Source organism: Rodentibacter rarus, from assembly GCF_001998965.1.
In the GTDB taxonomy this organism is placed as follows: domain Bacteria; phylum Pseudomonadota; class Gammaproteobacteria; order Enterobacterales; family Pasteurellaceae; genus Rodentibacter; species Rodentibacter rarus.
This window is the reverse complement of the sequence record NZ_MLHJ01000064.1, coordinates 1-40,917: the sequence shown is the minus strand read 5'-3', so window position 1 is coordinate 40,917 and position 40,917 is coordinate 1. Positions and strand designations below refer to the sequence as shown.

Annotated in this window: 44 protein-coding genes, 7 tRNA genes and 2 pseudogenes; 39 read left to right on the top strand and 14 right to left on the bottom strand. The window is 40.5% G+C overall.

What is annotated here, in order from left to right; translation table 11 throughout:
- Positions 1-192 precede the first annotated feature (192 nt).
- Positions 193-579: a ribosome-associated heat shock protein Hsp15 gene (gene hslR, locus BKK50_RS07395; RefSeq protein ID WP_077416781.1), complete on the bottom strand. Its 387-nt coding sequence runs from the start codon at positions 577-579 to the stop codon at positions 193-195.
- A gap of 70 nt (positions 580-649) precedes the next feature.
- Here hslR and nudE point away from each other — a divergent pair, with 70 nt between their 5' ends.
- From nudE to BKK50_RS12690, 28 genes are all read left to right on the top strand, one after another.
- Positions 650-1,210: an ADP compounds hydrolase NudE gene (gene nudE / locus BKK50_RS07390; protein ID WP_077416779.1), complete on the top strand. Its 561-nt coding sequence runs from the start codon at positions 650-652 to the stop codon at positions 1,208-1,210.
- Between the two features lie 139 nt (positions 1,211-1,349).
- On the top strand, positions 1,350-3,350 hold the full coding sequence (locus BKK50_RS07385; RefSeq protein ID WP_077416777.1) for an OPT family oligopeptide transporter: 2,001 nt from the start codon (positions 1,350-1,352) through the stop codon (positions 3,348-3,350).
- Positions 3,351-3,400: 50 nt separating this feature from the next.
- Positions 3,401-3,781, top strand: a complete 381-nt coding sequence (locus BKK50_RS07380; protein ID WP_077416775.1) for a hypothetical protein — start codon at positions 3,401-3,403, stop codon at positions 3,779-3,781.
- A 19-nt stretch (positions 3,782-3,800) separates the two neighbouring features.
- Positions 3,801-4,211 carry a hypothetical protein gene (locus tag BKK50_RS07375; protein ID WP_077416773.1) on the top strand — a complete coding sequence of 137 codons (411 nt, stop codon included), beginning with the start codon at positions 3,801-3,803 and terminating at the stop codon, positions 4,209-4,211.
- Between the two features lie 24 nt (positions 4,212-4,235).
- Positions 4,236-5,060, top strand: coding sequence for a 3'(2'),5'-bisphosphate nucleotidase CysQ (gene cysQ, locus BKK50_RS07370; RefSeq protein ID WP_077416771.1), 825 nt, complete (start codon positions 4,236-4,238; stop codon positions 5,058-5,060).
- 67 nt (positions 5,061-5,127) lie between these two features.
- The gene (gene zwf, locus BKK50_RS07365) at positions 5,128-6,612 is read left to right on the top strand and encodes a glucose-6-phosphate dehydrogenase (RefSeq protein WP_077416769.1); all 1,485 of its coding nucleotides are present in this window, start codon (positions 5,128-5,130) and stop codon (positions 6,610-6,612) included.
- A gap of 255 nt (positions 6,613-6,867) precedes the next feature.
- The gene (locus tag BKK50_RS07360; RefSeq protein ID WP_077416767.1) at positions 6,868-7,932 is read left to right on the top strand and encodes an acyl-CoA dehydrogenase family protein; all 1,065 of its coding nucleotides are present in this window, start codon (positions 6,868-6,870) and stop codon (positions 7,930-7,932) included.
- A 146-nt stretch (positions 7,933-8,078) separates the two neighbouring features.
- The gene (gene pgl / locus BKK50_RS07355; protein ID WP_077416765.1) at positions 8,079-8,777 is read left to right on the top strand and encodes a 6-phosphogluconolactonase; all 699 of its coding nucleotides are present in this window, start codon (positions 8,079-8,081) and stop codon (positions 8,775-8,777) included.
- On the top strand, positions 8,777-9,133 hold the full coding sequence (locus BKK50_RS07350; RefSeq protein WP_077416763.1) for a DUF1304 domain-containing protein: 357 nt from the start codon (positions 8,777-8,779) through the stop codon (positions 9,131-9,133). The genes pgl and BKK50_RS07350 overlap by 1 nt, the downstream gene beginning before the upstream one ends.
- Positions 9,134-9,153: 20 nt before the next feature.
- A complete protein-coding gene (locus BKK50_RS07345; RefSeq protein WP_077416761.1) occupies positions 9,154-10,236 on the top strand; it encodes a DUF1176 domain-containing protein in 1,083 nt (360 codons plus the stop codon).
- 36 nt (positions 10,237-10,272) lie between these two features.
- Positions 10,273-10,677, top strand: coding sequence for a nucleotidyltransferase substrate binding protein (locus BKK50_RS07340; RefSeq protein ID WP_077416759.1), 405 nt, complete (start codon positions 10,273-10,275; stop codon positions 10,675-10,677).
- Complete coding sequence (locus BKK50_RS07335; RefSeq protein WP_077416757.1) at positions 10,670-10,978, top strand: nucleotidyltransferase family protein; 309 nt, start codon at positions 10,670-10,672, stop codon at positions 10,976-10,978. The genes BKK50_RS07340 and BKK50_RS07335 overlap by 8 nt, the downstream gene beginning before the upstream one ends.
- 88 nt (positions 10,979-11,066) lie before the next feature.
- Positions 11,067-11,525 (top strand): virulence factor, encoded by a 459-nt coding sequence (locus BKK50_RS07330; protein WP_077416755.1) that lies wholly within the window; start codon positions 11,067-11,069, stop codon positions 11,523-11,525.
- A gap of 55 nt (positions 11,526-11,580) precedes the next feature.
- Entirely contained in the window at positions 11,581-13,035 is a 1,455-nt protein-coding gene (gene gnd, locus BKK50_RS07325; protein ID WP_077416753.1) for a decarboxylating NADP(+)-dependent phosphogluconate dehydrogenase, read from the top strand.
- A 75-nt stretch (positions 13,036-13,110) separates the two neighbouring features.
- Positions 13,111-13,422, top strand: coding sequence for a DUF4298 domain-containing protein (locus BKK50_RS07320; RefSeq protein WP_077416751.1), 312 nt, complete (start codon positions 13,111-13,113; stop codon positions 13,420-13,422).
- Between the two features lie 148 nt (positions 13,423-13,570).
- Complete coding sequence (gene rpe / locus BKK50_RS07315) at positions 13,571-14,245, top strand: ribulose-phosphate 3-epimerase (protein WP_077416749.1); 675 nt, start codon at positions 13,571-13,573, stop codon at positions 14,243-14,245.
- Positions 14,246-14,291: 46 nt separating this feature from the next.
- The gene (locus BKK50_RS07310) at positions 14,292-14,966 is read left to right on the top strand and encodes a phosphoglycolate phosphatase (protein WP_077416747.1); all 675 of its coding nucleotides are present in this window, start codon (positions 14,292-14,294) and stop codon (positions 14,964-14,966) included.
- Positions 14,967-15,306: 340 nt separating this feature from the next.
- On the top strand, positions 15,307-15,462 hold the full coding sequence (locus BKK50_RS12705; protein ID WP_208606204.1) for a hypothetical protein: 156 nt from the start codon (positions 15,307-15,309) through the stop codon (positions 15,460-15,462).
- The gene (locus BKK50_RS12700; RefSeq protein WP_208606203.1) at positions 15,452-15,712 is read left to right on the top strand and encodes a hypothetical protein; all 261 of its coding nucleotides are present in this window, start codon (positions 15,452-15,454) and stop codon (positions 15,710-15,712) included. The genes BKK50_RS12705 and BKK50_RS12700 overlap by 11 nt, the downstream gene beginning before the upstream one ends.
- Positions 15,655-15,855, top strand: a complete 201-nt coding sequence (locus tag BKK50_RS13220; protein WP_208606205.1) for an ADP-ribosylglycohydrolase family protein — start codon at positions 15,655-15,657, stop codon at positions 15,853-15,855. The genes BKK50_RS12700 and BKK50_RS13220 overlap by 58 nt, the downstream gene beginning before the upstream one ends.
- A gap of 359 nt (positions 15,856-16,214) precedes the next feature.
- Positions 16,215-19,691 carry a DNA polymerase III subunit alpha gene (dnaE, locus tag BKK50_RS07295; protein ID WP_077416743.1) on the top strand — a complete coding sequence of 1,159 codons (3,477 nt, stop codon included), beginning with the start codon at positions 16,215-16,217 and terminating at the stop codon, positions 19,689-19,691.
- A 94-nt stretch (positions 19,692-19,785) separates the two neighbouring features.
- On the top strand, positions 19,786-20,295 hold the full coding sequence (gene def / locus BKK50_RS07290; protein ID WP_077416741.1) for a peptide deformylase: 510 nt from the start codon (positions 19,786-19,788) through the stop codon (positions 20,293-20,295).
- A 214-nt stretch (positions 20,296-20,509) separates the two neighbouring features.
- Entirely contained in the window at positions 20,510-21,466 is a 957-nt protein-coding gene (gene fmt / locus BKK50_RS07285) for a methionyl-tRNA formyltransferase (RefSeq protein ID WP_077416785.1), read from the top strand.
- Complete coding sequence (rsmB, locus tag BKK50_RS07280) at positions 21,466-22,848, top strand: 16S rRNA (cytosine(967)-C(5))-methyltransferase RsmB (protein WP_370597106.1); 1,383 nt, start codon at positions 21,466-21,468, stop codon at positions 22,846-22,848. Before fmt ends, rsmB begins: the two co-directional genes overlap by 1 nt.
- A 17-nt stretch (positions 22,849-22,865) precedes the next feature.
- On the top strand, positions 22,866-23,672 hold the full coding sequence (locus tag BKK50_RS07275) for a glycosyltransferase family A protein (protein ID WP_077416739.1): 807 nt from the start codon (positions 22,866-22,868) through the stop codon (positions 23,670-23,672).
- Positions 23,669-25,045 (top strand): Trk system potassium transporter TrkA, encoded by a 1,377-nt coding sequence (gene trkA / locus BKK50_RS07270; protein ID WP_077416737.1) that lies wholly within the window; start codon positions 23,669-23,671, stop codon positions 25,043-25,045. The genes BKK50_RS07275 and trkA overlap by 4 nt, the downstream gene beginning before the upstream one ends.
- Positions 25,046-25,114: 69 nt before the next feature.
- Entirely contained in the window at positions 25,115-25,504 is a 390-nt protein-coding gene (gene mscL / locus BKK50_RS07265) for a large-conductance mechanosensitive channel protein MscL (RefSeq protein ID WP_077416735.1), read from the top strand.
- Between the two features lie 538 nt (positions 25,505-26,042).
- The gene (locus BKK50_RS12690; protein WP_208606202.1) at positions 26,043-26,510 is read left to right on the top strand and encodes a hypothetical protein; all 468 of its coding nucleotides are present in this window, start codon (positions 26,043-26,045) and stop codon (positions 26,508-26,510) included.
- Between the two features lie 384 nt (positions 26,511-26,894).
- On the opposite strand, the gene rplI is transcribed toward BKK50_RS12690, so the two are convergent.
- From rplI to infA, 5 genes are all read right to left on the bottom strand, one after another.
- A complete protein-coding gene (rplI, locus tag BKK50_RS07255; RefSeq protein WP_077416733.1) occupies positions 26,895-27,344 on the bottom strand; it encodes a 50S ribosomal protein L9 in 450 nt (149 codons plus the stop codon).
- A 15-nt stretch (positions 27,345-27,359) separates the two neighbouring features.
- A complete protein-coding gene (gene rpsR / locus BKK50_RS07250; protein ID WP_018355466.1) occupies positions 27,360-27,590 on the bottom strand; it encodes a 30S ribosomal protein S18 in 231 nt (76 codons plus the stop codon).
- 11 nt (positions 27,591-27,601) lie between these two features.
- On the bottom strand, positions 27,602-27,928 hold the full coding sequence (priB, locus tag BKK50_RS07245; RefSeq protein WP_077416731.1) for a primosomal replication protein N: 327 nt from the start codon (positions 27,926-27,928) through the stop codon (positions 27,602-27,604).
- Positions 27,915-28,292: a 30S ribosomal protein S6 gene (gene rpsF / locus BKK50_RS07240; RefSeq protein WP_077416729.1), complete on the bottom strand. Its 378-nt coding sequence runs from the start codon at positions 28,290-28,292 to the stop codon at positions 27,915-27,917. Before rpsF ends, priB begins: the two co-directional genes overlap by 14 nt.
- Before the next feature lie 193 nt (positions 28,293-28,485).
- Positions 28,486-28,704 carry a translation initiation factor IF-1 gene (gene infA, locus BKK50_RS07235; RefSeq protein ID WP_013746899.1) on the bottom strand — a complete coding sequence of 73 codons (219 nt, stop codon included), beginning with the start codon at positions 28,702-28,704 and terminating at the stop codon, positions 28,486-28,488.
- A 26-nt stretch (positions 28,705-28,730) separates the two neighbouring features.
- Between infA and BKK50_RS13065 the strand changes: the two genes are divergently transcribed.
- The 7 genes and pseudogenes from BKK50_RS13065 to BKK50_RS12295 all read left to right on the top strand — a co-directional run.
- Entirely contained in the window at positions 28,731-28,862 is a 132-nt protein-coding gene (locus tag BKK50_RS13065) for a hypothetical protein (protein WP_256843204.1), read from the top strand.
- Positions 28,863-28,906: 44 nt separating this feature from the next.
- Positions 28,907-29,767, top strand: coding sequence for a 16S rRNA (adenine(1518)-N(6)/adenine(1519)-N(6))-dimethyltransferase RsmA (gene rsmA / locus BKK50_RS07230; RefSeq protein WP_077416727.1), 861 nt, complete (start codon positions 28,907-28,909; stop codon positions 29,765-29,767).
- Between the two features lie 15 nt (positions 29,768-29,782).
- Positions 29,783-30,610, top strand: coding sequence for a bis(5'-nucleosyl)-tetraphosphatase (symmetrical) ApaH (gene apaH / locus BKK50_RS07225; protein ID WP_077416725.1), 828 nt, complete (start codon positions 29,783-29,785; stop codon positions 30,608-30,610).
- 53 nt (positions 30,611-30,663) lie between these two features.
- Positions 30,664-31,305 carry an HI_0552 family protein gene (locus BKK50_RS07220; protein WP_077416723.1) on the top strand — a complete coding sequence of 214 codons (642 nt, stop codon included), beginning with the start codon at positions 30,664-30,666 and terminating at the stop codon, positions 31,303-31,305.
- A gap of 82 nt (positions 31,306-31,387) precedes the next feature.
- Positions 31,388-32,722 (top strand): NAD(P)/FAD-dependent oxidoreductase, encoded by a 1,335-nt coding sequence (locus BKK50_RS07215; RefSeq protein ID WP_077416720.1) that lies wholly within the window; start codon positions 31,388-31,390, stop codon positions 32,720-32,722.
- A 79-nt stretch (positions 32,723-32,801) separates the two neighbouring features.
- A pseudogene (locus BKK50_RS13215) lies at positions 32,802-32,891 on the top strand (hypothetical protein); the annotation flags it as partial.
- Between the two features lie 39 nt (positions 32,892-32,930).
- A pseudogene (locus BKK50_RS12295) lies at positions 32,931-33,422 on the top strand (IS3 family transposase); the annotation flags it as partial.
- 143 nt (positions 33,423-33,565) lie between these two features.
- Here the strand turns inward: BKK50_RS12295 and folD are convergent.
- Positions 33,566-34,423, bottom strand: coding sequence for a bifunctional methylenetetrahydrofolate dehydrogenase/methenyltetrahydrofolate cyclohydrolase FolD (gene folD, locus BKK50_RS07200; RefSeq protein ID WP_077416716.1), 858 nt, complete (start codon positions 34,421-34,423; stop codon positions 33,566-33,568).
- A 173-nt stretch (positions 34,424-34,596) separates the two neighbouring features.
- Between folD and BKK50_RS07195 the strand changes: the two genes are divergently transcribed.
- Together BKK50_RS07195 and BKK50_RS07190 are read left to right on the top strand one after the other, a co-directional pair.
- Positions 34,597-34,673 (top strand) — tRNA-Pro (locus BKK50_RS07195).
- 52 nt (positions 34,674-34,725) lie between these two features.
- Positions 34,726-34,802: transfer RNA gene (locus BKK50_RS07190), tRNA-Arg, on the top strand.
- A gap of 337 nt (positions 34,803-35,139) precedes the next feature.
- Here BKK50_RS07190 and BKK50_RS07185 read toward each other — a convergent pair.
- The 5 genes from BKK50_RS07185 to BKK50_RS07165 all read right to left on the bottom strand — a co-directional run bounded on the left by BKK50_RS07185 (position 35,140) and on the right by BKK50_RS07165 (position 37,654).
- A tRNA-Val gene (locus BKK50_RS07185) sits at positions 35,140-35,215 on the bottom strand.
- Positions 35,216-35,268: 53 nt separating this feature from the next.
- A tRNA-Val gene (locus tag BKK50_RS07180) sits at positions 35,269-35,344 on the bottom strand.
- 64 nt (positions 35,345-35,408) lie between these two features.
- Positions 35,409-35,484: transfer RNA gene (locus BKK50_RS07175), tRNA-Val, on the bottom strand.
- Between the two features lie 40 nt (positions 35,485-35,524).
- Positions 35,525-35,600: transfer RNA gene (locus BKK50_RS07170), tRNA-Val, on the bottom strand.
- A 155-nt stretch (positions 35,601-35,755) separates the two neighbouring features.
- On the bottom strand, positions 35,756-37,654 hold the full coding sequence (locus BKK50_RS07165; protein WP_244149432.1) for an LTA synthase family protein: 1,899 nt from the start codon (positions 37,652-37,654) through the stop codon (positions 35,756-35,758).
- A gap of 367 nt (positions 37,655-38,021) precedes the next feature.
- Here BKK50_RS07165 and gltX point away from each other — a divergent pair, with 367 nt between their 5' ends.
- Both gltX and BKK50_RS07155 read left to right on the top strand, forming a co-directional pair.
- Entirely contained in the window at positions 38,022-39,464 is a 1,443-nt protein-coding gene (gene gltX / locus BKK50_RS07160; protein WP_077416714.1) for a glutamate--tRNA ligase, read from the top strand.
- A gap of 78 nt (positions 39,465-39,542) precedes the next feature.
- Positions 39,543-39,618, top strand: a tRNA-Ala gene (locus BKK50_RS07155).
- 23 nt (positions 39,619-39,641) lie between these two features.
- On the opposite strand, the gene BKK50_RS07150 is transcribed toward BKK50_RS07155, so the two are convergent.
- Together BKK50_RS07150 and BKK50_RS12290 are read right to left on the bottom strand one after the other, a co-directional pair.
- Positions 39,642-40,649, bottom strand: coding sequence for a tyrosine-type recombinase/integrase (locus BKK50_RS07150; RefSeq protein WP_244149433.1), 1,008 nt, complete (start codon positions 40,647-40,649; stop codon positions 39,642-39,644).
- The gene (locus BKK50_RS12290; RefSeq protein WP_143529779.1) at positions 40,562-40,885 is read right to left on the bottom strand and encodes a helix-turn-helix domain-containing protein; all 324 of its coding nucleotides are present in this window, start codon (positions 40,883-40,885) and stop codon (positions 40,562-40,564) included. Before BKK50_RS12290 ends, BKK50_RS07150 begins: the two co-directional genes overlap by 88 nt.
- Positions 40,886-40,917: the final 32 nt, after the last annotated feature.

The following is a 40,917-nucleotide window of genomic DNA, read 5'->3' as shown; positions in this document are numbered from 1 at the left end:
CCGGTATTATGCAGCAGTTGCACAACGTTGTTTTTTTGTTATCTTGTAGGGACACACTGCGTGTGTCCGAATTTTAACCTATTGAAATAATTTGATTTTATAACGGACACACGCAGTGTGTCCCCACGTTTTGGTTAAAATTTCTGTTTTGTGCATTTGCTACATAATACTGGGATTTTCAACCGCACTTTTTTATACCTGATGTTTAAACTTCAACAAATCCCGACGTTCTTTTTTGTTTGGACGGCGTTCGGGGTGAGGCATAGAAAGTGCGTTGTTTTTTCTCGCCCATGTCATTTCTTCCCGTTTTTTCACACTTTGCTCTGTTTCACGATAAAGTAATTGTGCTTCGGGGGCGCCACGGCGTTGATCGCTTAATGCCAAGATTTCCACTTCTTTTTCTTCATTACCTTGGCGTAATTTTAAGACAGCACCCACTTCCACAATTTTACTGACTTTTGCCCGTTGTCCGTTGTAGTGGACTTTTCCCCCTTCGATCATCGCTTTGGCAAGACTGCGGGTTTTATAAAAACGGGCAGCCCATAGCCATTTATCAAGGCGAACATCTTTTTCTTCCATTTACGCTCTCTCTTTGCTCAATTTGTGATACAGTTTGCGCCCAATGGTATCACAAAATACAGGAAAACCGATGTTATCAAACATTCAAAAAAACTTACCTCAAATTCTTTCCACACGTACTGTTGCAAAATCACGTTTATTTGAAATTCAAGCGGTTGATTTGGTATTTAGCAATGGTGAAAAGCGCACCTATGAACGCTTTAAACCGGGGGCGCATCAGGCGGTGATGATGGTGCCGATTGAGGGGGATGCGCTTTTAATGATTCGAGAATATGCGGTGGGGACAGAGCGTTATGAGCTGAGTTTTCCTAAAGGGGGCGTTGATGCGGGGGAAACACCGGAGGAGGCTGCCAATCGTGAATTGAAGGAAGAAATTGGCGTTGGCGCAAAGCACATCCATTTTTTACGTACGGTCATTACTAGCCCAAGTTATATGCGTAACCCAATGCATATTTTTATTGTGCAGGATTTCTACCCTTGCAAACTTGAAGGAGACGAGCCGGAACCCTTAGAATTGGTTCGTTTTCCCTTGGCGAAATTAGATGAATTAATTGCTCATCCCGATTTCAATGAGGCAAGAAATTTGACCGCACTTTATGCGTTGAGGGATTATTTGAATAGTCTTGGATGAGGAAATATTAATAATTTTTCTAATAAATCGAGTATTTATTAAATATCTTTCAATTTAGTTAAAGAAATATTAAACAATTCTTGAATTTTTTGTTGTTTCTTGGGACAGTAAGCGCCTTTTGTTTAACTTAGGAAAAATTATGCCTCATTCAAATTTAAAAGAACTCACGTTTCGTGGGATGATTCTCGGGGCGTTAATTACGGTGATTTTTACCGCATCTAACGTCTATTTAGGCTTAAAAGTCGGGATGACTTTTGCCTCTTCCATTCCTGCCGCTGTGATTTCTATGGCAGTGTTAAAATTCTTTAAAGATTCCAGTATCTTGGAAAATAATATGGTACAAACGCAGGCTTCTGCGGCGGGGACGTTATCCTCTGTGATTTTCGTTTTACCGGGTTTATTAATGATGGGTTACTGGAATGATTTTCCATTTTGGCAAACCATGTTGATTTGTGCCGCCGGTGGCACATTAGGGGTATTGTTCACCATTCCATTACGTCGTGCGATGGTGGTGAATAGTGATTTACCTTATCCGGAAGGTGTGGCAGCGGCTGAAATTTTGAAAGCGGGTAATCACGATAAAGGCGATACCGGGGTAAAAGATATTGCCTATGGCGGGGTATTCGCCGGTGTGGTGGCCTTTTTAACCAATGGTTTACGGGTAATGGCAGACGGTGCGAGTGTATGGTTTCAAACCGGTAAAGCCGCCTTCCAGTTGCCAATGGGCTTCTCTTTGGCGTTATTAGGCGCAGGTTATTTGATCGGTATCGTTGGCGGTATTGCGATGTTGGTCGGTTTGGTGCTGACTTGGGGTGTTGCCGTGCCATTCTTTACGATGTCCGGTGATATGCCAACGGAGATGAGTTTGATCGACTTTGCCATGAGTACATGGAAAACCAAAGTCCGTTTTATTGGGGTGGGCACGATTGGTATCGCCGCAATTTGGACATTGTTGGTTTTAATGAAACCGATGGTAGAAGGTATGGTGCATTCTTTCCGTATGTTAAAAAGCGGTCAATCAGAATCCGATCACCGTATTGATATCGACCTTTCGCCAAAAACTATGATCTATATCCTGATTGCGACCGTGGTATTGATTGTGATTTCATTGCATCACTTTATCGCTGCAGCACCGATTTCACCGGAACTGGCGATTTTATTAGTGGTAGTTTGTACTTTCTTGGCGGTATTTATCGGCTTTTTTGTGGCTGCGGCTTCCGGTTATATGGCGGGATTAGTCGGGTCTTCATCCAGCCCAATTTCCGGTATCGGGATTATCTCGGTAATTGTCATTTCGCTTGTGCTGGTGTCTATTGGTAATGCGACTGGCTTATTTGAAACCACTGACGGTCAGAAATTTTTAACTGCACTGACACTCTTTACCGCCTCTATCGTGCTGACCACGGCAACGATTTCTAACGATAATTTACAGGATTTAAAAACCGGTTTGTTAGTTGAAGCCACGCCGTGGCGTCAGCAAGTGGCATTGATTATTGGTTGTTTTGTCGGTGCATTGGTGATTGCACCGGTGTTGGAGATTTTATACCACGCCTATGGTTTTAGTGGCGCATTGCCACGGGCGGATATGGATCCGACCCAAGCGCTTTCTGCACCGCAAGCCACGATTATGACAACCATCTCACAAGGGATTTTTACCAACCAATTAGAATGGACATACATTTTAACCGGTGTGGGGTTAGGGGCGGTGTTAATTGTTATTGATGCGTTCTTGAAAAAAGTGAGTAATAAAGCCTTTGCATTACCGGTATTAGCAGTAGGGATTGGTATTTATTTGCCCCCATCCATTAATACCCCGGTAGTGATTGGGGCTTTCTTAGCCTGGTTCATTAACCGCCATATTGCAAGCTATGCGGCACGCACCGGCAATCAACAAATCTCCGCTAAAGCAGAACGTTTTGGAACGCTTTTCTCCGCTGGTTTGATCGTAGGGGAAAGTCTTATGGGCGTGATTTTAGCCTTTGTGATTGCCGCTTCCGTCACTTCCGGCGGTTCTGAAGCGCCACTTGCACTTCACCTTGAAAATTGGGACCGCATCGGTGAAATATTGGGTTTAACCGTATTTATTGCCGGGATCATTATTTTTGCTTCTCGTGTACTACGTGCGAAAAAATCTGATTAATCCCTAAAATTCCTTTAAAATAGGCTATCTTTTCCGATAGCCTATTTTTTATGAAACCTTATCTTAAAGCATTAATTTTATTTCCTCTTATCTTGCAAGGGTTAGCGACCGCACTTTTAGAGTTTTTGAATGCGAATGCAGATCCATATTACCAATTGCCTTTTATCCAAAATTTTCTTGTTGTTTTTATTCTCGTGGCGATTCCCGCTTTTTTGATTAGCCTGATCACCACTAAATTCTGTTATATGCGCTATAACATTGCCGCTATTGTACTATGCTCAGCATTAGTGAGTTTTTTTTATTATCTCACCATCATCTATCTTATTGAGTTTACTATTTCATTCTGGGGAGCTTTATTGGGTATGTGCTTTATGACATTTTGCACTTTATTTATACTGCCTTGGCTCTTGCCAAAAACCAAATCATCATAAGAAATTGTAGGGAGATTTTATGAAACCTTATCTTAAAGCATTAATTTTATTTCCGTTGATTTTGCAAGGATTAGCCACCGCATTATTTTGGTTTTTGGATTGGGATCTTGATGTAAGCGTACCTTTTAGCCACTACCTTTTCATTGCTTTTATCCTAGCAACCATTCCCGCTTTTCTGATTGCCTTGGTCGCCACTAAATATCGCTATGTACGCTATAATATCCTATCAATTGTGCTATGTTCATCATTGATCGGTTTTTTCTATTTTTATTTCATTGCTTATTTACTGGTCGTAATAAAAGAAGCGGATATATCAATCTGGACATGGTTAATTAAAGATGGGCTAGTGCTGGGATTATTAAATATGTGCGGTATGGTATTTTATTCTCTCTTTGTTCTACCATTTTTATTACCCAAAACAAAATCATGATGAAAAATATTGTCGGGAGGTTTTATGTTGCCACTCAATGAACATTTACTTAATCAAGTTCTACTGATTGCTTACCAAGCCGGTAATCATCTACAACGTTTTTATCAACAGCATATTGATGTACAAATTAAAGAAGATAATACACCGGTCACCGAAGCGGATCTTTTTGTCAGTCAATTTTTAACGGAAAAACTGACCGCACTTTTCCCACAAACGCCGGTGCTTTCCGAAGAAAATTGTCATATTCCTTTTGAGGAACGCCAAACGTGGAAAGAATATTGGCTCATCGATCCCCTCGATGGCACGCAACAATTTATTAATCGCACTGATCAATTTTCCGTTTTAATCACCCTTGTTCGTAAAAATAAACCTGTGCTAAGCATTATTCACGCACCGATATTATCCCTTACCTATTATGCGATGGCAGATTTTGGCGCATTTAAAAAACAAGGCGAACAGGTGAAAAAACTGGGTAAAAACACCGTGGATTTTAACCGCACTTCTTCCTTCCCAACATTACGCATTGCGGTGGGCGCCACCACTTCGCAAGAAAAAGTGCGGTCAATGTTATCAAAGGATTTTGCTTATGAGTTTGTCGTGCTGGGCTCTAGTAGTTTGAAAGGCGCATTGGTGGCTGAAGGCGAGGTGGATTGCTATGTTCGTTTGGGACAAACCGGTGAATGGGATACGGCGGGCTCAGAAGTGTTACTCAATGAAACGAATGGACAGATTTTTGATTCACACTTTGCACCGCTCACCTATAATCGACGTGAAACCTTGATTAATCCCAATTTTGTGATGGTGGCGGATAAATCTGTCAACTGGGATTCTATCTTTCAATTTAATTGATTGGTTAGCAGGAAAAATTTCGTTAGAATAGCCCGTCATTTCACTCGGTATTTTTACAAGGATAATTATGCAAACTGAGAACAGCTGTATCGTCATTTTTGGCGCATCCGGGGATTTAACCCACCGAAAACTCATCCCGGCACTTTATAATCTCTTCAAAATCGGAAGATTAGGCGAAAATTTTTCCGTGCTTGGTGTGGCACGTTCGGAACTTAATGATGAAACTTTCCGCACAAAAATGCGTGAAGCCTTAATCAAAAACGAAGATACCACACCTGAAACCCTTGATGAATTTTGTCATCATCTTTACTACCAAGCCGTGAATACGGCAGATGCCGCAGACTATGGAAAATTGGTTCCCCGTTTGGACGAATTACACGATAAATATCAAACTTGCGGTAATACACTCTATTATATGTCCACCCCACCAAGCCTTTATGGTGTAATTCCCGAATGTTTGGCTGCACATGGTTTAAATACAGAAGAATACGGTTGGAAGCGTATTATTGTAGAAAAGCCTTTTGGGTATGATGAAAGAACCGCACAAGTGTTGGATGTGCAAATTCACCGTTTCTTTGAAGAGCATCAAATTTATCGTATCGATCACTACCTTGGTAAAGAAACCGTTCAAAATTTACTCGTATTGCGTTTTTCTAATGGCTGGTTTGAACCGCTTTGGAACCGTAATTTTATTGATTATGTAGAAATCACTGGGGCGGAATCTATCGGTGTGGAGGAGCGTGGCGGCTATTATGATGGTTCCGGTGCTATGCGGGATATGTTCCAAAATCACTTATTGCAAGTGCTTGCAATGGTAGCAATGGAGCCGCCGGCAATCATCAATGCGGATTCTATGCGTGATGAAGTGGCAAAAGTGATGCACTGTTTACGTCCACTTACGCAAGAAGATGTGGAACATAATTTAGTGTTGGGTCAATATACTGCCGGTGAAGTGAATGGCAACATCGTGAAGGGATATTTAGAAGAAAAAGGCGTGCCGGCAGATTCACACACTGAAACCTATATGGCGTTGCGTTGTGAAATCGAAAACTGGCGTTGGGCGGGCGTGCCTTTTTATGTGCGTACCGGTAAACGCTTACCTGCTCGTGTCACAGAAATTGTGATCCATTTTAAAACCACACCTCACCCGGTATTTAGCCAAAACGCCCCAGAAAACAAACTCATCATCCGTATTCAACCGGACGAAGGCATTTCTATGCGTTTCGGTTTGAAAAAACCGGGCGCAGGCTTTGAGGCAAAAGAAGTTTCGATGGATTTCCGCTATGCTGATCTTGCCGGAGCACAAGTATTGACCGCTTATGAGCGTCTATTGCTGGATGCAATGAAAGGCGATGCGACACTCTTTGCCCGTACGGATGCCGTTCATGCGGCTTGGCAATTTGTTCAACCGATTTTAGATTACAAAGCCAACGGCGGACGAATCCACGAATACGAAGCCGGCACTTGGGGACCGGTGGCAGCAGATAAACTGATTGCCCGACAAGGTAGAGTATGGCGTAAACCAAGCGGTTTGATGAAGAAAAAAATCTAGTTGATGAATTGGGTATGTGAACGCTGAGTTTTACATACCCTTTATATTTAATCGACCTAAACTTATTGTTTAATATTATATTGATTTTTTATAATTTATATTTATTTATAATAAAAAAGCGCTTCCCTTCATCTAATCAGTATTATCTTATTTCTATATTAAAAAAATATATATCATATGCATAATGGATATTATGCAACCTTATTTTTCTATAGTATTTTCCTTTTCAATCAAATTAACAAAGGAGAATAAATAATGGCTTTTTTTTCAGAACATTTTATTCATTGGTTAGAAAATAACGCAAATGAATTAGATCAAACTTCTTCTGAATTATCGGAAGGATTGTTAAAAAGAATAGCGCTTGAAGGCGTATTTAAAGTGGGTGTCCCAACGCCATTAGGCGGACAGGGTGGGGACGCTAAAGAGGTGATTGAAATATTGCAAACATTAGCATCACATTCACTCACGGCGAGTTTTATTGCGTGGGGACATTATACTTTTATTAAACAAATTTTAACCAGCTCAAATCCCTATTTTAGAGAACATTATTTAAATGAACTTATTAATGCGGATATTGCAGGGGCGACCGGGCTTTCCAATACGGTTAAATATTTAGCTAATTTGGAAGAATTAAACGTAAAAATTAGCCAAAAAGACGGGAAATATTATTTAAATGGCAAGTTACCTTGGGTAACCAATGTGAGAAAAGATCGTTTCTTAGCGGTATTTAGTGCAGGATTGGAAGGGAAAACCCCTTGGGTTATTGCGATTCCGTCAGATGCAATTGGGTTGGTTCGTTCGGCTGATTTAGAGTTTATCGCCCTACAAGGTGCAAACACCGCAAGTTTAACGTTCAATGAGGTAGAATTAAAGCCGGAATGGATTTTATCCGACAACGCCCCTGAATTTTTAGCTCAAACCCGCCCTTATTTTTTAGGTTATCAATTCGGTTTGGCTTTAGGGTTGGCGAAACGTTCGTTGCAAGAAGCCGAACAACGACTTATTTATCGTGCGGCATTAGCGACAGACTGGCAGCAAACAAGCGAACATTTTACTTCTCTTAAACAGCGTTTATATCAGGGATTGACGGAAGAACAATATTTTATTGAACGTCCGAAAGAACTCCTTGCTTTGCGTTTAGAAGTGGTGGATCTCGTGGCTAAAAGCCTATTATTGGAGTTAGAAGCAAGCGGTGGTGCGGCTTATTTTAAAGACTCATCATTGAGTTTTATTCGCCGTTGGAATGAAGGCGCATTTTTGCCGGTCGTCTCGCCAAGTGCGGCACAATTAAAACAACTTTTGCAAGAGAATTCGCATTAATTTAATTGACAATTTCTTGTTTCAAATGGATAACTTAAACGGTTTGCTATGGTAAAATGCCTATAATTTTTATCATAGGTTTGGTTATCCATTTTTTGTTTTTTCAAAAATACCGGAAAATCGAACCGCACTTTTGTAGGAATAAAATGAACACGATCACGTTTTCTACGGCGCAACAAGCGGTTGAAAAAATAGCACAAGAATTTGTTATTTATAGCCAATCGATCCACCCTATACATATTTCCCTTTCCGGTGGTTCAACACCAAAACTACTCTTTAAAACACTGGCGCACCCCCCTTATGTAGAGCAAATCAATTGGCAAAATTTACATTTCTGGTGGGGTGACGAGCGTATGGTTTCACCACAAGATCCCGAAAGCAATTACGGCGAAGTGCAAAAATTATTATTCGACCATATCCAGATTCCAGCGGAAAATATTCATCGAATTCGTGGTGAAAATGAACCGCACGTTGAGCTAAAACGTTTCCAAGAGGAACTCAGTGCGGTCATTCCTGACGGTGTTTTTGACTGGATTATTTTAGGCATGGGGGCAGACGGACACACAGCTTCCTTATTCCCACATCAAACTTATTTTGATGATAAAAACCTTGCGGTGATGGCAAAACACCCTGAAAGCGGGCAAATCCGTATTTCCAAAAGCGCAAAATTCATCGAACAGGCAAAACGCATTACTTATCTTGTGACAGGTGAAGGCAAAGCGGAAATTTTAAAAGAAATCCAAACCACACCAGCGGAAACTCTCCCTTATCCGGCAGCGAAAATTAAAGCGAAAAATGGGGTGACGGAGTGGTATTTGGATAAAGCGGCAGCGAAGTTTTTATAGTGGAAATTTTAGCCCATATTTTGACCGCACTTGTGGCAATCGAACATTTTTACATTCTCTATTTAGAAATGTTCGCTATTGAGGGAAAACAGGCCAAACGCATTTTCGGTTTAACGGATGAGTTTATCGCCCAAAAGAAAGTGAAGGTGATGTTTGCCAATCAAGGGTTATACAACGGCTTTCTGGCGGCAGGAATTCTCTTCGGTTATGTGATAAACCAAATGTCGGTGATTTATTTCTTTTTAGTTTGTGTGATAACTGCCGCCATTTTTGGCGCAATCACCGCCAATAAGGGCATTTTTGTAAAGCAAGGGTTGCCGGCGGTGTTGGCGTTGGTTTTGCAGATTGTTATATAAATTATTCATAGGATAGATAAATGAAAAAGTTGTTATTACTCATATTACTGCCAATGAGTGTATTGGCTTCACCGATCAAAGGGATTGATGAGTCTTACCAAGATTGGAATTTGGTTTGTGATAATACCGGTACTTGCCGTCTGACAGGGTATCAATCAGATGGTTGGTATGATATACCCGTTTCGGTTTTATTTACCCGTCCGGCAGGGGAAAATGCAAAGGTGTCAGGGAAATTATCTTTTTTGGCATACGATCAGGAAAAAGAGAAGAACATTCCTATTGGTAAATTTGCCGAAATTTTGATAAATGGGCAATCTTTAGGAAAAATGCAAAAAGAAAATGTTGATGATATTCAAACCGAATATTCTCTCACGGACACCCAAATAACGACACTACTTAACGCATTGAAAAAAAACACCGAAATCCAGATTGTTTCCGGTGAGTTTAAAGGTAAATTATCGGATAAAGGTGCGGCAGCGGCAATGTTGCGTATGGATGAATTTCAGCAGAGATTAAATACGCCTTCAGCCCTGATACGCAAGGGAAATAGCACAAAACCGGTGTTAGCCCCACGCCCTGCGCCTAAAATTACGGCGATAGCTATTCCAAACCGTCAAGAATATATCCTGAAAAAGGGAACAAAACAATTTGATGAAGTAATGGCACTTTTACGTCAAGCTAATGGCACGGATGAAGAATCCGATGGCTATTGTCCTGTTTTGCATCAGGATGATAATTGGCTTGATGGGATTACCATTTACCCGCTGACGAATAGTAAGGTATTGGCAGAATCTCTTTGTTGGAGGGGCGCTTATCAAGAGGGAGCTTATTATGCAGTGATGGATGATAAATTAACCCGAGTCGAACAGCAATTAGCTCATCAATATAATGGAGCTTTTTATGATGAACAGAAACATTTTTTAGCCGTTAATGGATCTTATAAAGGTCGTGGAATCGGTGATTGCTGGTTTGGTCAGAACGCAGTTTGGAATGGCAAAATTTTTATCCGCACTTCAGAGTGGACAAGCGGATCATGTAAAGGTGTTGGCGGTGGCTTTTGGCATTTACCAATATTCGAGAGTGAGGTTGTGGTGAAAGAGTAATCTATCTTTATGGATGAGCAATTAAAGAGGCAAATAATGCTTGATTTTACCCCATTAGAAAAAGCTATTTTTCGTCTAGAAGAAGGGTTAAACCGTTATCTGCAAGATGTGAGTGATCTGCAAATTCGTGATGGTTTAATTCAACGCTTTGAGTTTACCTATGAACTCAGCCACAAAATGCTAAAGCGTTATTTGGTTGCGATTTCGCCTAATCCAGAACTTTATGATGGCATTAGCTTTCAAGATCTGATTCGCACGGGCAATGAATATGGCTTATTGCAAGGAGAGTGGAGCGATTGGAAACAATATCGTGAAATGCGTAGCCGAACCAGTCATACTTACGATGAAGATATTGCAATCGCTGTGGTGCAGGGTATTCCTAAATTTTTAAGTGAAGCAAAATATCTCCAAGAGAAATTAAAGTGCGGTCAAAATGGATAAGATTTTTGATATTGAACCCAAACATCTTACTATTGTACAAGATATTTTACGAACTCACTTGGCAGGCTATGAAGTGCGGGCATTTGGTTCAAGAGTGAAAGGTACAGCGCGTAAATTTTCGGATTTGGATTTGGTGGTAATGAGCGAAGAACCTCTCTCGTTACGGCTTTTTGCGGAGGTCAGCGAAGCCTTTAGCGAAAGCGATCTCCCTTATAAAGTGGATGTGCTTGATTGGGCGACAACGTCCGAAAGTTTTCGAGAAATTATTGAACAAAAGTATGTGGTGGTTGCAGAGAAATAAGCCTGTGCACAGTTATTTGGCGAGTGAAGTATGTCAATGTACTCCAAAGTAATATACATTGGTAAAGACATGATGCAATGAGGATAAAATGGATCGTACATTAATTGTTTTTGATATGGATCCCCATTGTTTGGAAGAAAACTATCATAATGCCAGTTGGCGTAACGCCTATTCGGATATTCAATGTATTTTAAAAAAACATGGTTTTAGCAATATTCAAGGAACAGTTTATTTGAGTGATAGAGGTATTAAACAAGCTCATGGCACGCTTGCTTTGCAAGAAGTCGCCGCAAGGTTTGAATGGTTTTATCACTGTGCCTCTAATATTCAGTTTTATGAATTAAAAGATGATTTTAATGCACAATTTATTGTTGAAGGTGTGCAACGGGCACGAGAAGCCTTTAATCGTTCACTTGATGGTTTACGTCAAGAACTATTACAAGCAGGATTGTCTGCTGACAAAGTGGAAGAAATTGTGGGAAAACGTCAATTTTCTTTACAACAAATTCCTGAAAAGGATTTATTACAAAATAATTCAACAAACTAAGTTTATACTCAATCGGTGTAACTCATAAATTGCACCTCACCAGCAGGAGAAAAAAATGTCACAAAAAGGCGATATCGGCGTGATTGGACTCGCCGTGATGGGGCAAAACCTCATTTTAAATATGAACGACCACGGGTTTAAAGTGGTGGCGTATAACCGTACCACGTCAAAAGTGGATGAGTTTTTACAAGGGGCGGCGAAAGGCACGAACATTATCGGGGCGTATTCCTTGGAAGATTTGGCGTCTAAATTGGAAAAACCAAGAAAAGTGATGCTGATGGTGCGTGCGGGCGAAGTGGTGGATCAATTTATTGATGCACTATTACCGCACTTGGAAGAGGGCGACATCATTATTGATGGCGGCAACTCTAACTATCCGGATACTAACCGCCGTGTGAAAGCCTTAGCGGAAAAAGGGATTCGCTTTGTGGGTTCCGGGGTATCGGGTGGTGAAGAGGGGGCTCGCCATGGACCTTCCATTATGCCGGGCGGTAACGAGGAAGCATGGCAATATGTCAAACCGATTTTACAAGCAATTTCTGCCAAAACCGATAAAGGCGAACCGTGCTGTGATTGGGTTGGAAAAGAGGGCGCAGGTCATTTCGTGAAAATGGTGCATAACGGCATTGAATATGGTGATATGCAGTTAATTTGCGAAGCTTACCAATTCTTAAAAGACGGACTAGGCTTAAGTTATGAGGAAATGCAAAACATTTTCGCTGAATGGAAAAAAACAGAGCTGGATAGCTATCTAATTGATATTACAACAGATATTTTGGGCTATAAAGACACAGACGGCACACCGCTTGTGGAAAAAATCCTGGATACTGCCGGACAAAAAGGCACGGGTAAATGGACGGGCATCAACGCTCTTGATTTTGGTATTCCATTAACCTTAATCACCGAATCGGTGTTTGCCCGTTGTGTTTCTTCTTTCAAAGATCAGCGGGTGGCGGCAGAAAAATTATTCGGCAAAACCATTGGGAAAGTGGAGGGCGATAAAGCAGTTTGGATTGAAGCGGTGCGTAAAGCCTTACTTGCCTCAAAAATTATCTCTTATGCACAAGGCTTTATGCTGATTCGTGAAGCCTCCGAAAACTTCGGTTGGGATATCAACTATGGCGCAACTGCACTATTATGGCGTGAAGGCTGTATTATCCGTAGCCGTTTCTTAGGTAATATTCGTGATGCTTATGAGGCTAACCCGGATTTGATTTTCTTAGGCTCAGACGCTTATTTCAAAGGCATTTTAGAAAATGCCATGAGCGATTGGCGTAAAGTGGTGGCAAAATCCATTGAAGTGGGCATTCCGATGCCTTGTATGGCTTCTGCGATTACCTTCTTGGATGGTTACACTTCTGCTCGTTTACCGGCGAATTTATTGCAAGCCCAACGGGATTATTTTGGTGCGCACACCTACGAGCGTACAGATAAACCGCGTGGTGAGTTTTTCCACACCAACTGGACAGGGCGTGGCGGTAACACCGCTTCCACCACCTATGATGTGTAATTGGTAAAAGGCAAGATAAATTGACCGCACTTTAAGCAAAGTGCGGTTTCTTTTTACCTCATTTTGGAGAGAACTATGCTATCTCAAACTCGTTTGGCACAATTAGCCGAAATGGAAAACATATTGGATGAAGCCAATGAATTTTTGGCTGAGGCAGAAAATTTTCTTGAAAAATGGCAAACCTTTTTACCGAAAATGAAACGTTTAGAACGTTATTATTTTGAAGGGGATTGGATGGCGGATTTTGAAGCTTATGAACAAGGGGAAATCCCTCAAACCCAGTCTTGCGGCGTGCTTTCAGAAGATCTTGTTTATAATGCCAGTAGCGATCAACGAAGCCTTGCTATTGAATATTTAAAATTGATAACGACAATTTTGGATCAATAAAAAGACAGAAAACTGACCGCACTTTGCATTCTTGTCAAAACAGACAGGAAAGTGCGGTCATTTTTTTCAAAATTTTCTGAGAAATAATCAAGGCAATTTCTGTTTTAACGTAGTAAACTAGAGCGGTGATTACCCCGAGGAGATAACGATGAAACCTTACCTTATTGCCCCTTCTATTCTTTCCGCCGATCTGGCCCGCCTTGGTGATGATGTTCAAAATGTGCTTAATGCCGGTGCAGATCTCATTCATTTTGATGTGATGGATAATCACTATGTGCCCAATTTGACTTTTGGCCCCGCTATTTGTCAGGCTTTGCGTGATTACGGTATTACCGCCCCTATTGACGTGCATTTAATGGTGAAACCGGTGGATCGGCTTATTCCTGATTTTGCCAAAGCCGGAGCAAATTATATTACCTTCCATCCGGAAAGCACTGAGCATATTGACCGCTCTTTACAGTTGATTCGTGATCACGGTTGCCAATCCGGTTTGGTGTTTAACCCTGCCACACCACTGAGTTATTTGGATTATGTATTGGATAAAGTGGATGTCATTTTGTTGATGTCGGTTAATCCGGGATTTGGCGGACAATCTTTCATTCCGGCAACGTTGAAAAAATTACAACAAGTTAGAAAAATCATTGATAACAGCGGTTTTGATATCCGTTTAGAAGTGGATGGCGGTGTAAAAGTCAATAATATTGCAGAAATTGCCGCTGCCGGTGCAGATATGTTTGTCGCAGGCTCAGCGATTTTTGACAGCCCGGATTACAAACAAGTGATTGCTCAAATGAGAGATCAACTTTCCACTGTCCGTGGCTAATTGAGAATTTTAGTTTCCTTATCGTTGTATAAAAAAGAGAGATTAAATGAAAACACAATTTAAATTGATTGGCTTTGATTTAGACGGCACGCTCGTTAACAGCTTGCCGGATTTAGCCCTATCCGTCAATTCAGCCTTAGCCGAATTTGATTTGCCCCAAGCACCGGAGTCTTTAGTGTTAACCTGGATTGGCAATGGGGCACCTGTGTTAATTGCCCGAGCATTAGATTGGGTAAAAGCACAAACCGGTAGAGCATTAAGCGAAGCAGAGGTAGAAGAAGTTAAAGCACGTTTCAACCACTATTATGGTGAAAACCTTTGCAATGTGAGCCATCTTTATCCCAATGTGAAAGAAACCTTAGAAGCGTTAAAAGCGAAAGGTTACACTTTAGCCGTAGTAACAAATAAACCGACCAGACACGTTCAACCGGTGTTGAGCGCCTTTGGTATCGATCACTTATTTAGCGAAATGCTCGGCGGGCAGTCTTTACCTGCAATCAAACCGCATCCTGCACCACTTTATTATTTGTGTGGTAAATTCGGCATTGAGCCTCGCCAACTCTTATTTGTGGGCGATTCTAAAAATGACATTCTGGCAGCCCATGCTGCCGGTTGTGCCGTTGTGGGATTAACCTACGGTTATAATTATAATATTCCAATTAGCGAATCGAATCCGGATTGGGTGTTGGATGATTTTGGTCAGTTATTAAAGATGCTTTAATATTTCTTAAAAAGTGCGGTAAAAAATAAGCTAACCCTAAAAGCGAGACGTTTAATTTAAGGACTGAGTGCTATATTGCGTAGCACTGAGTCCTTTTAGTTTTAACGGAATACATTCAAGCCAAATAAATGTACTTACAAATCACGCTTTTAAACGCTTTCATAGAAAAGTGCACTATCTTCTTTAACAAGGCTTGATTCATTTTTTTCTCAGCCATCAACATTATTTTGGTATGCGACACAACCTGTCACGACAATCTATCAATCTATGGCATGACCATTATATTTAGCTTGCTTATTACAGCACAATCTATTGATAAGGAGCAATTATTGGTGATGTTGTGGGTTCTCGTTTTGAGTTTAAAAATTACCGTGCAACAGATTTTGAGTTGATGACTTCAGCGTCTCAGTTTACTGATGATTTGGTCTGTACGGTTGCCGTGGCGGATTGGGTTCAGCAAGGCTGTCGAGATAATTTGGTGGAAATTGTGCGTTAATTGGTGTCACAAATATTCCTATGCCGGCTATGGTGGAATATTCTATAAATGGCTCAATACAAAAGTTACGCCACAATCTTACAACAGCTGGGGAAATGGTTCGGCAATGCGTGTTTCACCGGTGGGCTGGGCATTGGAAACCCTTGAAGAACCCCTTGTTTTGGTTACGATTTATCACAAACCTGTGATGAAATCCGTCCGATATATAAGTTTAACGAAAGTTGCCAAGGTACTGTTCCCCAAGCGATAATCGCATTTTTAGAAAGTGATCATTTTGAACACGCTATTCGCCTTGCCGTCTCCCTTGGAGGCGATAGCGATACGCTTGCCGCTATAACCGGGTCGATTGCTGAAACCTACTATGGTGAAATTCCGACCGATATCGTAGAGTAAGTCTTGCTGAAAGATAAAAGAGGAGAATAATTATGTTTATGTCAAAAAACTTTTATCGTAAATTAAGAAAGAGCACACCGTGGATGGATTTGCTTACATCGCACAATCCTAAATCAAAAGTTCCACCACTGACAGAGGAGGAACTGAAAGAAACGTGTCAATTCACTGATGAGAAAGGAAATGTAGTGTATGATCTCCCTCATGAATATCGGAGATATAAACATCGGTTGAAATCCGACAATACATCGGTATAAATATAGAAGGGACTTTAGACCCTTTATTTTCCCTTCCCTCTAAATTTTCGTATAATACCCGCCCATAAAATTCATTCAAATCAACCGCACTTTCAAGGATTTTAAATGGCGCATCCCCGTTTTGTTCACCTCCGCACACACAGTGATTTTTCAATGCTTGATGGTATCGCCAAAGTAAAACCTTTGGTGAAAACCTGTGCAGCGAATAATATGGTGGCGATGGCACTGACGGATTTCACCAATTTTTGTGGTGTTGTGCGTTTTTATGGGGAAGCCTTGTCTTCCGGCATCAAACCCATTATTGGGGCAGATGTGCGGGTGCGTAGTGAGCTATGCGGTGAGGAGTTATTTGAGCTGACCTTGTTGGCGAAAAATAATACCGGCTATAAAAACATCACGCTGCTCTTGTCGAAGGCGTATCAACGGGGTTATTACGACTTGCCTTATATCGATCAAGATTGGTTGATCGAACACCGCGAGGGCGTGATTATTTTATCTGGTGGTACTAAAGGCGATGTCGGGAAAAAATTGCTGAAAGAAAATGCTGCTGAAACGCAAAGTGCGGTCAATTTTTATCAAGAATTTTTTCCTGATCATTTTTATTTGGCATTAACCCGAACCGGCAAGCCTGATGAAGAACGCTATATTAAAGCCGCCTGTGCCTTAGCCGAAGCACAAAATCTCCCTCTTGTGGCGACTAATGATGTGGTCTTTTTAAAATCCGATGATGCGGAAGCCCATGAAATTCGGGTTGCCATTCACGATGGCTACACCTTAGACGATCCAAAACGTCCTAAACTTTACACCGCACAACAATACTTCCGCACAGAAGAGGAAATGTGTGCCCTCTTTGCCGATATTCCCTCCGCACTGGAAAATACCCTATTAATTGCTCAACGTTGTAGTGTGACATTGCGTCTTGGGCAATATTTCTTACCGCAATTTCCAACGGGAGAGCTGAGTACGGAAGATTATTTGGTGATGAAATCGAAAGAGGGGTTGGAAGAACGCTTGGCATTTTTATTTCCCGATGAAAAAGTGCGGTCAGAAAAACGGGCGGAATATGATGAACGCTTGCAAGTTGAACTTGATGTCATCAACCAAATGGGCTTCCCCGGTTATTTCTTGATCGTGATGGAATTTATTCAATGGTCGAAAGATAATGACATTCCCGTGGGGCCGGGACGGGGTTCAGGTGCGGGTTCATTAGTGGCGTATGCGTTAAAAATTACCGATCTCGACCCTTTGGAATTTGATCTACTCTTTGAGCGTTTCCTCAACCCTGAACGTGTGTCTATGCCCGATTTTGACGTGGATTTCTGTATGGATGGACGAGATCGGGTGATTGAGCACGTGGCGGAAACCTATGGGCGTGGTGCAGTGTCGCAAATTATTACCTTCGGTACGATGGCGGCAAAAGCGGTTATCCGTGATGTGGGGCGGGTACTAGGCCATCCCTATGGTTTTGTGGATCGCATTTCTAAATTAATTCCACCCGATCCGGGGATGACCCTTGCCAAAGCCTTTGAAGCCGAACCGCAATTACAGGTTGCCTATGACAGTGATGAGGAAGTACAAGCGCTGATTGATATGGCTCGCAAACTGGAGGGGGTGACCCGAAACGCAGGAAAACACGCCGGTGGTGTGGTGATTTCCCCTACACTCATTACCGATTTTTCTCCCCTTTATTGCGACAGCGAAGGGCTTCATCCCGTTACTCATTTCGATAAAAATGATGTGGAATATGCCGGTTTGGTCAAATTTGACTTTTTGGGGTTACGTACCCTCACCATCATCAAATGGGCGTTGGATATGGTGAATGCCCGTATGGTTCGGGAAGGAAAACCCATAGTGGATATTGCTTCCATCCCCTTGGATGATCCACAATCTTTTGAATTGCTCAAGCGTGCTGAAACCACTGCCGTGTTCCAGTTGGAATCGCGGGGGATGAAAGATTTAATTAAACGCCTACAACCGGACTGCTTTGAGGATATTATCGCCTTGGTGGCACTCTTCCGTCCCGGTCCATTGCAATCGGGTATGGTGGATAACTTTATCGACCGTAAGCATGGGCGTGAGGAAGTGTCTTATCCTGATGCCAATTATCAACACGAAAGCCTTAAACCCATTTTAGAACCCACCTACGGCATTATTTTGTATCAAGAGCAAGTGATGCAAATTGCTCAGGTTCTCGCCGGCTATACGCTCGGTGGAGCGGATTTATTACGCCGTGCAATGGGGAAGAAAAAACCGGAAGAAATGGCAAAACAGCGTTCCGTCTTTGAGGCGGGCGCGATCAAAAATGGCGTTGACGGTGAACTTTCTATGAAGATTTTCGACTTGGTAGAAAAATTTGCCGGTTACGGCTTTAATAAATCCCACTCGGCAGCCTACGCCTTGGTTTCTTATCAAACCCTTTGGTTGAAAACCCATTTCCCGGCAGAATTTATGGCGGCGGTAATGACATCGGAAATGGACAATACGGATAAAATTGTCGGTTTGTACGATGAATGTTTGCGTATGGGATTAAAAGTCACCCCACCGGATATTAATGTGGGCAAACACCATTTTAGTGTGAATGAAAACGGTGAAATAGTCTATGGTATCGGTGCTATTAAAGGCGTGGGGGAAGGTCCGATTGAGGCATTAATTACGGCACGTAATAAAGGGGGATTTTTTAAAGATTTATTTGATCTCTGCGCTCGTGTGGATTTGAAAAAAATCAATCGCCGAACCTTTGAAAGCCTGATTATGTCCGGTGCGTTTGATAAACTTGGACCACATCGTGCCGCATTGTCTAAAAATTTAGAAGATGCCTTAAAAGCCTCCGATCAACACGCTAAAGATGAGGCGATGGGACAATCGGATATGTTTGGTGTATTAACCGAAACCTATGAAGAAGTGGAAAATGCCTATGCGAATACCCCGCCTTACACGGAAAAACAAATTTTAGACGGCGAGCGTGAAACCCTAGGGCTTTATTTAAGCAGTCATCCTGTTAGCCGTTATTTGAAAGAACTTTCTCATTACAGCTCAATACGCTTAAAAGAGCTAACGCCTAACCGCCGAGGGCAAATCAGCACTGCCGCAGGATTAATTGTTGCTTCACGTATTGCCATCACCAAAAAGGGAAATCGATTAGGCATTGCCACGTTAGATGATCGCTCGGGACGTTTGGATATCACCTTATTTGGTGAAAGTTTGGAGCAATTTGGCGAAAAATTGCAAAAAGATACGGTGGTGGTGGTATCCGGGCAAGTCAGTGCGGATGATTTTTCCGGTGGTTTAAAAATGACCGTAAGGGAAATGATGACCTTAGACGAAGCCCGTTCCCGCTATGCTAAATCCCTTGCCATTAGTCTATCAGAGGAACAAATAACGCCTCTTTTTATTAAACAACTAAAAGAAAAATTGACACCGGTGAGTGGTGGCGCTCTACCGATTAATGTTTATTACCAAAGTCCGAAAGGGAGAGCGTTACTGCGGCTTGGGATTCAATGGTCAATCACACCTACTGACGAAATTTTGACGGAGTTGGTCAATATGTTAGGCGAAAGTGCGGTTGAGTTGGAGTTCGGATAATGGCGTTTATGTCAAGCGCCCAAATTAAGGACAGGGATACCTTCCTGTGCTACAATCACGCAACAAATGACACCATTTAAAAATAAGAGAAATTATGACCGCACTTAATGTATTAATTTATCCTGACGACCATTTAAAAGTGGTCTGTGAGCCCGTATCTGACATCAATGATGATATTCGTAAAATTGTTGATGATATGTTCGATACTATGTATCAACAAGAAGGCATTGGTTTAGCTGCCCCACAGGTTGATATTTTACAACGCATTATCACCATTGATATTGAGGGCGACAAACAAAATCAATTGGTTTTGATTAATCCGGAAATTTTGACCTCAGAAGGTGAAACCGGTATTGAAGAGGGCTGTTTGTCGATTCCCGGTGTGCGTGCACTTATACCTCGGAAAGAAAAAGTGACCGTAAAAGCGCTTGATCGTGATGGGCAAGAATTTACCTTAAATGCGGACGGTTTACTGGCGATTTGTATTCAACACGAAATCGATCATCTTAACGGCGTTTTGTTTGTGGATTATCTTTCACCGCTCAAACGTCAACGGATTAAAGAAAAATTGATTAAATATAAAAAACAGATGGCGAAGCAGTAACCGATATTATGTAGTCCACGTACAACACAGGGATTTCAACGAAATGTAGGGACACACTGTAATATATTGAAATTTGATTTTATAACGGACGCACGCAGTGTTTCCCTACCCTTGTGCAACAGAGACATCATCACGAAAAGTGCGGTTAATTTTGACCGCATTTTATTTTCTCATACGACTTAGAACATTATTCAACATAACGCAGAACATCATGATGAAACCACTCAATATAATCTTTGCAGGTACGCCTGATTTTGCCGCACAGCATTTACAGGCTTTACTCCATTCCCAACATAAGGTGATGGCGGTTTATACGCAGCCTGATAAACCGGCGGGGCGTGGTAAAAAATTACAGGCGAGCCCCGTGAAACAGCTTGCCGAACAACATCATCTCCCGGTTTACCAACCTAAATCTTTACGCAACGCTGAGGCACAAGCTGAATTACAAGCCTTAAACGCTGATGTGATGGTGGTGGTGGCTTATGGCCTAATTCTCCCTAAAGCGGTTTTAGATGCTCCCCGTTTGGGTTGTTTGAATGTGCATGGTTCTATTTTGCCCCGTTGGCGTGGTGCAGCACCTATTCAACGTGCGATTTGGGCTGGGGATGAGCAAACAGGCGTCACGATTATGCAAATGGATGAGGGCTTAGATACCGGGGATATGTTACACAAAATCTATTGTGATATTTTGCCCACAGAAACCTCAGCCAGCCTTTATGATAAATTGGCTCAACTGGCTCCTCCTGCACTCATTGAGGTGCTTGATCAATTGGAAAGCGGAAAATTTATCGCCGAGAAACAAGAGAATAGCCAAAGCAACTATGCAGATAAACTTTCCAAAGAGGAAGCCAAATTGGATTGGTCGCTTTCAAGCGAACAACTTGAACGGAATATTCGAGCCTTTAACCCTTGGCCGATGGCTTATTTCAGTACGGAAGATAAAGAGGGAAATTTACAAACCTTAAAAGTGTATCAAGCGGAAGTGTTACCCCATCAAGATAAACCGGTGGGAACAATTTTACGAGCGGATAAAAACGGCATTCAGATTGCCACGGCTGACGGTGTGCTAAATATTTTGCAACTGCAACCGGCAGGGAAAAAGCCGATGTCGGTTCAAGATTTATTGAATGGGCGTGCGGACTGGTTTCCTCTGGGTAAGGTGTTAGCTTAATGAAAAATACCCCCTCACAACCCCAAGCGGACAAACCTAAACCAATGAAAAAAATAGCGAAAAAATCCACCGCACTTTCCTCTAGAGCCGTGGCGGCACAGGTTATTTTACAGGTGCTTGATGAGGGAAAATCCCTTTCGAGCTTAATTCCTGATGTTCAAGCTTCCCTGAAAACACAGGATTTACCGCTCCTCCAAGAAATCTGTTTTGGCATATGCCGTGTATTGCCTCGTTTGGAACAGATTATCCAACACCTTGTGGATAAACCACTCAAAGGCAAAATGCGGATTGTGCATTGTTTATTGTTGGTCGGGCTGTATCAGTTGCTTTATATGCGAATTCCTCCCCACGCGGCGGTGGATGAAGTGGTGAATGCCACAAAAGCCTTGAAATCAGACAGTTTCCGAGGGTTAGTCAATGGCGTATTACGCCGTTTTCTGCGTGAACAAGAAAGTATTTTGGCGCAAGTGGATAAACATTGGCAAACCTTACATCCCGAATGGTTTGTCAACAAGTTGAAAAAGGCTTATCCCAATTGGCGTGATATCATTCATGCGAATAACCAAAAACCGCCGATGTGGCTACGGGTTAATGTACAAAAAAATAGCCTGGAAAACTACCGCACTTTATTGGTGGAATCAGGCATTTTGGCAGAAACCGGCTCTCATTCTCAGGCGTTACGTTTAACCTCACCAACGCCGGTACAAAAATTACCTTATTTTTCGGAAGGTGTGGTAACGGTACAGGATTTGAGTGCTCAATGGGCAGCCATTTTGTTGGAACCCCAAAATGGCGAATGGATTTTAGATGCCTGTGCCGCCCCCGGGGGGAAAACCACCCATATTTTAGAGCTCGCTCCACAAGCGAATGTGATTGCATTGGATGTGGAAGCCCATCGTTTGAAACGAGTGGAAGAAAATCTGGCACGTTTGAATCAGCAGGCGACCGTAATCTGTGGTGATGCCACTTTGCCCGATGAATGGTTGGCAGAAATTGGAAAAAGTGCGGTGCAATTTGACCGTATTTTATTAGATGCCCCTTGTTCCGCTACCGGTGTCATTCGCCGTCATCCCGATATAAAATGGCTACGCCAAGAAACGGATATTGCACAACTTACGGCATTACAAAACAATATTTTGAAAGCACTTTGGGCGAAATTGAAACCGAACGGTATTTTACTGTATGCCACCTGCTCCGTGTTACCGGAAGAAAATGATGAGCAAATTCGTACTTTTTTATCGGAACAATCCGATGCGGAATTATTACCCCTCCCTTTTGAAGAGGTGATAAGTGACGATAAAAGAGCGGTTGGTTTTCAGTTTATTCCGCAAGAAATGGGAGGAGATGGATTTTACTATGCTAAGTTGCGTAAACGTGCGTAGACAAAAAGGAGGCGGAGATGTTCCCCCATATTGATGTGATCATTCCTTGCTATAATGCGGAAAAAACATTAGCACGTGCGGTAGAATCGGTGTTAAATCAACCTTGCTTAGGCAAAATTTGGCTGATTGATGATGCATCAGCAGATAACACTTTCGCATTAGCACAAAAATGGGCAAAAGATTGTCCCGAGCGGATCGGAGTGGAAAAAATGCCGCTCAATGGCGGAGTGGCGAAAGCGAGAAATTGGGGCGCATTACAATCCACCAACGAATTTATCGCTTTTTTAGATGCTGACGATGCTTATGAGCCCGGTGCATTGGAAGTGGCGGCTGCCACCTTTCATTTTCAACCGGACACATCGGTGGTACGTTTAGCCTTAAAGCCCATAGGATTGGCAAGCCGCTATGTGGAACATCCTAATTTTGATTTTGCTTGGCAGCATATGAGAATGACCTGCGGTGGGAATATGGTGTTTCGCCGTGCTTTTTTCCTAGCCTGTGGCGGTTTTCCTCAAGATGCACTATTCCGTGAGCTGGGCGGTGAAGACGGCGCATTGGGAATTGCCACAACAAGAATTGGCAAAGTGGCGACATTATTCGATGAGGTGGGCGTGTTACATTATTGCCGAGCGGGTATGCACGCTGAGCGATTATTAGAGGCGATTTTGTTTCAAAAAACAGCCGAAGGGGTAACAGAGGAAAAAATGGCGCAGGCAAATGCAGTAACGGATGAAATCTGTCGCCGAATGGAAGCCTTAAAGTGCGGTCTAAATTCGCAGCAAATTGGTATTCGCCCCCTGATCTTAACAAGGAGTGAGGCGTGAAAATAATGATCCTTGGTGCCGGACAAGTTGGCACGACATTAGCGGAAAATTTGGTTAGCGAAGATAATGATATTACCTTAGTAGATAATGAATCACCACAGCTTCAAGCTTTACAGGAAAAACATGATTTGAGGGTGGTTCAAGGCTCTCCTTCCTCCCCCAAAGTGTTGCGTGATGCCGGTGCGGCAGATGCCGATTTAATGGTGGCGGTCACCTCATCAGATGAAATCAATATGGTGGCGTGTCAAATGGGCTACACATTATTTAATACACCAACACGTATCGCACGTATTCGTAATTCGGAATATTTGCGTGAAAAAGATAAACTATTTAATGATGAAAATATCCCGATAGATCACCTTATTTCACCGGAAAATTTAGTCACCGATGAAATCACGCGCCTTATCGCCTATCCCGGTGCATTACAAGTGGCGCATTTTGCTAAAAATCGTATCAGTGTCGTGGTGGTAAAAGCCTATTACGGTGGTGCGTTGGTCGGTCATGCTTTATCGGCATTTAAGGAACATATGCCACATATTGAATGCCGTATTGTCTCTATTTTGCGTCATGACAAAAGCATCCGCCCTCAAGGTTCGACTATTATTGAAGCCGGTGATGAAATTACCTTTATTTGTGCGACTGAGCATATTAAAGCGGTTATTAGTGAATTACAACGCCTTGAAAAGCCCTATAAACGGGTAATGATTGTCGGTGGTGGAAATATTGCCTCTGGGGTGGCAAAACAATTGGAAGACCATTGTATGGTAAAACTCATTGAGCGTAATGCTGAACGTGCGCAAACTTTGGCGGAAAAATTATCAAAAACATTGGTTTTCCATGGGGATGCCTCAGACCAAAATTTATTATTTGAAGAGCATATTGAAAACGTGGATGTATTTCTCTCTTTGAGTAGTGATGATGAAGCGAATATTATGTCTGCGCTATTAGCAAAACGCTCAGGAGCAAAGAAAGCGATGGTTCTGATTCAACGTATGGCCTATATCAATCTTATCCAAGGCGGCACGATTGATATTGCTGTATCCCCACAGCAAGCTACGATTTCAGCCTTGTTAGGTTATGTGAGAAAAGGCGATGTTAAAAATGTGGCAAGTTTACATCACGGCACCGCAGAAGCCATTGAAATTGTCGCCCATGGGGATGTTGACTCTTCCAATATTATTGGGCGCAGGATACGTGATATTCGATTACCGGCAGGCTGTATTATCGGCGCAATTTTACGTCATAACGAGGTAATAATTGGTCATAAAAATATTGAGGTTCAAGATGGTGATCACGTTGTCGTCTATCTCAGCGATAAAAAAGCGGTGTCTGAAATTGAGAAATTGTTCCAACCAAGTGCATTTTTTATTTAAGTGTTTACTTTTTAGCTACAGCTCATATAGAATACAGCCCCATTTATTCATTTATCAAAAGGAAAATTTATGAGCTTTATAAAAGAATTTCGCGAGTTTGCGATGCGTGGCAATGTTGTCGATATGGCTGTGGGGGTCATCATCGGTGGTGCATTCGGTAAAATTGTCAGTTCATTGGTCGGTGATGTGGTGATGCCAGTATTAGGGGTATTAACCGGTGGCGTAGATTTCAAAGATTTGAAGTTCATCTTGGAACCGGCAAATGGTGACACCCCGGCGGTAACACTCAATTATGGTATGTTCATACAAAATGTCTTTGACTTTGTGATTATTGCATTTGCAATTTTCTTAATGGTGAAAGGTATTAATAAGCTTAAAAAACCGGTTGAAAAAGCAGTGGCCGAACCATCTAATGAAGAAAAATTACTTACTGAAATTCGTGACTTATTGAAAAAGTAATTAATTTTAGATATACAAAAAAGTTGGCTTATGCCAGCTTTTTTATATCCAATTTTTGGCATTATGAGATAAAGTATTGCTCTATATAAACTTATAATTTTCAATATTTTGAAAAGAGTTGTGCTGGAAAATATAAGGGTATAATAGACAAAATGGTTGATCAAAAGTGGGTTAAGTCCTTATAGCAAAAGGCTTTAACCCACTTTCTTGAAATATGAGTAAAAAACTACATTTTCTGTCAAAGTCCAAATATCTGTAAGTTTGGTATTAGAAATAATATTCAGCATATAGATGTAATGAATGTCATAAAATGTTTTCTTTTAAAGAAAAATTAGAACCAATAAAAATTTGTCAAGATTATTCATAGGGAAAACAAACTTATAAACAGCTTGCTAATAAATATCTATACTTGATTAGAACGATATAGCGATACGTTTTAAATGCACCTAAAACAAGATTAAACCTACCTAAAAATAATACACTTAACCTTCTCATTGATTCGAGCTTTTGGGGAAGAGAATTTGGTGTACTTGTCCTAATGGATTCGCTCTCTAAAAAAATGGTTTATCATCAAATTATCAAAAGCGAGAAAGATATTTATTACTTTATTGCTATCATCAAACTTAGAGAAAAAGGCTATAAAATTCAATCAATTACTTGTGATTGCAGATGGGAGTTATTGAAAAACGAGCTGAATATTTCCACTCAATTTTGTCAGTTTCATCAAGTTGCAATTGTGATTAGAAACCGAACAAGGAATCCAAAATCAGAGGTGGAGAAAACCCTAAAAATATTAACCAACCCCTTTAAAATAAGTAGTAAATCAGCGTTTTACGTTAATCTACATAAATGGTATCTTGAATATAAAACATATTTGGAAGAGCGTTCTGATAAGCCTAATGATAAAGGAAAATATTTCTATAAATATAGAAATTTAAGAGGTGCTTATTTAGGTTTAAAGAGAACCAAGATTATCTTTTTTGCTTTGAAAAATACCCGGAATTGAAAATAGAAAAGGCGAATAATCGACTAGAGGGACTATTTGGAGAACTTAAGTAGATATTATTTATTAAAGATTATTTTAAATAAAAAGAGTTGATCATAAATTAATGATCCGTCCATTATGGCATAGGAAAAAAAGATCAACTATTTTGTCTACTATGCCTAAATCAGTAAAAATCCGTCATTCATAGAAAATGAGGCTTGACTTTACTAAAGACAAAGCTCAAGCGTTTGTTGTTTAAAAAGCGGGTGTACTTAGTCATAGAAATCTACCTACACCTTAAGTTGGTTGGTATTTAGTCCAATTTTGGGGGGGAGATAATTTTTCTTTTATTACTAATTAAAAAACCCGACTTAAAGCCGGGTTTTCTTTGAATGTATGAATAAATTATTCAGCAACAACGATAACGTTTAATGATGCGAATACTTCACCATGAAGTTGGAAACGAACATCGTGTTCACCAAGTGTACGGATTGGACCATTTGGTAAACGCACTTCGCTTTTCGCAATCTCAACACCGGCTGCGACTACGGCTTCAGCCACATCTCGTGTGGTAATTGCACCGAATAAACGACCTTCATCACCCGCTTTAGAAGCAATGGTCACAGAACCAAGGGCTTCTAAACGTTCTGCGCGATCGACCGCAGCAGCTAATGCTTTCGCTGCTTTTTCTTCTAATTCGGCACGACGTGCTTCAAAGTGTTCAATGTTAGCTTTGGTTGCCATTACTGCTTTACCTTGTGGGATTAAGAAGTTACGGGCAAAACCTGATTTAACATCAACTTGATCACCTACGTTACCGAGGTGAACGATTTTATCTAAAAGAATAACTTGCATTCGACCTTCTCCTTATTAATGATGATGTGCATCAGAGTAAGGTAATAACGCTAAATAACGCGCACGTTTGATCGCACGAGCTAATTGACGTTGGTACTTCGCACGAGTACCGGTAATACGGCTTGGTACAATTTTGCCGCTTTCAGAAATGTAGTTCTTTAATGTAGCGATATCTTTGTAATCGATTTCAACAACATTTTCCGCTGTGAAACGGCAGAACTTACGACGACGGAAATAACGTGCCATTTGGCTGTCTCCTAATCTATAAATTCGATTTGCTCGGCGTGTAACACTAATTGATTTAAACCTTTTGAGGTTTTATGTGAGGTAACAAAACCCACTATCAATAGTCGACTGCCGACCGTAATGCTTTGAGTTTTCTCTATTAATTGATTACCACTCACTTGAATGAGCATTTTTAACCACGCTTGACGTGGTAAGTCAGTTTCGATTTTTTCAGAACGATGTTCTAACCAAAATTGACAATGCTCAATCCCGCTTGGGCTTTTAAATCGTTTCGGTAACTGAGTGACGATACCCATTAACGAAAAACGATTATCAATGGTTGAATTACTCTTCAGCATCCTCAAAATCGTTGTTTTCAACTTCAGTTAAAACTTTACGATCTTCTTTAGTTTTAACCATTGGGGACGCTTCTGTTACGGCGTGCTTAGTGTGAATAACAAGACTGCGTAATACAGCATCGTTATAACGGAAAGTCGTTTCTAGCTCGTCGATGACTTGTTGAGGCGCTTCTACATTCATAAGCACATAATGTGCTTTGTGTAATTTGTTAATTGGGTACGCTAATTGGCGACGACCCCAATCTTCTAGGCGATGAACTTGACCACCGGCTTCTTTTACAGAACCTGTGTAACGTTCAATCATACCTGGTACTTGCTCGCTTTGGTCCGGATGAACCATAAACACGATTTCGTAGTGACGCATGACTGCTCCTTACGGGTTAATCAGCCTTTGACGGAGATTAGCCACCAATCTGCAAAGGCAAGGAACGAAAATTCAATGTGGCTAAGGGTTGCGGATTATACAGAAAATTTTACTTTCCGCAATAGACTTGAGGTGTTTTTGGACAAAAAGAAAGCCGATAAACAATCGGCTTTTTACGCTGTTCAAATCAACATTAACGGCTACGGAAAACAATTCGCCCTTTGCTTAAATCATAAGGGGTCATTTCCACGGTAACTTTATCGCCGGTTAAAATACGAATATAGTTTTTACGCATTTTGCCTGAAATATGCGCAGTCACCACATGACCGTTTTCTAATTCCACACGAAACATGGTATTGGGTAAGGTTTCCAAAATGGTCCCTTGCATTTCAATGCTATCTTCTTTTGCCATGGTATCCTCTAAAAATAATGGAGTTTATGACCGCACTTTGGGTCAATCTTGAAAAACCCGCGGATTATAGCGGGTTTTGGGCTTATGCGAAAGATGAAAATAAAATTGAACAGAAAAAAGTCAATTTAGTCGGTACTTGCAACGATTTACAAACCTAAAACAGGCTCTATAATAACCGCACTTTAACAGAAAAATGACGATAATGAATTCAAAAAAACACTTAGGACATACCGCCCGTAAACGTTTCGGACAAAATTTTTTGCACGATAACAATGTGATTCAAAATATTGTGGCGGCGATTTATCCCCAAAAAGACCAATTTTTAGTTGAAATCGGCCCCGGGCTTGGCGCTTTAACCGAACCGGTTGGCGAGCAGGTCGAGCATTTAACCGTGGTTGAACTTGACCGTGATTTGGCTGAACGCTTACGCCACCACCCTTTTTTGCATCAAAAATTAACGGTCATTGAAACCGATGCGATGCAATTTAATTTTGGGCAACTTTACGAGGAACAAACCCAATCGCCAAAACAAAAATTGCGGGTATTCGGTAATTTGCCTTATAACATTTCTACCCCGTTAATGTTCCATCTATTCCAGTATCATCACATCATTCAAGATATGCACTTTATGCTCCAAAAAGAAGTGGTGAAACGTCTGTGTGCAGCACCAAACAGTAAATCCTACGGGCGATTAACCATTATGGCGCAGTATTTTTGTCAAGTGATGCCGGTGTTAGAAGTGCCGCCAACTGCCTTTAAACCTGCACCAAAAGTGGATTCAGCGGTGGTTCGTCTTGTTCCGCATACCACCTTGCCTCATCCGGTGAAGGATTTATACTGGCTTAATCGTGTTTGTTCCCAAGCCTTTAACCAACGTCGTAAGACATTGCGCAATGCACTTTCAACGCTCTTTTCGCCTGAAAATTTGACCGCGCTTGGTATTGATTTAAATGCCCGAGCAGAAAATCTCACTATTGCGGAGTATGCCCGTTTAGCGAATTGGTTATCAGATAACCCACCTGAAGAAATGGCGAAGACTGATATCATTGATACGGATGATTAATTAAAGAGCGGTACTATGGCAACTTATTTTGTCGGTGATTTACAAGGCTGTTTTGACGAACTCCAGCTTTTATTAGATCGTGTTCAGTTCAATCCTACGCAAGATAAGCTTTATCTTGTGGGCGATTTGGTGGCGCGGGGCAATAAATCCCTAGAATGTTTACGTTTTGTCAAATCTTTAGGCAATGCAGCTCAAACAGTGTTAGGCAATCACGATTTGCATTTAATTTCGACCGCACTGGGCATCAAGGAAGTGAAACCTCGTGATCGAGTGGAAGCGATTTTTAATGCGCCTGATTTTGAAGAGCTGATCGATTGGTTACGTCATCAACCCTTATTAGTCCACAACGAAAACCAAGGATTTGTGATGGTGCATGCGGGCATTTCCCCAGACTGGGATTTGGCAACGGCGAAAACCTGTGCAAAAGAAGTCGAAACGATTTTACAACAGGGCGATATAAAAAAACTGATTTCACAAATGTATGACAATCAACCGGAACGCTGGTCGCCGAACCTACAAGGTATTGAACGCTGGCGTTATACGATCAATGTGTTTACCCGTATGCGTTTTTGCTATTGGGATCACCGCTTGGATTTTGCTTGCAAACAGCCACCTAAAGAGGCACCGCCAGAGCTGACCCCTTGGTTTAATTTGGATAATCCGCTTTATCAGCGGATACCGATTATTTTTGGCCATTGGGCAAGTTTGGTTGATGAACCCACCCCACCGAATATTTACGCCCTTGATACAGGTTGTGTGTGGAATAACCGAATGACCCTGTTGTGTTGGGAAGATAAACAATGTTTCAGCCAAAGTGCGGTCAAAAATTACTGTGATTTTTAATGAGGGAGTGCCAAGATAGCGCCCCAACTTGTTTTTCTTACGATACCTTAACAATGTTCAGCTTATCCGAAAAATCTTGTGATCTTTTTAATCGCCCATTTTTTCAATTTGCCCAAATGAAGAAATTTTGTCCTGAAGATATTCCAATGATCAAAGCACGTTATAAAGCGGAGTGGGACAATTGGAAAAGGATTATTCAAGCAGTATCTCACCAACTTGGAACGCCCTTTGCCCAACCTCATATTGAAAGTTGGACGAATGGATGGCAAGTGCGCGCCCACTTTTTTGCTTTTTTTAAATATGAATTTCATCAGAATTCAGCGGCTATTTTTTCCGTTTTGCTGAACCGTCGCCGTCTTTTGGTGAGTTTGGATTGGCATTGTTACCGTGCAGATCGCTCACTAATTCATGTGTGGCAATATAATCAATGGTTAGAAAATTTTGATTTTTCACGCTTTGCACAATTTGATTTATGGCGAGGGGATGAAAGCGAGTATGCGGACTTCCAACAAGTTGCTCAATTTTCGCAAGATGATTTAACGCTACGTCACGATAAGGATTTTTGGTGCATAGGCAAAAATATAGAAAAAACAGATTTCGCACAGTTGAACCCTGTTGAATTTATTACACAAACCATTCTAGAACTCACACCATTATACGAGCGTGTACATCAAATTGAATTCCCTTCTCATTGAATACTGATTTTTTTCATCTCCTTATGCTATCATTACATTAATTTAACATTTTTTAACAAATTTATTATTTTAGGAGAACCTTATGAAAAATATCGTGATCGTTGGTGGCGGTGCCGGTGGTATTGAGCTGGCAACTTTCTTAGGCGATAAACTTGGTCGTAAAAAACAAGCAAAAGTCACCCTTGTGGATCGTAACGCGACTCATCTTTGGAAACCGTTATTACACGAAATTGCAACAGGTGTGATGGATGACGGTGTGGATTCGTTAAGCTACCGTGCTCATGGTAAAAACCATTATTTTAGCTTTGAGCAAGGCTCAATTACACGTATCAACCGTGAACAAAAGTATATAGAACTTGCACCGATTTATGGGCAAGAAGGCGATATGCTTGTTATTGCCCGCCGCATTCCTTACGATTATTTAGTGGTGGCAATTGGCAGTAAATCGAACGATTTCAATACCAAAGGCGTGGCAGAAAATGCGATTTTCTTAGACAGTTCCGATCAAGCCTTGCGTTTCCAACATAAAATGTTGGAACTCTTTTTGAAGTTTTCTGAAAACCGTGTATTAGATGACATTGGTGAAGAAGAATCAAAACAAAAACTGGTAGATGAAAATAAAGTCAATATCGCCATTGTTGGCGGTGGTGCGACAGGGGTGGAATTGACCGCAGAACTTTATCACGCAGCAGAGGATTTATCCTCCTATGGCTACGGTAAAATTGACAGCTCTTGTTTGCAAGTGACACTGGTCGAAGCCGGAGAACGTTTATTGCCCGCATTGCCTAAAGATCTTTCTACCGCAGTGTTAGAGGAACTATGTGAAATGGGGGCGAATGTAAAACTGAATACTATGATCACCGAGGCGAAGCCTAATACACTTCTGACTAAAGACGGAGAAGAAATCAAAGCTGATCTGATTGTTTGGGCTGCCGGTGTGAGAACGTCAACAGTAACCCAAAGCTTTGACGGCTTAGAAATCAACCGCATCAATCAATTGGTGGTGAAAGATACTTTACAAACCACCGTAGATGACAGCATTTTTGCCATTGGTGATTGTGCCGCACTCACTCAAGAAAACGGTAAATTAGTACCGCCTCGTGCTCAGGCAGCACATCAAATGGCAAAGGCTTGTGCCAAAAATATCTTTGCAATTTTTGAAAATAAACCACTGAAAGCCTTTAAATATAATGATAAAGGGACATTGGTTTCACTTTCCAGTTTCACCGCATTGGGCAGTTTAACCAATAAATTTGGCAAAAATCCATTAACCGTACATGGTAAATTTGCACAGTTTGCTTATGTTTCTCTTTATCGAATGCATCAACATGCATTACACGGTTGTATCAAAATAGGCTTGATTATTTTGGTTGATAAAATTAACCGCTATTTAAAACCGAGATTGAAGTTACATTGATCTATGAAAAAGTGCGGTCAATTTGATCTGATCCCAAAAAGTTAGACTAAACTTCAACTCACTAAGGTGCAGATTTTTTATGACTAGATATAACTCATTTTTCAAACAGCAAGTGATCGAATTTTATCTCCAACATAATAAAAATCGATCACTGACACGCAAACAATTTCATCTCAAAGAGAGTACGTTAAGATTTTTGATTACCCGATTTAATCACAGTGGAATTAATGAGAAATGGGTAACAGATGTCAGTGAGTTTAAATGTGTTGAAGGCAAACTTTATTTATCACCAATTAAAGACCTGTTTAGCGGCGAAATTATCGCTTATAACTTGGCACCACGCCCAAATTTTGGGCAGATTACTGGAATGATGGAGCAGGCGATTTTAAATTTGGATGATGCCCCCATTCTTCATTCAGACCAAGGGGGGTAGTATCAAATGCAGGGGGATCAATGTTTGTTGAAGGAAAATGGGATTAGGAAAAGTATGTCGAAAAAAGGCAATTGCCTTGATAATAGTACGATGGAGAGCTTTTTTACCCGATTAAAAACGGAATGTTATTACGGCAAGCGATTTGAAATGTTTGAGCAACTTGAAAAAGCGATTCATGAATATATTCATGACTACAATCATGAACGGATTCAAGCAAAACTAAAAGAACTAAGCCCTGTGGAATACAGAACTCAGTCCTTGAATTAAATGAGTCCAATTTTTGGGGCTGGTTATTTTGACCGCACTTTGATTTTCACCTAAAAAGTTGAATACCTAATTTGAGGTGCAGATTCTGGTTAGGTATCCAACTTTTTTTAGGGGGGAGCACTTCTTTTTGTTATATCAAATTGTTATACCAAACCATTGTTGTGTTCATAGGCATAAAGAGTATTATACATTAACATTGCAACGGTCATAGGTCCTACTCCGCCTGGGACGGGGGTTATATAGCTGGCTTTTTGGGCAGCGACTTCAAATTCTATATCACCGACTAATTTTCCTTCAATACGATTGATGCCGACATCAATGACGATGCCCCCTTCTTTTACCCATTCACCCGGTACAAGGTTAGGTTTGCCAACTGCAACGACTAAAATATCTGCTTGACGAACATGGGTTTCAAGATCTTTTGTAAAACGGTGAGTGACGGTAACCGTTGCGCCTGCAAGTAATAATTCCAAGGACATTGGACGACCAACGATATTTGAGGCTCCGACAATTACAGCGTGTTTACCATGTAAATCAACACCGGTTGTTTCTAATAATTTCATTACGCCATATGGTGTGCAAGCACGTAAAGTCGGGATGCGTTGACATAGTCGTCCAACATTATATGGATGGAAACCATCCACGTCTTTTTTTGGATCAATGCGTTCAACAATGGTTTCTGAATTAATTTGTTTTGGAAGGGGAAGCTGTACCAAAATGCCATCAATGGTTTTATCTGCATTTAATGTATCAATTAGTGTGAGTAATTCTTGTTCGGTTGCCGTTTCCGGTAAATCATAAGACTGGGAGAAGATACCGATCTCCTCACAACTACGACGTTTACTTGCCACATAAACTTGAGAGGCAGGATCACTACCGACAAGAACTACGGCAAGTCCCGGTACGCGTTTACCTTCATTATGGTAAGCGGAAATTTTTTGTGAAACCTCCGATTTGATTTGTTTGGATAGTGCCGTGCCGGAGATAATTTTTGCAGTCATTGGAAAGCCTTAACAATAAAAAGTAAACGTTTGCTATTTTAGCTGACAATGGGAAAATTTACAAAATCAAATATCGTGAATGGAAAATTGAGATAATTTTGAGCAATTAAATAAAAATGAAAAAAAAATTAATTGACTGAATAATAAACCTCTCTATAATTGACCGCACTTGTCGGCGAGTAGCGCAGCTTGGTAGCGCAACTGGTTTGGGACCAGTGGGTCGTAGGTTCAAATCCTATCTCGCCGACCACTTCTTTTATATTTTCCTCGAAATTTCATACAGAAGATGTAACCCTTAAAATGCGCCCTTAGCTCAGCTGGATAGAGCAACGCCCTTCTAAGGCGTGGGTCAAAGGTTCGAATCCTTTAGGGCGTGCCATTTAGTTCCTCATTCACCAAGATAAGTTTTACTTTAATGAATCTTTACTTTGAGTATTAGTCCATTTCCTTTTTCCTTATCCATTATTGAAAATATTAATTAGCAAAGATGTTTTGTGTATAAGTAAATTTGTCTCTAGGATAATGCTGGTTTTTCCTTCTAAGGCCAGATTGCAAGTATGCAGTTATGTTAGGGGGAAGTGCTAGGCTCTGTTCGGTGTTGTTCTATGCTATCAATGATAATGTTCACCGCTTTCTATAAAGATGGTTACCTCTATTACGGTATTAGAAAGCGTGAAATCAGAAAGTAAACTGAACTAATTTAGAAAAATTTAGACTGGTGGGCGATACCGGTCTCGAACCAGTGACCCCCTCCTTGTAAGGGAGGTGCTCTCCCAACTGAGCTAATCGCCCGATAATACTAAGATTTGAACCTCATATTTCGGTTTATTTAAACACTTGGTAAGTGGTGGGCGATACCGGTCTCGAACCAGTGACCCCCTCCTTGTAAGGGAGGTGCTCTCCCAACTGAGCTAATCGCCCACTTATAGACAGCGTTTAAATAAAAGGGAAGTTTGAGCGGAAAGGATACTTAAATTTAATTAAGTGGTGGGCGATACCGGTCTCGAACCAGTGACCCCCTCCTTGTAAGGGAGGTGCTCTCCCAACTGAGCTAATCGCCCGCTTGGTCAAACTCTACAACAGGAAACTACTTTTAAAAAGTGGTGGGCGATACCGGTCTCGAACCAGTGACCCCCTCCTTGTAAGGGAGGTGCTCTCCCAACTGAGCTAATCGCCCTCTGTTGTGGGTCACGATTATAGATATTTGGGGCTTTTCGTCAAACTTTTTTTTTAAAAATCAGGTTTAATTGATGTTTTTTTAATCTTAAAAATTATTTTTTAAAAAAGAGAGCGCCAAATTCAAAAAAGAAAGGAGTTAAGCTATAGATAGAATCATACTGTTTTTCCATTTTGAACAAGGTAATTAATTTGCCAATGCAATAATTGCTGATAGTCTTTAATTTTTTGCTTTTCTTGAGATGTGCAATTAAACGGAGTTTTCGTATACACATATTTTTCATTTTCCCAATGATATTTGATATTATCTTTTCCCATAATATCAATCACTCCTGAACTATCTGCCCATGCCCAAGGAGTAATAGCAAAAGCATATTGTGGTTCATCTTGTAAAGCTAACATATTTCTTCCGCCGACCGTCCAATATTCCGCCTCAGATAAGCTAAGAGAGAAAAGTGTTGGCATAATATCTTTATGTGAACCGATCCTATTTTTATCAAAATGAATCGGTAAATGTTTTTTTAATGTTTCAGGCAAATAGATTAAAAAGGGAACGGAATTTGATGAAAATACCTCTTTTGGCATATCTTCCCTTAATGAACGAACATGATGATCTCCTGTTGCGGCAAGAATAATGCGATTTTTTAAATGACCTTTAGTGAGATTATCAAAAAAACGACCTAAAGCATTACAGGCATATTGATATGTTGCCAGTGTATTATAACGTTCTCTATCATTATTACCGTATTTTTCCCTTAACAAAGAAGGTGTTAAATTTTTTACTACATAGCTTCTAGGAATTTGGTAAGGTGGATGATTTGTCATTGTTAATATACTAATAAATACGGGAAAATCACTTTCAACTAATAGTTTTTCTGCTAATTTAAAGGCGTATTCATCTGCGATCCCCCAATACGATAGGGTTTCTTTTGCTTCAGGAAAGTAATCAATAATGCTATTTTGATCATATACTTCATCTACACCTTGTCTAAGAAAATAATTTCCAAAATTCCGCCACATCATATTACCTGATGTAATAAAAATGGTTCGGTAGCCTTGTTTTTTGTAAGTTAGATACGAGCTAAAGGGAAGTGACGTTTTTTGTGCAATAGATTGAGAAATATTTTCAATTGGGCTATTGAAAAATATATTAGATACCGTTGATGCTGTTCCTACATATTCAGCAAGGAAACGATTAAATAAAAAACCTTGAGTAAAATAAGGGCGTAGATTACCGAGTAGATCATTCTTATCAATATCATCGTACTCTAAAAAGTTATAGCCAAAACTTTCCATTAAAGAAAATACAACATGAGGTTTATTTTTTGCTAAATAATCATTTTTATTTGTTTTCTTAATTAAACTATCAGTATTGAAAACTGCTTTTATCAGTTTGATTCCCTCTTTTTCCTCAACTTTAGTGAAATTAATCTGTTGCTTTTTATCTGAAAAGGCCCATTTCATTGCAATTATCCCGTTTGGAACCATTTTATTAATAATCGTATTGTCGCTAACCTGAGCATGGTTTCTTCCTAAAGGCTCTGAGCGTAACGTACCACGAGCAAATAGAAATAGAGTAAATAGAATTGTAACTAAAAATAAATAATTGATATGTATATCCAAGGTAAATGTATGAGTATTATTTAGTATTGAAAGGTTAATGATTAAGAATAGTGATGAGATAAAAATTATAGTAATGATTAAATAAATGACAGGATAATCATCATAAATGTTTTTTATAATAGCTTTTGTATCATCCTCTATCAATCCAAAAATAAAAAGATCATAATGATTGTTATAAGTTCTATAATAATAAATATTTCCAATTAGAATTGCTGAGGATATTAAGGAGATAAAAGTAATATATGATAGTAGAGCATATATCATTAGGTTATAATCAATAAAGGAAGTTATTATACCTAATATAAAGAAAGGAGATAGAATAATCGAAATGACTTTTAAATCAAAACGCAAGCCAAAAAGATAAAGACGTTTAAATGATGTTCTGTATTTACTATTTTTCTTGAGTTCTCTAGGAAGAAATTGGCTGATCATTATATATCGAATAGTAGAAAACAAAAAAGAAAATAGAAAAAAGTTAACAGTAAGGCTAATAGAGATTGATTGGATATAATTATGAATCATCGGTTTGCTTGGAGTATGTAAAATGATTAAATTAATAACAACGATCTAGTGAGAAGGTGAGTAAATGTTTTACAGTTGTCTCTTGAATTTAAATGCGTCCGTTATTGAATTGATAGAAAAGTAAGCTATAAAATATCGAAAAATTTGTCAACAAAATTTATATCTTTATACTGGTTTGCCAAGATTTTTATTTTCACTTTTAAAGTTTTTGCTATGATTCATCCTAAACCATAGTAGAATAGCGTGATTTTATCTCAAATTCACAGGTGATACTAAAATGAAAATTGAAACTCTTTTCCCTTTCTCTCCTAACGTTAAAGTACGCACACGTTTTGCCCCAAGTCCAACGGGCTATTTACACGTAGGCGGTGCACGTACGGCACTTTATTCTTGGTTATTTGCAAAACATAATCAAGGTGAATTTGTACTACGCATTGAGGATACGGATTTAGAACGCTCAACACCGGAAGCGACAGCAGCAATTTTAGAGGGAATGGAATGGCTTAATTTGGCTTGGGAGCACGGGCCTTATTATCAAACCAAACGTTTCGATCGTTATAACCAAGTGATTGATGAAATGCTCGAGCAAGGTTTGGCTTATCGTTGTTATTGTACAAAAGAACGTTTGGAAGAATTACGTCATAAACAAGAGCAGAATAAAGAAAAACCACGTTATGATCGTCATTGCTTAAATGATCATAGCCATTCGACAAATGAACCTCATGTAGTACGCTTTAAAAATCCAACGGAAGGCTCGGTAGTCTTTGATGATGCGGTGCGTGGGCGTATTGAAATCAGCAATAGTGAATTGGATGATTTAATTATTCGCAGAACCGATGGTTCACCGACGTATAACTTCTGTGTGGTGGTGGATGACTGGGATATGGGGATTACTCACGTTGTTCGTGGTGAGGATCATATTAATAATACTCCACGTCAAATTAATATTCTCAAATCCCTTGGCGCACCGGTTCCAGTGTATGCCCATGTTTCTATGATCAACGGGGATGATGGACAAAAACTCTCTAAACGTCATGGTGCAGTGAGTGTGATGCAATATCGTGACGAAGGGTATTTGCCGGAAGCCTTGGTCAATTATCTCGTGCGTTTAGGCTGGGGACATGGCGATCAAGAGATCTTTAGCCGTGAAGAAATGATCAAGTATTTTGAATTAGATCAGGTAAGCAAATCAGCCAGTGCCTTTAATACCGATAAACTGTTGTGGCTAAACCATCATTATATCCGTGAGTTACCGCCGGAATATGTGGCAAAACACTTGGAATGGCATTATCAAGATCAGGATATTGATACCTCAAGCGGTCCCGCATTAAGCGAAATTGTGACAATGCTTGCCGAGCGTTGTAAAACCTTAAAAGAAATGGCAAGCACAAGCCGTTACTTTTTTGAGGAATTTGAAACCTTTGATGAAGCGGCAGTAAAAAAACATTTCAAAGGCAATGCATTGGAAGCCCTTGAAAAAGTAAAAGAAAAATTGACCGCACTTTCTACTTGGGATTTACATTCTACCCATGAAGCGATTGAACAAACCGCTACGGAACTTGAAATGGGTATGGGGAAAGTAGGAATGCCATTACGTGTGGCTGTGACAGGTTCCGGACAATCGCCATCAATGGATGTGACTTTGGTTGGAATTGGACGTGAACGAGTGCTTGCTCGTATTCAACGTGCGATTGATTTTATTCAATCTCAAAATGCTTAATATTTAATCGTCTGATTTTTTTCGAGATAATTTCATATTGACAGTGATAGCGGTAAAATTTAAGATACCGCCATCTTTGGGGATATAGCTCAGTTGGGAGAGCGCTTGAATGGCATTCAAGAGGTCGTCGGTTCGATCCCGATTATCTCCACCAAATTTATCAACCTTATCAATTAGTTAGTGATTGGTAAGGTTTTTTGCTTTTTGGCATTGTGCCAATTTTGTGTCAAAAAGCTGAACATTGTTTGCATGGCTATGTAAGTGTTCGACAGATAAGTGAGCATATTTCCGCACTGTGTCTGTTTTACTCCACCCACCAAGCTCCTGTAATACATATAACGGTGTTCCTGACATAATATGTCTTGTTGCCCATGTGTGTCGCAAGTCGTGGAACCTGAAATCCTTGATTCCGGCTCTCTTTAAAGCAGATCTAAATGCTTTAGTGTTTGCAATTCTAACTGGCTTTCCTTTATATGTAAAAACGTTCTCTTTATGCTTGCCAAATTGTGATAAAATTACTTCAATAGCTTTGTCGTTTAGTGGGACACCAATGCTATTTCCTGTTTTTGACTCTTCCGAATTAACCCATGCTTGCTTTTTCGGAAGATCAATTTGGCTCCATTTTAACTGAGTGATATTTGACATTCTCAACCCGGTTAAAATAGCGAATTTAACTATTGGCTTTAAATGTTCCGGCAGCTCTTCAAGTAACCGAATTTCTTCATATTCGCTTAACCATCGAACACGTCTTTTCGGTTCAGGTAAAAATTTGATTGCCGGACATTTATCTAGCCATTCCCACTCAACGGCCGCTCTAAGTATCACTCTGATTTGCTGTAAAATCGCATTAATGGTGCGATTTTTAACGCCTTCCTTTGCTTTTTCAGACTGAATGAACTTAATGAGATTACGATCAATTTCGTTGAGTTTTTTATCGCCTAAATACTTATTAAGCCAACGCAAGCCGTAAAGCATATTGCGATCTTCTTTGCGTTTTGGTTTTTCTTCAAGCCATTGCACTACAGCTTGCTGCCAAGAATAATCCGGGCGTTCACCGAGTTTAAATACTCGCCAACATTCGTTGTATTCTTTTGAGGCTAACTGTAATGCTTGGTTTTTATCGCTAGTCCTAGCGCTTCGGCGTATCCGCTCACCATTTGGCGAGGTGAACGAGAAATGCCAGATTTCACCCCTCTTTTTGAGGGAGATGATTTGACGTGACATAAATTCTCCTTATGCCCCATCTCTTGTTCGAGGCTATCTTTATCTTTTTTAAGGTGATTTTCAAGAGCTTCTAGATCAAATTTCCACTTTTTGCCGATCTTGTATGCTGGGATTTCTTCTTTGGCCGCTTTTTCTCTTAGTGTAACTGGGTGCATATCTAAAATTTCAGCAGCTTTTTTAGTTCCAATTAGTTGCATTTCTTATCCCTTTAAAATATCCGGCACTTCAA

Excerpts from the sequence above, each read along its gene's own strand:
- zwf (WP_077416769.1), top strand. The coding sequence starts at position 5,128 with ATGCAAACTGAGAACAGCTGTATCGTCATTTTTGGCGCATCCGGGGAT.
- BKK50_RS07165 (WP_244149432.1), bottom strand. The coding sequence starts at position 37,654 with ATGATCAGCCAATTTCTTCCTAGAGAACTCAAGAAAAATAGTAAATAC.
- pgl (WP_077416765.1), top strand. The coding sequence starts at position 8,079 with ATGAACACGATCACGTTTTCTACGGCGCAACAAGCGGTTGAAAAAATA.
- rpsF (WP_077416729.1), bottom strand. The coding sequence starts at position 28,292 with ATGCGTCACTACGAAATCGTGTTTATGGTTCATCCGGACCAAAGCGAG.
- BKK50_RS07330 (WP_077416755.1), top strand. The coding sequence starts at position 11,067 with ATGGATCGTACATTAATTGTTTTTGATATGGATCCCCATTGTTTGGAA.
- mscL (WP_077416735.1), top strand. The coding sequence starts at position 25,115 with ATGAGCTTTATAAAAGAATTTCGCGAGTTTGCGATGCGTGGCAATGTT.
- BKK50_RS07360 (WP_077416767.1), top strand. The coding sequence starts at position 6,868 with ATGGCTTTTTTTTCAGAACATTTTATTCATTGGTTAGAAAATAACGCA.
- rpe (WP_077416749.1), top strand. The coding sequence starts at position 13,571 with ATGAAACCTTACCTTATTGCCCCTTCTATTCTTTCCGCCGATCTGGCC.
- priB (WP_077416731.1), bottom strand. The coding sequence starts at position 27,928 with ATGCTGAAGAGTAATTCAACCATTGATAATCGTTTTTCGTTAATGGGT.
- apaH (WP_077416725.1), top strand. The coding sequence starts at position 29,783 with ATGGCAACTTATTTTGTCGGTGATTTACAAGGCTGTTTTGACGAACTC.
- BKK50_RS07310 (WP_077416747.1), top strand. The coding sequence starts at position 14,292 with ATGAAAACACAATTTAAATTGATTGGCTTTGATTTAGACGGCACGCTC.
- BKK50_RS07345 (WP_077416761.1), top strand. The coding sequence starts at position 9,154 with ATGAAAAAGTTGTTATTACTCATATTACTGCCAATGAGTGTATTGGCT.
- cysQ (WP_077416771.1), top strand. The coding sequence starts at position 4,236 with ATGTTGCCACTCAATGAACATTTACTTAATCAAGTTCTACTGATTGCT.
- BKK50_RS12290 (WP_143529779.1), bottom strand. The coding sequence starts at position 40,885 with ATGCAACTAATTGGAACTAAAAAAGCTGCTGAAATTTTAGATATGCAC.
- BKK50_RS07380 (WP_077416775.1), top strand. The coding sequence starts at position 3,401 with ATGAAACCTTATCTTAAAGCATTAATTTTATTTCCTCTTATCTTGCAA.
- BKK50_RS07215 (WP_077416720.1), top strand. The coding sequence starts at position 31,388 with ATGAAAAATATCGTGATCGTTGGTGGCGGTGCCGGTGGTATTGAGCTG.
- BKK50_RS07320 (WP_077416751.1), top strand. The coding sequence starts at position 13,111 with ATGCTATCTCAAACTCGTTTGGCACAATTAGCCGAAATGGAAAACATA.
- BKK50_RS07385 (WP_077416777.1), top strand. The coding sequence starts at position 1,350 with ATGCCTCATTCAAATTTAAAAGAACTCACGTTTCGTGGGATGATTCTC.
- def (WP_077416741.1), top strand. The coding sequence starts at position 19,786 with ATGACCGCACTTAATGTATTAATTTATCCTGACGACCATTTAAAAGTG.
- hslR (WP_077416781.1), bottom strand. The coding sequence starts at position 579 with ATGGAAGAAAAAGATGTTCGCCTTGATAAATGGCTATGGGCTGCCCGT.
- BKK50_RS07340 (WP_077416759.1), top strand. The coding sequence starts at position 10,273 with ATGCTTGATTTTACCCCATTAGAAAAAGCTATTTTTCGTCTAGAAGAA.
- nudE (WP_077416779.1), top strand. The coding sequence starts at position 650 with ATGTTATCAAACATTCAAAAAAACTTACCTCAAATTCTTTCCACACGT.
- folD (WP_077416716.1), bottom strand. The coding sequence starts at position 34,423 with ATGACTGCAAAAATTATCTCCGGCACGGCACTATCCAAACAAATCAAA.
- BKK50_RS12690 (WP_208606202.1), top strand. The coding sequence starts at position 26,043 with ATGGATTCGCTCTCTAAAAAAATGGTTTATCATCAAATTATCAAAAGC.
- BKK50_RS07375 (WP_077416773.1), top strand. The coding sequence starts at position 3,801 with ATGAAACCTTATCTTAAAGCATTAATTTTATTTCCGTTGATTTTGCAA.
- BKK50_RS07275 (WP_077416739.1), top strand. The coding sequence starts at position 22,866 with ATGTTCCCCCATATTGATGTGATCATTCCTTGCTATAATGCGGAAAAA.
- BKK50_RS13065 (WP_256843204.1), top strand. The coding sequence starts at position 28,731 with ATGACCGCACTTTGGGTCAATCTTGAAAAACCCGCGGATTATAGCGGG.
- rsmB (WP_370597106.1), top strand. The coding sequence starts at position 21,466 with ATGAAAAATACCCCCTCACAACCCCAAGCGGACAAACCTAAACCAATG.
- rpsR (WP_018355466.1), bottom strand. The coding sequence starts at position 27,590 with ATGGCACGTTATTTCCGTCGTCGTAAGTTCTGCCGTTTCACAGCGGAA.
- BKK50_RS07335 (WP_077416757.1), top strand. The coding sequence starts at position 10,670 with ATGGATAAGATTTTTGATATTGAACCCAAACATCTTACTATTGTACAA.
- rplI (WP_077416733.1), bottom strand. The coding sequence starts at position 27,344 with ATGCAAGTTATTCTTTTAGATAAAATCGTTCACCTCGGTAACGTAGGT.
- gltX (WP_077416714.1), top strand. The coding sequence starts at position 38,022 with ATGAAAATTGAAACTCTTTTCCCTTTCTCTCCTAACGTTAAAGTACGC.
- gnd (WP_077416753.1), top strand. The coding sequence starts at position 11,581 with ATGTCACAAAAAGGCGATATCGGCGTGATTGGACTCGCCGTGATGGGG.
- infA (WP_013746899.1), bottom strand. The coding sequence starts at position 28,704 with ATGGCAAAAGAAGATAGCATTGAAATGCAAGGGACCATTTTGGAAACC.
- fmt (WP_077416785.1), top strand. The coding sequence starts at position 20,510 with ATGAAACCACTCAATATAATCTTTGCAGGTACGCCTGATTTTGCCGCA.
- rsmA (WP_077416727.1), top strand. The coding sequence starts at position 28,907 with ATGAATTCAAAAAAACACTTAGGACATACCGCCCGTAAACGTTTCGGA.
- BKK50_RS07220 (WP_077416723.1), top strand. The coding sequence starts at position 30,664 with ATGTTCAGCTTATCCGAAAAATCTTGTGATCTTTTTAATCGCCCATTT.
- dnaE (WP_077416743.1), top strand. The coding sequence starts at position 16,215 with ATGGCGCATCCCCGTTTTGTTCACCTCCGCACACACAGTGATTTTTCA.